General features: G+C 62.7%; 54 protein-coding genes and 2 pseudogenes (1 of these 56 only partly in view). 21 read left to right on the forward strand and 35 right to left on the reverse strand.

Annotation, left to right across the window (positions count from 1 at the left end; all coding sequences use genetic code 11):
• Nucleotides 1–578 precede the first annotated feature (578 nt).
• Nucleotides 579–1,268 carry an aquaporin Z gene (gene aqpZ, locus AC1RTB_RS16865; RefSeq protein WP_492879680.1) on the forward strand — a complete coding sequence of 230 codons (690 nt, stop codon included), beginning with the start codon at nucleotides 579–581 and terminating at the stop codon, nucleotides 1,266–1,268.
• 72 nt (nucleotides 1,269–1,340) lie between these two features.
• Here the strand turns inward: aqpZ and AC1RTB_RS16870 are convergent, their stop codons facing one another.
• Both AC1RTB_RS16870 and AC1RTB_RS16875 read right to left on the reverse strand, forming a co-directional pair.
• On the reverse strand, nucleotides 1,341–2,066 hold the full coding sequence (locus tag AC1RTB_RS16870; protein ID WP_492879679.1) for a beta-ketoacyl-ACP reductase: 726 nt from the start codon (nucleotides 2,064–2,066) through the stop codon (nucleotides 1,341–1,343).
• Nucleotides 2,067–2,162: 96 nt separating this feature from the next.
• On the reverse strand, nucleotides 2,163–3,347 hold the full coding sequence (locus AC1RTB_RS16875) for an acetyl-CoA C-acetyltransferase (RefSeq protein WP_492879678.1): 1,185 nt from the start codon (nucleotides 3,345–3,347) through the stop codon (nucleotides 2,163–2,165).
• 294 nt (nucleotides 3,348–3,641) lie between these two features.
• Here AC1RTB_RS16875 and phaR point away from each other — a divergent pair, with 294 nt between their 5' ends.
• Nucleotides 3,642–4,244, forward strand: a complete 603-nt coding sequence (phaR, locus tag AC1RTB_RS16880; RefSeq protein ID WP_492879677.1) for a polyhydroxyalkanoate synthesis repressor PhaR — start codon at nucleotides 3,642–3,644, stop codon at nucleotides 4,242–4,244.
• A 238-nt stretch (nucleotides 4,245–4,482) separates the two neighbouring features.
• On the forward strand, nucleotides 4,483–4,911 hold the full coding sequence (locus AC1RTB_RS16885) for a GlcG/HbpS family heme-binding protein (protein WP_492879676.1): 429 nt from the start codon (nucleotides 4,483–4,485) through the stop codon (nucleotides 4,909–4,911).
• Between the two features lie 29 nt (nucleotides 4,912–4,940).
• Here the strand turns inward: AC1RTB_RS16885 and AC1RTB_RS16890 are convergent, their stop codons facing one another.
• From AC1RTB_RS16890 to mtgA, 3 genes are all read right to left on the reverse strand, one after another.
• Nucleotides 4,941–5,354, reverse strand: coding sequence for a hypothetical protein (locus AC1RTB_RS16890; RefSeq protein ID WP_492879675.1), 414 nt, complete (start codon nucleotides 5,352–5,354; stop codon nucleotides 4,941–4,943).
• 141 nt (nucleotides 5,355–5,495) lie between these two features.
• The gene (gene rpmF / locus AC1RTB_RS16895) at nucleotides 5,496–5,678 is read right to left on the reverse strand and encodes a 50S ribosomal protein L32 (protein WP_008834724.1); all 183 of its coding nucleotides are present in this window, start codon (nucleotides 5,676–5,678) and stop codon (nucleotides 5,496–5,498) included.
• Nucleotides 5,679–5,833: 155 nt separating this feature from the next.
• A complete protein-coding gene (gene mtgA / locus AC1RTB_RS16900) occupies nucleotides 5,834–6,541 on the reverse strand; it encodes a monofunctional biosynthetic peptidoglycan transglycosylase (protein WP_492879942.1) in 708 nt (235 codons plus the stop codon).
• 128 nt (nucleotides 6,542–6,669) lie between these two features.
• Here mtgA and AC1RTB_RS16905 point away from each other — a divergent pair, with 128 nt between their 5' ends.
• From AC1RTB_RS16905 to AC1RTB_RS16920, 4 genes are all read left to right on the forward strand, one after another.
• Nucleotides 6,670–7,587: a polyprenyl synthetase family protein gene (locus AC1RTB_RS16905; RefSeq protein WP_492879674.1), complete on the forward strand. Its 918-nt coding sequence runs from the start codon at nucleotides 6,670–6,672 to the stop codon at nucleotides 7,585–7,587.
• Between the two features lie 124 nt (nucleotides 7,588–7,711).
• Nucleotides 7,712–10,042: a response regulator gene (locus AC1RTB_RS16910; RefSeq protein ID WP_492879673.1), complete on the forward strand. Its 2,331-nt coding sequence runs from the start codon at nucleotides 7,712–7,714 to the stop codon at nucleotides 10,040–10,042.
• 153 nt (nucleotides 10,043–10,195) lie between these two features.
• Nucleotides 10,196–10,381 (forward strand): hypothetical protein, encoded by a 186-nt coding sequence (locus tag AC1RTB_RS16915; protein WP_492879672.1) that lies wholly within the window; start codon nucleotides 10,196–10,198, stop codon nucleotides 10,379–10,381.
• Between the two features lie 2 nt (nucleotides 10,382–10,383).
• Complete coding sequence (locus tag AC1RTB_RS16920; RefSeq protein WP_492879671.1) at nucleotides 10,384–10,860, forward strand: PTS sugar transporter subunit IIA; 477 nt, start codon at nucleotides 10,384–10,386, stop codon at nucleotides 10,858–10,860.
• Between the two features lie 12 nt (nucleotides 10,861–10,872).
• Here AC1RTB_RS16920 and AC1RTB_RS16925 read toward each other — a convergent pair whose 3' ends face one another.
• Nucleotides 10,873–11,727 (reverse strand): transglycosylase SLT domain-containing protein, encoded by an 855-nt coding sequence (locus AC1RTB_RS16925; RefSeq protein WP_492879670.1) that lies wholly within the window; start codon nucleotides 11,725–11,727, stop codon nucleotides 10,873–10,875.
• 2 nt (nucleotides 11,728–11,729) lie between these two features.
• Nucleotides 11,730–12,983, reverse strand: a complete 1,254-nt coding sequence (gene ispG / locus AC1RTB_RS16930) for a flavodoxin-dependent (E)-4-hydroxy-3-methylbut-2-enyl-diphosphate synthase (protein WP_492879669.1) — start codon at nucleotides 12,981–12,983, stop codon at nucleotides 11,730–11,732.
• Between the two features lie 226 nt (nucleotides 12,984–13,209).
• Here ispG and AC1RTB_RS16935 point away from each other — a divergent pair, with 226 nt between their 5' ends.
• From AC1RTB_RS16935 to AC1RTB_RS16955, 5 genes are all read left to right on the forward strand, one after another.
• Complete coding sequence (locus AC1RTB_RS16935; RefSeq protein ID WP_492879668.1) at nucleotides 13,210–13,992, forward strand: 3-hydroxybutyrate dehydrogenase; 783 nt, start codon at nucleotides 13,210–13,212, stop codon at nucleotides 13,990–13,992.
• 23 nt (nucleotides 13,993–14,015) lie between these two features.
• Nucleotides 14,016–15,146: a patatin-like phospholipase family protein gene (locus AC1RTB_RS16940; protein ID WP_492879667.1), complete on the forward strand. Its 1,131-nt coding sequence runs from the start codon at nucleotides 14,016–14,018 to the stop codon at nucleotides 15,144–15,146.
• Between the two features lie 243 nt (nucleotides 15,147–15,389).
• Nucleotides 15,390–16,520 carry an efflux RND transporter periplasmic adaptor subunit gene (locus tag AC1RTB_RS16945; RefSeq protein WP_492879666.1) on the forward strand — a complete coding sequence of 377 codons (1,131 nt, stop codon included), beginning with the start codon at nucleotides 15,390–15,392 and terminating at the stop codon, nucleotides 16,518–16,520.
• 3 nt (nucleotides 16,521–16,523) lie between these two features.
• A complete protein-coding gene (locus tag AC1RTB_RS16950; protein WP_492879665.1) occupies nucleotides 16,524–19,703 on the forward strand; it encodes an efflux RND transporter permease subunit in 3,180 nt (1,059 codons plus the stop codon).
• Nucleotides 19,704–19,801: 98 nt separating this feature from the next.
• Nucleotides 19,802–19,960, forward strand: coding sequence for a DUF3309 family protein (locus AC1RTB_RS16955; protein ID WP_492879664.1), 159 nt, complete (start codon nucleotides 19,802–19,804; stop codon nucleotides 19,958–19,960).
• Nucleotides 19,961–20,026: 66 nt separating this feature from the next.
• Here the strand turns inward: AC1RTB_RS16955 and AC1RTB_RS16960 are convergent, their stop codons facing one another.
• Nucleotides 20,027–20,977: an NmrA family NAD(P)-binding protein gene (locus AC1RTB_RS16960; RefSeq protein WP_492879663.1), complete on the reverse strand. Its 951-nt coding sequence runs from the start codon at nucleotides 20,975–20,977 to the stop codon at nucleotides 20,027–20,029.
• A gap of 98 nt (nucleotides 20,978–21,075) precedes the next feature.
• Between AC1RTB_RS16960 and AC1RTB_RS16965 the strand changes: the two genes are divergently transcribed.
• Nucleotides 21,076–21,969, forward strand: a complete 894-nt coding sequence (locus tag AC1RTB_RS16965; RefSeq protein ID WP_492879662.1) for a LysR family transcriptional regulator — start codon at nucleotides 21,076–21,078, stop codon at nucleotides 21,967–21,969.
• Here the strand turns inward: AC1RTB_RS16965 and AC1RTB_RS16970 are convergent.
• A complete protein-coding gene (locus tag AC1RTB_RS16970) occupies nucleotides 21,948–23,150 on the reverse strand; it encodes an MFS transporter (RefSeq protein WP_492879661.1) in 1,203 nt (400 codons plus the stop codon). The genes AC1RTB_RS16965 and AC1RTB_RS16970 overlap by 22 nt on opposite strands.
• A 373-nt stretch (nucleotides 23,151–23,523) precedes the next feature.
• On the opposite strand from AC1RTB_RS16970, the gene AC1RTB_RS16975 reads away from it, so the two are divergent.
• Nucleotides 23,524–24,369, forward strand: coding sequence for an SH3 domain-containing protein (locus tag AC1RTB_RS16975; RefSeq protein ID WP_492879660.1), 846 nt, complete (start codon nucleotides 23,524–23,526; stop codon nucleotides 24,367–24,369).
• Between the two features lie 19 nt (nucleotides 24,370–24,388).
• Here the strand turns inward: AC1RTB_RS16975 and pyc are convergent, their stop codons facing one another.
• From pyc to AC1RTB_RS17030, 11 genes and pseudogenes are all read right to left on the reverse strand, one after another.
• Entirely contained in the window at nucleotides 24,389–27,847 is a 3,459-nt protein-coding gene (gene pyc, locus AC1RTB_RS16980) for a pyruvate carboxylase (RefSeq protein WP_492879659.1), read from the reverse strand.
• Nucleotides 27,848–28,037: 190 nt separating this feature from the next.
• The gene (locus AC1RTB_RS16985; protein WP_492879658.1) at nucleotides 28,038–29,156 is read right to left on the reverse strand and encodes a branched-chain amino acid ABC transporter substrate-binding protein; all 1,119 of its coding nucleotides are present in this window, start codon (nucleotides 29,154–29,156) and stop codon (nucleotides 28,038–28,040) included.
• Nucleotides 29,157–29,300: 144 nt separating this feature from the next.
• Complete coding sequence (locus tag AC1RTB_RS16990; RefSeq protein WP_476800164.1) at nucleotides 29,301–29,648, reverse strand: DUF6867 family protein; 348 nt, start codon at nucleotides 29,646–29,648, stop codon at nucleotides 29,301–29,303.
• 11 nt (nucleotides 29,649–29,659) lie between these two features.
• A complete protein-coding gene (locus tag AC1RTB_RS16995; RefSeq protein ID WP_476784159.1) occupies nucleotides 29,660–30,388 on the reverse strand; it encodes an ABC transporter ATP-binding protein in 729 nt (242 codons plus the stop codon).
• Nucleotides 30,385–30,639, reverse strand: a pseudogene (locus tag AC1RTB_RS17000) (helix-hairpin-helix domain-containing protein); the annotation flags it as partial. The gene AC1RTB_RS16995 and the pseudogene AC1RTB_RS17000, both read right to left, overlap by 4 nt.
• Before the next feature lie 836 nt (nucleotides 30,640–31,475).
• A pseudogene (locus tag AC1RTB_RS17005) lies at nucleotides 31,476–32,301 on the reverse strand (ABC transporter ATP-binding protein); the annotation flags it as partial.
• Nucleotides 32,301–33,896, reverse strand: coding sequence for a high-affinity branched-chain amino acid ABC transporter permease LivM (livM, locus tag AC1RTB_RS17010; protein ID WP_492879656.1), 1,596 nt, complete (start codon nucleotides 33,894–33,896; stop codon nucleotides 32,301–32,303). The pseudogene AC1RTB_RS17005 and the gene livM, both read right to left, overlap by 1 nt.
• Nucleotides 33,897–33,900: 4 nt before the next feature.
• Nucleotides 33,901–34,803 carry a branched-chain amino acid ABC transporter permease gene (locus AC1RTB_RS17015; protein ID WP_492879655.1) on the reverse strand — a complete coding sequence of 301 codons (903 nt, stop codon included), beginning with the start codon at nucleotides 34,801–34,803 and terminating at the stop codon, nucleotides 33,901–33,903.
• Between the two features lie 347 nt (nucleotides 34,804–35,150).
• Nucleotides 35,151–36,152: a 4-hydroxyproline epimerase gene (locus tag AC1RTB_RS17020; protein ID WP_492879654.1), complete on the reverse strand. Its 1,002-nt coding sequence runs from the start codon at nucleotides 36,150–36,152 to the stop codon at nucleotides 35,151–35,153.
• Nucleotides 36,153–36,170: 18 nt separating this feature from the next.
• Entirely contained in the window at nucleotides 36,171–37,424 is a 1,254-nt protein-coding gene (locus AC1RTB_RS17025; protein WP_492879653.1) for an NAD(P)/FAD-dependent oxidoreductase, read from the reverse strand.
• A 33-nt stretch (nucleotides 37,425–37,457) separates the two neighbouring features.
• The gene (locus tag AC1RTB_RS17030; protein ID WP_492879652.1) at nucleotides 37,458–38,351 is read right to left on the reverse strand and encodes a dihydrodipicolinate synthase family protein; all 894 of its coding nucleotides are present in this window, start codon (nucleotides 38,349–38,351) and stop codon (nucleotides 37,458–37,460) included.
• Between the two features lie 115 nt (nucleotides 38,352–38,466).
• Here AC1RTB_RS17030 and AC1RTB_RS17035 point away from each other — a divergent pair, with 115 nt between their 5' ends.
• Nucleotides 38,467–39,114 (forward strand): GntR family transcriptional regulator, encoded by a 648-nt coding sequence (locus AC1RTB_RS17035; RefSeq protein WP_492879651.1) that lies wholly within the window; start codon nucleotides 38,467–38,469, stop codon nucleotides 39,112–39,114.
• 15 nt (nucleotides 39,115–39,129) lie between these two features.
• Here AC1RTB_RS17035 and AC1RTB_RS17040 read toward each other — a convergent pair whose 3' ends face one another.
• From AC1RTB_RS17040 to AC1RTB_RS17055, 4 genes are all read right to left on the reverse strand, one after another.
• A complete protein-coding gene (locus AC1RTB_RS17040; RefSeq protein ID WP_492879650.1) occupies nucleotides 39,130–39,570 on the reverse strand; it encodes a PIN domain-containing protein in 441 nt (146 codons plus the stop codon).
• Nucleotides 39,570–39,809 carry a type II toxin-antitoxin system Phd/YefM family antitoxin gene (locus tag AC1RTB_RS17045; protein WP_492879649.1) on the reverse strand — a complete coding sequence of 80 codons (240 nt, stop codon included), beginning with the start codon at nucleotides 39,807–39,809 and terminating at the stop codon, nucleotides 39,570–39,572. The genes AC1RTB_RS17040 and AC1RTB_RS17045 overlap by 1 nt, the downstream gene beginning before the upstream one ends.
• A gap of 120 nt (nucleotides 39,810–39,929) precedes the next feature.
• Nucleotides 39,930–40,214 (reverse strand): hypothetical protein, encoded by a 285-nt coding sequence (locus AC1RTB_RS17050; RefSeq protein WP_492879648.1) that lies wholly within the window; start codon nucleotides 40,212–40,214, stop codon nucleotides 39,930–39,932.
• 231 nt (nucleotides 40,215–40,445) lie between these two features.
• Nucleotides 40,446–41,042 (reverse strand): hypothetical protein, encoded by a 597-nt coding sequence (locus tag AC1RTB_RS17055; protein WP_492879647.1) that lies wholly within the window; start codon nucleotides 41,040–41,042, stop codon nucleotides 40,446–40,448.
• 129 nt (nucleotides 41,043–41,171) lie between these two features.
• On the opposite strand from AC1RTB_RS17055, the gene AC1RTB_RS17060 reads away from it, so the two are divergent.
• The gene (locus tag AC1RTB_RS17060; RefSeq protein WP_492879646.1) at nucleotides 41,172–41,672 is read left to right on the forward strand and encodes a hypothetical protein; all 501 of its coding nucleotides are present in this window, start codon (nucleotides 41,172–41,174) and stop codon (nucleotides 41,670–41,672) included.
• A gap of 1 nt (nucleotide 41,673) precedes the next feature.
• A complete protein-coding gene (locus tag AC1RTB_RS17065; RefSeq protein ID WP_492879941.1) occupies nucleotides 41,674–41,901 on the forward strand; it encodes a helix-turn-helix domain-containing protein in 228 nt (75 codons plus the stop codon).
• A 48-nt stretch (nucleotides 41,902–41,949) separates the two neighbouring features.
• On the opposite strand, the gene AC1RTB_RS17070 is transcribed toward AC1RTB_RS17065, so the two are convergent.
• Nucleotides 41,950–43,446 (reverse strand): CoA-acylating methylmalonate-semialdehyde dehydrogenase, encoded by a 1,497-nt coding sequence (locus tag AC1RTB_RS17070; RefSeq protein ID WP_492879645.1) that lies wholly within the window; start codon nucleotides 43,444–43,446, stop codon nucleotides 41,950–41,952.
• A gap of 195 nt (nucleotides 43,447–43,641) precedes the next feature.
• Here AC1RTB_RS17070 and AC1RTB_RS17075 point away from each other — a divergent pair, with 195 nt between their 5' ends.
• Genes AC1RTB_RS17075 through AC1RTB_RS17085 form a run of 3 tightly spaced genes read left to right on the forward strand, consistent with a single transcriptional unit; the run spans nucleotide 43,642 to nucleotide 45,614 of the window.
• Complete coding sequence (locus tag AC1RTB_RS17075) at nucleotides 43,642–44,523, forward strand: LysR family transcriptional regulator (protein ID WP_492879644.1); 882 nt, start codon at nucleotides 43,642–43,644, stop codon at nucleotides 44,521–44,523.
• A 58-nt stretch (nucleotides 44,524–44,581) separates the two neighbouring features.
• Nucleotides 44,582–45,211, forward strand: coding sequence for a transcriptional regulator (locus AC1RTB_RS17080; protein WP_492879643.1), 630 nt, complete (start codon nucleotides 44,582–44,584; stop codon nucleotides 45,209–45,211).
• A gap of 4 nt (nucleotides 45,212–45,215) precedes the next feature.
• Entirely contained in the window at nucleotides 45,216–45,614 is a 399-nt protein-coding gene (locus tag AC1RTB_RS17085; RefSeq protein WP_492879642.1) for a VOC family protein, read from the forward strand.
• Nucleotides 45,615–45,619: 5 nt separating this feature from the next.
• Here the strand turns inward: AC1RTB_RS17085 and AC1RTB_RS17090 are convergent, their stop codons facing one another.
• The 10 genes from AC1RTB_RS17090 to AC1RTB_RS17135 form a co-directional block, all read right to left on the reverse strand.
• A complete protein-coding gene (locus AC1RTB_RS17090) occupies nucleotides 45,620–46,876 on the reverse strand; it encodes a D-amino acid dehydrogenase (RefSeq protein ID WP_492879641.1) in 1,257 nt (418 codons plus the stop codon).
• Nucleotides 46,877–46,936: 60 nt separating this feature from the next.
• Nucleotides 46,937–47,479, reverse strand: a complete 543-nt coding sequence (locus AC1RTB_RS17095; RefSeq protein WP_492879640.1) for a GreA/GreB family elongation factor — start codon at nucleotides 47,477–47,479, stop codon at nucleotides 46,937–46,939.
• A gap of 79 nt (nucleotides 47,480–47,558) precedes the next feature.
• Nucleotides 47,559–47,987, reverse strand: a complete 429-nt coding sequence (gene rnk, locus AC1RTB_RS17100; protein WP_492879639.1) for a nucleoside diphosphate kinase regulator — start codon at nucleotides 47,985–47,987, stop codon at nucleotides 47,559–47,561.
• Nucleotides 47,988–48,275: 288 nt separating this feature from the next.
• Entirely contained in the window at nucleotides 48,276–48,794 is a 519-nt protein-coding gene (locus AC1RTB_RS17105) for an RNA pyrophosphohydrolase (RefSeq protein ID WP_492879638.1), read from the reverse strand.
• 5 nt (nucleotides 48,795–48,799) lie between these two features.
• A complete protein-coding gene (locus AC1RTB_RS17110) occupies nucleotides 48,800–49,954 on the reverse strand; it encodes a divergent polysaccharide deacetylase family protein (RefSeq protein ID WP_492879637.1) in 1,155 nt (384 codons plus the stop codon).
• Nucleotides 49,955–50,064: 110 nt separating this feature from the next.
• Nucleotides 50,065–51,393 carry a S41 family peptidase gene (locus AC1RTB_RS17115; protein WP_492879636.1) on the reverse strand — a complete coding sequence of 443 codons (1,329 nt, stop codon included), beginning with the start codon at nucleotides 51,391–51,393 and terminating at the stop codon, nucleotides 50,065–50,067.
• On the reverse strand, nucleotides 51,394–52,713 hold the full coding sequence (locus AC1RTB_RS17120) for a murein hydrolase activator EnvC family protein (protein ID WP_492879635.1): 1,320 nt from the start codon (nucleotides 52,711–52,713) through the stop codon (nucleotides 51,394–51,396). It abuts the gene before it with no gap.
• 122 nt (nucleotides 52,714–52,835) lie between these two features.
• Nucleotides 52,836–53,318: a 23S rRNA (pseudouridine(1915)-N(3))-methyltransferase RlmH gene (rlmH, locus tag AC1RTB_RS17125; protein ID WP_492879634.1), complete on the reverse strand. Its 483-nt coding sequence runs from the start codon at nucleotides 53,316–53,318 to the stop codon at nucleotides 52,836–52,838.
• Nucleotides 53,319–53,335: 17 nt separating this feature from the next.
• Nucleotides 53,336–53,713: a ribosome silencing factor gene (rsfS, locus tag AC1RTB_RS17130; RefSeq protein WP_476784008.1), complete on the reverse strand. Its 378-nt coding sequence runs from the start codon at nucleotides 53,711–53,713 to the stop codon at nucleotides 53,336–53,338.
• A gap of 178 nt (nucleotides 53,714–53,891) precedes the next feature.
• Complete coding sequence (locus AC1RTB_RS17135; protein WP_492879940.1) at nucleotides 53,892–55,136, reverse strand: MFS transporter; 1,245 nt, start codon at nucleotides 55,134–55,136, stop codon at nucleotides 53,892–53,894.
• A gap of 213 nt (nucleotides 55,137–55,349) precedes the next feature.
• On the opposite strand from AC1RTB_RS17135, the gene AC1RTB_RS17140 reads away from it, so the two are divergent.
• Nucleotides 55,350–55,661: the start of an AraC family transcriptional regulator gene (locus AC1RTB_RS17140; RefSeq protein WP_492879633.1), read on the forward strand. 519 nt of this gene lie beyond the right edge of the window; only the first 312 of its 831 coding nucleotides appear in the window; its start codon is at nucleotides 55,350–55,352; the stop codon falls past the right edge of the window.

Here is a 55,661-nt window from a genome sequence, read left to right on the forward strand (position 1 = left end):
GCTGATTCAGGTTTTGTTCACCCCAACATATTGATTTCGGACCGGCAAGCCGCACCACATGCAGATTCTCTAAAGTGGCCCGTTTCATGCTTTAGCGCGTTGCCGTTAACTTTTGCCGGCAAAGCGCCGGAACGCTTCGGCTACCTCAGCGCAAAATAATGATTTTGTTGATCTTTCCTACCGGCGGGTTAACCGAATGGGTGGCACCGACGGAGATTTGGTTAAGATTTGAACCAAATGCGGAACGAACAGGCTACGAATCACTGATAGGATAAGTTTCCTGATTTGTTCACCGCTAGATGTTGTGCCCGAGCCCACATCTCCACCGATTGTCCACTTACCATGCACAGGCTTATGCACAGCCGGCCGCTGGCGCATTAACCTTTACGTGCCATACCGGCACAGCGATAGCTCAGCCAAAATATCTGTGATTGCATTCCCTTGGGGGAGGCACACCCGTTGCGCGCGGCGCCGAGCCATGTCTCCATCCGCACGTTGAGTCTGCGCGGCGGGGGTTGCCCAGGCGGGGCCCTCGGAAAATGCGGCGCACCACGCAGGCGCGCATTGGAGGGAATATCGTGACCAAACGTCTATTGGCCGAGTTTCTCGGCACATTCTGGCTCGTTTTCGGCGGTTGCGGCAGTGCCGTGCTTGCTGCCGCCTTTCCCGAACTTGGTATCGGCTTTGCCGGTGTAGCACTGGCATTCGGCCTCACTGTCCTGACCATGGCTTACGCGGTCGGCGGCATCTCCGGTGGTCACTTCAACCCGGCGGTCTCGGTCGGGTTGATGGTGGCCGGGCGCTTTGAAGCCAAGAACCTGATGCCATATGTCATCGCCCAGCTGGTCGGTGCGATCCTCGCATCGACGCTGCTTTACCTCATTGTCAGCGGCAAGGCTGACTTTGCCGGCATCGGCGGCTTCGCAACCAATGGCTACGGCGATGCTTCGCCCGGCAAGTTCGGCCTCACCTCGGCACTGATCATCGAGATCGTACTGACCTTCCTGTTCCTGATGATCATCCTGGGCTCGACCCATGGCCGCGTGCCTGTTGGCTTCGCGCCCCTGGCCATCGGCCTCGCTCTGACCCTGATCCACCTGATCTCGATCCCGGTGACCAACACCTCGGTCAATCCGGCCCGCTCGACCGGCCCGGCGCTGTTTGTCGGCGGTGTCGCTTTGCAGCAGCTGTGGCTGTTTTGGGTCGCACCAATTGTCGGCGCGGCACTTGCCGGAATCGTCCACAAGACGATGTTCGAAAAGGACTGAGCCTTCCCGACATCAGACGTGGAAACGGCGCCTTGCGGCGCCGTTTTCTATTTGGGGGTCGGCAGCCGTTAGCTACCCAGCGAAATACTGCCCGCCATTTGCGGTCAGCGTGGCACCGGTGATGAAGCCCGACTCCTCGGATGCCAGGAACACCACGCAGCGCGCGATCTCCTCCGGCTCGCCGAGCCGGCCGACCGGGATCTGGGCGATGATCGCCTCGCGCACCTTTTCCGGCACGGCCATGACCATGTCGGTGCCGATATAGCCGGGGCAGATGACGTTGACGGTGATGCCCGCGCGCGCGCCCTCCTGGGCAAGCGCCTTGGTGAAGCCGATATCACCGGCCTTGGACGCCGAATAATTGACCTGGCCGGCCTGGCCTTTCTGGCCGTTGATCGAGGAGATGGTGACGACGCGGCCGAACTTGCGGTCGCGCATCCCGCTCCACAGCGGGTGGGTCATGTTGAAGACACCGTGCAGATTGGTGTCGATGACCTCCTTCCACTGTTCGCGCGTCATCTTGTGGAACATCGAGTCGCGGGTGATGCCGGCATTGTTGACCAGTACCGCAACCGGGCCGAGGTCGGCCTCGACCTGCTTGATGCCGGCTTCGCAGGCGTCGTAGTCGGCGACCGACCATTTGTAGACCGGGATGCCCGTCTCGGCCTTGAACTTCTGCGCCGCTTCGTCGTTGCCGGCATAGTTGGCGGCAACCGAATAGCCTGCGTTCTTCAGCGCGATCGAAATCGCAGCACCAATGCCGCGTGATCCGCCGGTGACGAGTGCAACCTTGCTCATGCGTTTCCCCTTTTCTGCTGCTTGATGGATTGCCCTTGCGACAGGCTTTTAGTGACAAAAAGGGCGGCACATTGGCCGCCCTTTTTTCTTTTCGATTTACATCGCCTCGACACACATCGCGACGCCCATGCCGCCGCCGATGCATAGGGTCGCGAGACCCTTTTTGGCGCTGCGTCGGCGCATCTCGTAGACCAGCGTGTTAAAGACACGCGCGCCCGAAGCGCCGACCGGATGGCCAATGGCAATCGCCCCGCCATTGACGTTGACGATCGAAGGATCCCAGCCCATGTCCTTGTTGACCGCGCAAGCTTGTGCGGCGAATGCCTCGTTGGCCTCGACGAGATCGAGATCGCCGACCGACCAGCCGGCCTTTTCGAGCGCCTTGCGCGAAGCCGGGATCGGGCCGGTGCCCATGATCTGAGGATCAACACCCGCAGTCGCCCACGAAACGATGCGCACGAGCGGGGTGAGGCCACGGCGCACGGCCTCGGCTTCGGTCATCAAAACGACAGCGGCAGCGCCGTCATTGATGCCCGACGCGTTGCCTGCGGTGACTGTGCCTTCCTTGTCGAAGGCCGGCTTCAGCTTGGCGAGCGAGTCGAGGGTTGCGCCATGGCGGATATATTCGTCCTGGTCGACGATGGTGTCGCCCTTGCGCCCCTTGATGGTGACGGACACGATTTCGTCAGCGAAGCGGCCGGCCTTCTGCGCGGCCTCGGCCTTGTTTTGCGAGGCGACAGCGAACTGGTCCTGCTCGTCGCGGGTCAGCTGCCACTGGCGCGCGACGTTCTCTGCGGTGTTGCCCATGTGGTAGCCGTAAAAGGCGTCGGTCAGGCCGTCCTTGATCATCGTGTCGATCATCTTGAAGTCGCCCATCTTCACGCCACCGCGCAGATGCTGGCAGTGCGGGGCCATAGACATCGATTCCTGGCCGCCGGCGACGATGATCTTGGCGTCGCCCATGGCGATCTGCTGCATGCCAATGGCGATGGTGCGCAGGCCCGAGCCGCAAAGCTGGTTGAGACCCCAGGCGGTCGCCTCCTGCGGAACGCCGGCGGCCATCGCGGCTTGGCGGGCCGGGTTCTGTCCGGCACCGGCGGTAAGGATCTGGCCGAGGATGACCTCGTCGACTTCCTTGGGATCGACGCCGGCGCGGGCCAACACTTCGCGGACGGCGATGGCGCCCAGTTCATGTGCCGGCGTGTTGGCGAAGGCGCCATTGAAAGAGCCGACCGGCGTGCGGGCGGCGCTGGCGACGACGATGGAGGACGAGGCGGACATGTTTCTCTCCAGACTTCGTGAGACGAATGTTTGTTGCGCGTCGAAGACGTTGGCGCTCATGACTTTTCTTGCCCGTTCCAGGACCCGAGTCAAACCGGAAAATCGCCTGATGGCCGATGCTGCAGCCGCAGTGCAGCAATGCTGCGCAGCATTTTTTTGCCGGCGCTGGGCCGGCTTGCCTTCTTGCAGTGCACAAACCGCTTGGATTTGCGATTGCTTTGCGCTTATCTTCGTGACTGGCGAAATGTTACCGGCTGCTTACATGGCATTCCGGTCTTCCGGGGGAGGATGCTGATGGCTGCTAAAGACACGCCGATCGTAATCAAGAAATACGCCAACCGCCGGCTCTACAATACCGGCACGAGTACTTACGTCACGCTCGAGGACCTGGCCGAGATGGTCAAGAAGGGCGAAGAGTTTACCGTGCAGGATGCCAAGACCGGCGAAGACATCACCCATCCGGTGCTCACCCAGATCATCTTCGAACTGGAGAACAAGGACGGCCAGAACATGCTGCCGATCCCGTTCCTCAGGCAGCTGATCTCGTATTATGGCGACCAGATGCAGATGGTTGTGCCGAGCTTCCTCGAACAGTCGATGCTCGCCTTCTCCAAAGAGCACGAGCGCTTCCGCGAGCAGATGAAGTCGGCCTTCGGCAAGGCGCCGATCGACGTGATGAAGGGTGCCGCGCCGATGAAGGCGCTGGAGGAACAGACGCGGCGCAACATGGAGATGTTCCAAAACGCGATGCGCATGTTCACCCCCTTCCCGATGCCTGGCGCGGGTGCAACACCCGCCGAGCCGGCCAAAAACGACGCTCCGGAGAAGCCGAGCGAGCTCAAGGAGCTCAAGGAGCAGCTTGCTGCAATGCAGCGGAAGATTGATTCTATGGGGTAAGACGCGGTCGGCCGCAGGCCGACGGAAAGCCAATTGCTTGGCTTTCCGAGCGTCGAACGCCCGGAGCGACAGCGAAGGGCCGGAGAGCCTCTCCAAATCCCGGAGTGAACCGAGAGTTCAAAGGCTGTAGGCACAGCCCCTCTCCCACCCATTCAGGTAAGGCAGTTTCAACCGGATGCAGGGTTTTGCCCGGCATCCCAAGCGTGTTTGCTATGCACGCGACAACAGGAGAACCAACATGACCGAACTGACGCTGGCCAAGGCCAACACCATCATCGCCACAGCGCTTGAGCTAGGCGCGGAAAAGAACTTCAAGCCGCTCGGCGTCGCCGTGCTTGACGCGGGCGGCCATCTGCTTGCTTTCCAGCGCCAGGACGGCTCGCCCTTCATCCGTGCCGAAGTCGCCTCCGGCAAGGCCTATGGCGCACTTGCCGTCGGCTCCAGCTCGCGCGCACTTGGCGTTGCCGCCGTCGAGCGTCCGCATTTCTTCCAGGGACTTTCAGCTGTATCGGGCGGCAAGATCGTGCCGGTGGCAGGTGGCGTGCTGGTTCGCAACAAGAATGGCGACGTGCTCGGCGCGGTCGGCATTTCGGGCGATACGTCTGATAATGACGAGTTGGCTGCCATGGCCGGCATTGAAGCGGCCGGCTTCGTCGCGAAGGTCTGATCTATTGCGCATCCGGTGGATGCGCTGACCTACTCGCGGTCGAAGGTGACATCGCGGCTGGCGGACCGGAGCGAAACCGAAAAGCCAGCCAGAACGTCGATCAGAGCCACGACCATCAGCGTGAAGAAAACCGAGTGCGCGGCCCCGCGCACCAAAAGGAATTCGACCAGGAAAGCAACGAAGACGAAGGTCGACAACAGATGATCGACCACGGACGCGCTGCTTGTGCGCGTCGACTTCACGATTTCCACGAAGAGCAGGAGCAAGGCGACGACGATCAACAGGTCGCCGAGCGTCAGTGTGAAGACGCCACCCGACATCATGTTGAGCGACAGGATCTCGCTCGCCCAAGGATCGCCGCCCACACCGCTGCCGAACAGGCCGGCAAGACCGATATTGAACAGGACGAAGGGGATGATCAGAAGGGGAATGCCCGCGAGCATGGACCAGTCTCCGCGTTGCGCCGGCATCTTCTAGAATCCCCTGATGCCCAGGCGTCAAGAGATTTCAAAACCACCTAACACGCAAAAAGAAAGGACCGGCTGGCCGGTCCTTTCTCAATACGCTTGCTGAGGAAAAGCTGCTTAGCTTTCCTTCGGCGTCAGAACCTGGCGACCGCGGTACATGCCGGTCTTCAGGTCGATGTGGTGCGGGCGGCGCATTTCGCCGGAATTCTTGTCCTCGACATAGGTCGGGGCCTTGAGCGCGTCTGCCGAGCGGCGCATGCCGCGCTTGGACGGGGAGGTTTTTCGTTTTGGAACAGCCATGGATATACTCCACCAATCGGTCAAATGACCCTGTCCGCCCTCGTGAAAGGGCCGCGTTCAGGGCCGGAAACTGAGAAAGTTGGCGAGCCTATACACGGCGAAAGTCGGCTTGACCAGCCCGAAGCGACTCTTTTTTCGGTCGCAGCGGTGTCAATCTAGTCCAGGCACTGGACATAAGCACCGGCCTTGGCGGCCCGGCGCTCGATGACCGACGCAAGCCGCTTGAGACCAGCCCCCGGCTTGGCTGGATTGCGCGTCGCCGGGTTGGGCAAGGTGACAGCCAAAAGCGCTGCCTGGCGCCGCGAAAGCTGGCTCGCCGGCTTGCCGAAATAGTGCTGGGAGGCCGCCTCGATGCCGTAGATGTTGGGGCCCCATTCGGCAATGTTGAGATAGATTTCCATGATGCGCCGCTTCGGCGTCAGCGCATCGAAATACACAGCCAGCGGCAGCTCGACCACCTTGCGCAGGAAAGAGCGGCCATTCCACAGATAGAGGTTCTTCACCGTCTGCATCGGAATGGTGGAGGCGCCACGGGTCGCCTCGCCTTCGAGCGCATCGTTGATGACGCCCCTCAACTCGCCGAGGTCGATTCCCTTGTGGAAGCAGAACTGCCCATCCTCGGACATGATGACGGAGTGCGCCATGACCGGGGCGATATCGTCCAGCGGCACCCATTGCCGGTCATAACCCTGCAAGGTGATCAGGTCCTTGATCATCAGCGTCGAGATCGGACGAACGAAGGGCGGCAGATACAAGATGGTGAGCACGACCGGCAGCGCTGCCATGGTCGCGGCAATCAGGGCGCCGAGCCGCACCCAGCGACGCAGGCTTCCACGCGAGGAGAACCCGCGTCTTGCTCCCATCTCCAGCCTTTCGGTTTCCGGCTCTATGATCGGTTCGGCCAACCCGTCCGCCCTTGTCTGTCAGCCTTTCGGCATAAAGGCGCTTGGCTTCTTGCGCAACGTCTGACTGTCGGCTACCGCTCGCCGCCATGACGATCGACAGCGATATCATGTTCGAAACCGCCCTTCGCATGCGCGCGGATGCCGTAGAGGCCGAGCTCAGGCAATTGCTCGGCGAGCGCATCCTGCCCGGCGAGATCACCCGTCCGGAGCACCTGATGGCGGCGATGCGCCATGGCGCGCTCAATGGCGGCAAAAGGCTCAGGCCATTTCTGGTGCTGGAGAGCGCGGCATTGTTTGACGCCGACGGCGAAGCAGCGCTTCGCGTCGCCACCGCACTCGAATGCGTGCACTGCTATTCGCTGATCCATGACGACCTGCCGGCAATGGACGACGACGACCTGCGCCGTGGCCAGCCTACTGTGCACAAGGCCTTCGACGAGGCGACAGCGATCCTGGCCGGCGACGGGCTTTTGACCCACGCCTTCGACATCATTGCCGACGAGGCAACCCCGCTGCCTGCGGACCGCAGGGCAGCGCTGGTGCTTGCCCTGGCACGTGCTGCCGGCCCCGGCGGCATGGTCGGCGGACAGGCGCTCGACCTCGACGCCGAACGCAACAAGCCTGACGAGGCGGGCATCATCCGCCTGCAGGCGATGAAGACCGGCGCGCTGATCCGCTTCGCCTGCGAGGCCGGGGCGATGCTGGCAGGTGCTTCCACTGATGACCGCGAAAGGCTGGCCGAGTTCGGCTCGGCGATCGGCCTTGCCTTCCAGCTCGCCGACGACCTGCTCGACCTCACCGCCGACGCCGAGACGATGGGCAAGGCGACCGGCAAGGACGCCGCCGCCGGCAAGGCGACGCTGGTTTCGCTGCATGGCGCCGACTGGGCTCGTGCCCAGCTCGCCGGCCTGGTCGCCCAGGCACATGACCTGCTCGAACCCTTCGGCGCGCGCGCGATCATGCTCAAGGCGGCCGCCAGTTTTGTTGCCGAGCGCAACAGCTGACCCGGTTGAGAATCGGCGGACCCACATGGCCCCAGACCTGGCAATATCTGCGGGTCAGAAACTCTTAATGTTAATGGTGTCTATTCCGGCTCTGTAAAATTGTGCGTATGTGTTGGGGTTGCGCATGCCGGAGCACTCGTCCTTCATCCGTTCGATACGGATCAGATATCTGTCTGGTCTGTTGATCTTTGCGCTTACTTCCATGGCCGTGATGGTTGCCTTCAGCCAGGGCAATTCTTACCGGCGTAATGTCGACACCATCGCGTCCGAGCTTTTGTCCTTTGCCCGCGAGCTGCGCAACGCCACCAACTTCGCCGAAACCACGCCCACCGCCTGGCGCCCCGAAACGCAGGAGGCGCTCGCGATTGCGGGCCGCAACCACGCGGCGCGGCTCGAAGCCGGCATCGAGGCCCTGACCAACACGATCGATACCGTGCGCCCGCATTTGTCGGAAAAGTCGCAGCGCGAACTCGACAGCGCCTCGGTCAATGGCGACCTGTTCTGGTCGGCACGTGACATCGCCCGCAACCTGGGTGCACTCGCCACCGCACAGTCGCCTGACGAGTGGAGTTCGCGCGAGATCCGCAACCAGAACGACCTGTTCGCCCAGCCGATGCTGTTGCGCGCCAGTAGCGCGATGGAAAGCGAGCGCCGATACGCCGAGGCGCGCAGCGACCGGCTTTTGATGGCCGCCACCGCCTTGCTCGTGCTGGTGATCGGCGGTGTCGCCGTATGGGTGTTCCGGCCGATGGAAAATGCCATCCGCCGTGCTTTTGCCGAAAGTGCACAATCGCTGTCGAAGGCCGAAGCCGCCGACCGCGCCAAGTCGGAATTCCTCGCCAATATGAGCCACGAGATCCGCACGCCGATGAACGGCGTGCTCGGCATGGCCGAACTCTTGGCGCGAACCGAGCTGACGCCGCGCCAGAAGACTTTTACCGATGTCATCGTGAAGTCGGGCAACGCGCTTTTGACCATCATCAACGACGTGCTCGATTTCTCCAAGATCAATGCAGGCCAGTTGACGCTCGACCCCGCACCCTTCCATCTAGGCGAAGCTGTCGAGGACGTCGCGACCCTGATCTCGGCCCGTGTCGCCGAAAAGAACCTCGAGCTCATTGTGCGTATCGATCCGCGCCTGCCGAGCCATGTCGTTGGCGATGTCGGCCGCTTCCGCCAGATCATCACCAACATGCTCGGCAACGCGGTGAAGTTCACCGAACGCGGCCATGTGCTTGTCGACGTGACGGGCGACATGATCGACGACAACGTGGCCCTCAAGGTCCGCGTCGAAGACACCGGCATCGGCATCCCCGCGGACAAGCTACAGAACGTGTTCGAAAAATTCGCCCAGGTCGACGGCAGCTCGACCCGCCGCCACGAGGGAACCGGCCTTGGGCTTGCCATCGCTGCCCGCCTCGTCGATTTGATGAGCGGCCATATCGGCGTCGAGAGCGAACTCGGCAAGGGCTCGGTGTTCTGGTTCACCGCCATGCTGCCCAAGTATGAAGCGCAGCAGACAAGCGGCATTGTGCCGGTCGACGTCACCGGCGCGCGCGTGCTGGTCATCGACGACAACCCGGTCAACCGCGAAATCCTGCTCGAGCAGCTGAAAAGCTGGGGCTTCGACTGTGCAGCCGCCGAAAGCGGCGCCATCGGCCTCGCCTTCCTCGACCGCGCAGCCCAGCTCGGCGCCACCGTCGACTGCGTCATCCTCGATTACCAGATGCCAGGCATGAACGGCGCCGATGTCGCCAAGGCGATCGCCGCCGACAGCCGCATCTCGTCGATCCCGGTGGTGCTCCTGACCTCGGTCGACCAGGTCGATTTCTCCCGCATGGTGCTGGATTTCGGCATCTCGGCGCATCTGACCAAGCCGGCACGTTCGGCGGTGCTGCTCGGCACGGTCATCGCAGCGGTGCAAAAGGCTCGTTCACAGGCTGGCCGGATTGAATTCGTCCGCGAGCCGGCCCGTCATGCACCAACCGCCTTCACCGTCATCCATGGACCCGCGCAGGCGCCGCTTGCCCATCCCGAGCCAGCGCCTTTGCACGGCAGCGGGCTCGACGTGCTGGTGGCCGAGGACAACGAGGTCAACCAGCTCGTCTTCGGCCAGATCCTCTCCGGGCTTGGCCTCAGCCATCGTATCGCCGGCAATGGACGCACGGCGGTGGAGATGTACCGCACCTTCAAGCCCAAGCTGATCCTGATGGACGTGTCGATGCCGGAGATGAACGGCTATGAGGCGACCCGCGCCATCCGCACTGAGGAAGCAGCCAATGGCAGCCGCACGCCGATCATTGGCGTCACCGCGCACGCACTCAAGGGCGACCGGGAGAAATGCATCGATTCCGGCATGGACGACTATCTGCCCAAGCCGGTATCGCCGGACAAGCTCGGCGCCAAGATAGGCACGTGGTTGAGCGAGAGCGCCGAGCTGGTTCAGTCGGCGTAAAGCTGCCCAAGATACCTATGATGATAGCTATGACTTTCTTATTTCTTGGGGCGTTAGCCTCTCTCGAATACTGATGCTGGGGCTTTTACCTTCCTGACCGCGACCGGATGACGGCAATTTTGCCGCTCCGGCGCGAACAAAAGGAAGTTGAAGATGCTTCGCACCCAGATGCCGGACAGGTTCGTCAGCGCGCGGACAGTCGAAACAGCGCGACACGCGCCGGCAAACGACCACCGCCCGGTCAAAGGCCAGACCGAGCCCTTCATGTTCACCCGCCTGTTTTTCGTCACCGGCCTGCTGCTGGGCGGGCTGGCGCTGGCCACGATGCTTTCAAGCTGACGATGGACGTCCGCGACGTGATTTCGGTCGAGGACGTGATCCTCGACCTCAAGCCCGACGGCAAGGCGCGGCTGCTCAAGGAGCTTGCGCTGCACGCAGCCCGGCGCACGGGCTGCCCGGCTGGCGAGATCGTCTCGGTGCTTTCGGCGCGGGAGAAGCTCGGCTCGACTGGTCTTGGGCAAGGCGTGGCAATACCACATGCCAAGGTGCGCGGACTGCAAACGCCGTTCTGCGCTTTTGCGCGGCTCAAAGCCCCTTGCCCGTTCGAAGCCGTCGACGATCAGGATGTCGATCTTGTCGTGCTGCTGCTGTTGCCAGAGGCCTCGCCGCTCAAGCATCTCAACGTTTTGGCCAAGATCGCCCGTTTCCTGCGTGATCCCGGCAATGTGGCGCGGCTGCGCAAGGCCGAGGATGCAAACAGCATCCATCGCATGCTCACGAGCGATCAACCGCCAGCGAACGTGACAGCTGCCGCCTGAACAGACAATGTTTCAGCGGTTCCTGACGACGATGCAGGAGCCGCCGACACTGTGCAGGCTCTGGCAGATGACAGCCGCCTCGCTGCGATCGTCAGCGCCGATGCGCACGGCATAAATGCCGCGCCGCCCCATCGGCGTGCGGACACGGCTGACGACCGGCTCGTGCGATGAAAGCAGTTTCGGAAAACGCCCTTCGAGGCGCTGCCACTGCTTGATCGCCGCCGAGCGGCGGAAGTTGCCCGCGACCTGAATGCCCCACGGCTTGATGTTGATATTGGCCATCGGCACCGTCGCCGACATGATGACCGGCAGGTTCAGGCAGGCAGCCGCAAACGACATCTTCGGATCGAGCGGCCGGTTGGTGCCGGCATAGGCCTTGTCGGAAAAATTGTCGGCCGGCTCGCCCATGATGTCGAGCACGTAGTCCTCGGTTTCGAGCGGCAGGAAACCGCCCGACGACAGCCAGCGCGACACACGGTTTTCACCGGCATTATAGGCAGCGGCGGCCAGGCCCAAATTGCCGAAGCCGCTCTTCAGCTCGCCGAGATAGCGCGCCGAAGCCGGGATCGCCTGTTCCATGTCGAAGGGATCGGCAAGGCCGCGCATGGCGGCGGTTCCCGGCATGAACTGGGCGATGCCTTCGGCACCCGCCGGGCTCACCGCGTTCGGATCGAAACGGCTTTCCTTCCAGATCAGGCGAGCAAAGAACTCGCTCGGCAGGCCGTGGCGCCTGGCATGGGTATCGATCAGATCGCAGACATGCGCGACATGGGTCTTCTTGGGCGAGCGGGGCGGATCGGCCAGTGCTGGCGCGCACAAAACCGACGAAACGAGGAAAGCCAGCGCCGTCCTCGCCAGGTTCCCCATCTCTATTCGGCTGCCGCCCTGCCGGCGCGCCCGAAGCGCTGTTCGATATAGTCGGCGACCATTTTCTCAAAATCCGCAGCGATGGCCGGCCCGCGCAGCGTGGCTGCCTTCTTGCCGTCGATGAAGACGGGGGCCGTGGGCGTCTCGCCAGTGCCGGGCAAGGAGATGCCGATGTCGGCATGCTTGGATTCGCCTGGGCCGTTGACGATACAGCCCATGACCGCGACCTTCAGCACTTCGACGCCGGGATATTTCTCGCGCCACACCGGCATGTTCTTGCGCAGGCCGTCCTGGATGTTCTGGGCCAGTTCCTGGAACACCGTCGAGGTCGTGCGGCCGCAGCCCGGGCAGGCAGCGACAATCGGCACGAACTGGCGGAAGCCCATGGTCTGGAGCAATTCCTGTGACACCTGGACCTCGCGGGTGCGGTCGCCATTGGGCTCCGGCGTCAGCGAAATGCGGATGGTGTCGCCGATGCCCTGCTGCAAAAGGATGCCCATGGCTGCCGACGAGGCAACGATGCCCTTCGAGCCCATGCCAGCCTCGGTCAAGCCGAGATGCAGCGCATGGTCGGAGCGGGTGGCAAGCATGGTGTAGACGGCGATCAGGTCCTGGACGCCGCTGACCTTGGCCGACAGGATGATCTTTTCGCGCGGCAGGCCGATCTCTTCGGCAAGGTCGGCCGAAATCAGCGCCGACTGCACGATCGCCTCGCGCATCACCTGGTTGGCGGTGAGCGGCGAGCCGTTCTTCTGGTTCTCATCCATCAGCCGGGTCAACAGGTCCTGGTCGAGCGAGCCCCAGTTGACGCCGATGCGCACCGGCTTGTCGTGGCGGATCGCCATCTCGACGATGTCGGCGAACTGCTTGTCCTTCTTTTCCTTGAAGCCGACATTGCCAGGATTGATGCGGTATTTCGCCAGCGCCTCGGCGCAGGCCGGATGATCAGCCAAAAGCTTGTGGCCGATATAGTGGAAATCGCCGACCAGCGGCACATCGACGCCAAGCCGGGCAAGCCGGTCGCGAATATGGGGTACGGCGGCAGCGCTCTCGTCGCGGTCGACGGTGATGCGCACGATCTCGGAGCCGGCGCGATGGAGTGCTGCAACCTGCGCCACCGTCTTGTCGATGTCGGCTGTGTCGGTGTTTGTCATCGACTGCACCACGACAGGCGCTTCGCCGCCGACGATCACACCGCCAACGCTGACGCCGACCGATTTGCGGCGGGGAAATGGGGAGGAGAAGTAGCCGGTCATCGGACGGCCTTTTTATGCTCGAGGTATCCGCGTCTGAGGTGGCGCGCGCGGCGCGTCATGTCAATATCGCAGGTCGCCGCGCCCGCCAAGAGCCGTGCGCATCCCAACCAGACAGGCCGATTCCACCATAATTTCACGAAACTGTGCGACAGTCGTGCTTCTATTGCGCCACACAGCGCATATATGCTGCATTGCAACATAGGCATTCCCGAAGGATTTTCCTGCCATGACCGCGACAAGAACCGCCATCATTACCGGCTCGACTTCCGGCATCGGCCTTGCCATCGCCGAGGCATTCGCAGCCGAAGGCTGCAACATCATCGTCAATTCGTTCTCCGACACGCCGTCCGATCACGCCATCGCCGAAAAGATCGCAGGCCAATACAAGGTCGCCGCCGTCTATATCCAGGCCGACATGTCGAAGGCGGCGGATTGCCGGGCGCTGGTCGCCAGGGCCGCCGACAAATTCGGTTCGGTCGATATCCTCGTCAACAATGCCGGCATCCAGTACGTCGCGCCCGTCGAGGACTTCCCGATCGAAAAGTGGGATGCGATCATCGCCATCAACCTGACCTCGGCCTTCCACACCACCGCGGCCGCGATCCCGCTGATGAAGAAGACGGGTGGCGGCCGCATCGTCAACATCGCCTCGGCGCATGGCCTCGTCGCCTCGGCCTACAAGTCGGCCTATGTCGCGGCCAAGCACGGCATATTGGGCCTGACCAAGACGGTGGCGCTGGAAGTCGCGCTCGACAAGATCACCTGCAACGCCATCTGCCCCGGCTATGTGCTGACCCCGCTGGTCGAGGCGCAGATCCCCGACCAGATGAAGGCGCACAACATGGACCGCGAGACGGTGATCCGCGAGGTCATGCTCGACCGCCAGCCGACCAAGGAATTCGTCACCGTCGAGCAGGTCGCAGCGACTGCCGTGTTCCTCGCCTCCCCGGCCGCTGCCCAGATCAACGGCACGCATGTCTCGGTGGATGGCGGCTGGACGGCTCAGTGAACGCCTCAAAGGAAAAGACCGCCATGACTGGAAACGGCAAGGCGGAGGAGAAGAAGCCCATCAACATCGCACTCCAGGGCGGAGGCTCGCACGGAGCCTTCTCCTGGGGCGTGCTCGACCGATTGCTGGAAGACGGCCGTCTCGACATCAAGGCGGTATCGGGCACCAGTGCCGGCGCGATGAACGCCGTGGCGCTGGCCGACGGCTGGGTGCGTGGCGGTGCTGAAGGCGCGCGTGCCAAGCTCGAGGACTTTTGGCGTGCGGTGGCGCGCAAGGGCCGTTTCAGCCCGGTGCAGCGTTCGCCATGGGACGTGCTTTGGGGCAACTGGTCGATTGAAAACACGCCTGGCTACGTCTGGTTCGACACCATGTCACGGGTGTTTTCGCCTTATGTCGCCAACCCCTTGAACCTCAACCCGCTGCGCGACGTGGTCGCCGAAGAGATCGACTTCGCCAATGTCCGCGCCTGCAAGGACATCGACCTGTTTATCTCGGCGACCAATGTCGAGACCGGCCAGCTGCGCGTCTTCAGCGACGGCGAGATCGACCTAGATACAGTGATGGCCTCGGCCTGCCTGCCGCAGATCTTCCAGGCCGTCGAAATCAAGGGCGTGCCCTACTGGGACGGCGGTTATGGCGGCAATCCGGCGATCTACCCGTTCTTCAAGGCCAATGACACCGAAGACGTCCTGCTTGTCCAGATCAACCCGGTGATCCGCGAGCAGACTCCCAAGACGGCCAACGAAATCCAGAACCGTATCGACGAGATCACTTTCAACGCCGGGCTGCTGCGCGAATTCCGTGCCATCGCCTTCATCAAGGAACTGATCGCCGCAGGGCGCCTGCCGCATGGCGAGTTCCGCGACATCCGCATGCATCGCATAGACGCCGACGAGGCTTTCAAGGATCTTTCGGCATCGTCCAAGGTCAACGCCGAATGGGCGTTCCTCGAATACTTGCGTGACCTTGGCCGAACCGCGGCCAGCGACTGGCTCGAAGACAACTTTGATTCGGTCGGCACAAAGGCAACACTCGACCTATCCGGGCAACTGGACGACGGCTTCAGGCCGTTGCACGGACCGGCAGCCGGCCGCCGTGTACGCGAGTTTTTGGCCACCAGAACCAGGCCGGCAGCCGTTCGCCAGCACAACTAACCCGCGAAAATCCGCCTTTTTGCCTCGGCAACCGCAGCGTGCTGACAATTCCTGCCAGTTTTGTCAGGATGATGTTTCCATTATTTTTTATCACTATTTTGCGATCTACATTTGATGTAGAAGACGCCCTCCCGCCACTTTGCCCCCATGGCGGATTTGCATGCGGCATTGCGCGCCACCATATCGGGGCGACGCGCCAGGCAAGACGGCGGTCGCCGCAACCGTCCCCAACGGATAACGACAATGTCGAAGATTAGGTTCCACAAGCTTGCAGCCTTGGTCGTGCTCGTCGGTTTTGCGGCGTGGATGGGCACAGGCGAATTCTCTTCAGTGGGCAGCGCCCAGCCCGACCCCGAAGCAAAGCCTGTCCAGGCCGAACAGCCCAAGGCGCCTTTGCGCACGGTGATGGTTGTCGTGCCGCCGCGCTTCGATCACGCCCGCGCCATCCGCGTTTCGGGCAAGACGGAGGCTGACAAGCGGGCGACGCTGGCCAGCCGGGTTAGCGGTGTCATCGCCCAGCTTCCCGTCAAGCAAGGTGATCGCGTCAAACAGGGCGACCTGGTGATGATGCTCGATGCCGAGGAAAAGACCGCGGCCCTCGACAGGGCAAAAGCAGTGCTTGCCCAGCGCAAGGCCGAATGGGAAGTCGCGCAGAAGCTGGTTGTGTCCGGCACCAGGACCAAGCTTCAGGCCGACAGTGCCTGGTCCGACTATGCAACCGCTCTTTCCCTGATCCAGGCGGCTGAATCCGAACTTTCGCGCAACCAGGTCAAGGCGCCTTTCGACGGAGTCGTTGACAAGGTCAGTGTCGAGATCGGCAGCTCGGTGCTGCAGGGCGCGGAAATCGCCACGATCCTCAACCTCGATCCGATCCTTGGCAAAGGCGAAATCAGCGAACGCGACCTGCGCTACATCAAGATCGGCGACGAAGCCGATGTGAAGCTGGTCAATGGCGAAGTGGTCAAAGGTACGCTGCGCTACATCAGCCGCGACGCCACGTCCCAGACTCGCACCTTCCCGGTCGAAATCGCCATTCCCAACGCTGACGGCGCAATCCCCGCCGGCATGACGGCCGAGATCACTGTGCGCGCCAAGCCCGTCGATGCCGTGGTGCTGCCACGCTCGGTGGTGACGCTGAACGAAAAAGGCGATCTCGGCATTCGCGCCGTCGATGCGTCATCCAAGGTGGTGTTCTACCCGATCGACCTTGTCGATGACACCCAGAACGGCCTTGTGCTCGGGGGCATTCCCGCCGACGCGCAGATCATCATTCGCGGCCAGGACCTGGTCAAGGACGGCGACGAGGTCAAGGCTCAGGTCGCCGACGAGGCGATGGTCAAAAAGCTCATCGAAGATGCGACCGGGACGCAGTAAACAATGGACATCGTCAAGCTTGCGATCCGCAATGCGCGGCTGACCCTATCGATTCTGCTTTTCCTTGTCATAGCCGGTACGCTTGCGTACCGCGCCGTGCCGAAGGAAGCCGAACCGGACGTCGCCATTCCGATCATGTATGTGAGCCTTACCTATCAAGGCATCTCGCCCGAAGACGCCGAGCGGCTGCTTCTGAGGCCCGTTGAATCGCAGCTCAAGAACCTCAAGGGTTTGAAGCAGATGCGCTCCAACGCCTTTCAGGGCGGCGCCAATGTGATCGTCGAGTTCCATCCCTCCACGAACCTCAACGACGCGCTGATCGATACGCGCAACAAGGTGCAGGACGCCAAGCGCGACCTGCCCGCCGGTGTTGATGAGCCGACAGTCAACGAGGTCAACCTGTCGGAGTTTCCGGTCCTTGTCGTCACGCTGTCGGGCGACATGCCTGAACGGGCGCTGACGGCCGCCGCAAAGAAGCTGCGCGACCAGATCGAGGAAGTGCCCGGCGTGCTCGAAGGCACGCTCCAGGGCTCGCGCGACGAACTGGTCGAGGCGATCATCGATCCGGTCAAGCTGTCGTCCTACGGGTTGCAGCTCGACCAGCTGATCCAGGGTATCGGCCTGTCCAACAGCCTCGTTGCGGCTGGTGCCATCGAGGGCTCTGAGGGCAAATATGCCGTCAAGGTTCCGGCGCTGATTGAAACGCCCGAGGATGTGGCGCGGCTGCCGGTGGTGGCGACGCCGAACGCGGTTGTGCGCGTCCAGGATCTGGCTACCGTCCGCGCGACCTTCAAGGACGCCGAGACGATCACCCGGCTCGACGGCAAGCCGGCGATTGCGATCGAAGTCAAGAAGCGCATCGGTGCCAACATCGTCGAGACGATCGAAGGCGCCAAGAAAGTCGCCGATGCTTTCGTCAAGACCGCGCCGGAAGGCATGCAGGTCACCTACACGCAAGACAAGTCGGTCTTCGTCAACCAGCTGCTGAACGACCTCCAGAACCACGTGCTGATCGCCGTGATCCTGGTGTTCATCGTCATCTTGTACGCGCTGTCGGGCCGCGCCTCGCTGCTCATCGGCCTCGCCATCCCGTCATCATTCCTGATGGGCATCCTGGCGCTCGCGCTGATGGGCTACACGATCAACATGATCGTGCTGTTCAGCCTGATCCTGGCAGTCGGCATGCTTGTCGACGACGCCATCATCGTGACGGAGTTCGCCGAGCGGCGCATGTCGGAAGGCATGCCCAAGGAACAGGCCTTCGAGCTGGCCGCCAAGCGTATGGCCGGTCCGGTTATCGCCGCCACGATGACCCGCATCGCGGCGTTCTCGCCGCTGCTGTTCTGGCCCGGCATCATCGGCGACTTCATGAAGTATCTGCCGATCACGCTGATCGTCACGCTGGCGGCGTCGATGGCCTATGCGCTGATCTTTGCGCCGACGCTCGGGGCCTTGTTCGCCAAGGCACCCGTCCATGCCGAGGAAGAGCACAAGGACGGCGTCTACATGGCGGTCGTCAAGAAGGCCGTCCACTATCCGATCACGGCCCTGGTGCTGACGCTCGCGCTGCTCGCCGGCGGGTTCTACTCCTATGTCAAGTTTGGCAATGGCGTAGAATTCTTCCCGACGGTCGAGCCGGATTACGGCCTGCTCTACGTCCATGCACGTGGCAACCTCTCGCTTGAAGAAATGGATGCCGCAACCCGCGAGGCCGAAAACCGGATTCTCGGCTGGCCAGGCATCAAGTCGGTATACACGCGCTCCGGCAAGACCCGCGGTGGCCAGGACATTCCCGAGGATGTCGTCGGCGTGATCCAGTATGAGTTCGTCGACTGGCGTGAGCGCAAGTCGGCGCATGTGATCCTTGACGAATTGCGGGCCACGATGGCCGGCATTCCCGGCGTCGACGTCGAGGTGCGCGTGCCCGACGCAGGTCCACCGAGCGGCAAGGCTATTCAGGTACAGCTGTCCGCCGTCGATCCGGCGGGGCTGAACGAATACGCCAAGAAGGTCGCGGTAGCGGTCGCCAAGGTGCCCGGGGTCATCGACATCTCTGATGGCCTGCCGCCTCCCGGTATCGACTGGGCGCTCGATGTCGATCGCTCCAAGGCAGCCCAATACGGCGTCAGCCCGACCGCGGTCGGCACGGTGGTCCAGCTGGTCACGACCGGCCTCAAGCTCACCGACTATCGCCCGGCCGGTGCCGATGACGCGGTCGATATCCGGCTGCGTCTGCCGGAGGACCGTCGCACCCTGGCTGCGCTCGACCAGTTGCGCATCGAGACCCCGCAAGGCTCGGTGCCGATCTCGAACTTCGTTTCGCGCAAGCCCGAACTGACCGTCGGCATCCTGAATCGTATCGACGGAAAGCGCACGATCACCATCCAGGGCAACGTCGCTTCCGGCTTCCAGGTCGCGTCAGTGCAGGCTGAAGTCACCAAGGTTGTCGGCGACATGGCACAACCTGGCGTCGACTGGAAACTCGCCGGCTCCAACCAAGACAGTGCCGAGGCAAGCGCGTTCCTGGGCAATGCCTTCGGTGCGGCGATCTTCCTGATCTTCATCGTGCTTCTGGCGCAGTTCAACAAGTTCACCAGCGTGGTCCTGGTGCTGTCCTGCGTGGTGATGGCTACGGTCGGCGCCCTGCTTGGCATGCTGTTGACCGGCCAGGCATTCGTCATCGTCATGTCCGGCATCGGCATGATCGCTCTGGCGGGCGTGGTGGTGAACAACAACATCGTGCTGATCGACACCTATGACCGGCTGCGCGAAGAAGGCTGGAACAAGATGGACGCGGTGCTGCAGACCTGCCGCGAACGTGCCCGCCCGGTGGTGCTGACCGCGCTATCGGCCATCCTGGGCGTGGCGCCGATCGCGTTTGGTCTCGGCCTCGAGATCTTCCATCACGAGACGACGATCAATGCGCCCTCGACCCAGTGGTGGATCGCCTTGTCGAGCGCGATCGTCTTCGGCCTGTCCTTCGCCACCGTCCTCACCCTGGTGGTGACGCCGGCGATGCTGATGGTGTTCACCCGCGACAAGCGCAAGCCCGGCCAGCTTGGCTGGTTCACCCGGCTGTTCCGCTGGATCAAGGCGCGTTTCGGCAAGGGTTCTTCCACCCCGACACCGCCTCCGCCGATGGACGACCAACCCGCTGTCGCCTTCCCCAAGGCTGCGGAATAGACAAGCCGACTAACGTCATAAGAGAGGCCGCCCAGGAACAACCGGGCGGCCTTTTGCGTTGCTGCCTTGATAAAACGCAACAATCCGAGGCATGAACGATGACGATTTCGACGCTGCTGCTCATCATCCTGATCCTGATCCTGCTTGGCGCGGTGCCGGCCTGGCCGCATTCACGCGCGTGGGGATACGGGCCTTCGGGCATCGTCGGTGTGCTCCTTGTCATCCTTCTGGTGCTGATGCTGACGGGCCGCGTCTGACTGCCCCGAAGCCAGCTGAACGGCAAAACGCCCGGACGATAGTCCGGGCGTTTTCTTTTGCGTCAGTCATGCAGCCTTTGCTTGAGGCAGCAAGCTGAGATCGGCGAGTGCGCCTGCTACCGCCTCGTCGAGCGGCGTATGCGGGATGTGGCCGATGATGGGTCCGAGGCGCTGCGACACCAGCCGGTGCTGCTCGAAACGAAGGTACGACATCGACACGATTGCCTTCCACATCGGCATAAACGGGCTACCGGCGCGCAGCACCCACCAGGGCATTGATTGGAGCTTGAGCTTGCGGCCCAACACACGCTCGATCGATGCCTTGATCTCCAGATCGGTGACCGCATGCCCGGGCAGATTGAGATTTTCGTAGGAGCCGAGCTTTTCGTGGTTGTCGGCAAGGGCGGTGAAGGCTGCGGCGAAATCGGGCAGATATGCCCATTCGTGAACCAGATCGACCGGCCCCGGCGCTGTGTAGACGCCCTTGGCGAGCTTCGAAGTCACCACCAGGTCGAACCACGAACCGGTGCCCTTGCCGCCGAAGAAATCGCCGGCCCTGAGCAAGACAGTGCGAACGCGGCGCGCATCGGCTTCGCGGCGGAACAGCGCTTCCGTGGCCGCCCTGATGCGGCCTTTCTCGGTCGTTGGACGCTGCGGCGTATCCTCGGTGATGACGGCAGGCATCGGCGAGCCGAAATTGTAGACAGTGCCCGCAACCATGTGCAGCGCGCCATTGGCGAAACACGCGGCCATAACATTCTCGGCCATCGGCAGGACCGAGCTCCAGTCGGAATAGATCGGGCTCAGGCCGTTGAAGATGATGTCGACGCCTCTCGTGGCATCGATCAGCGACTGGCGGTCGAGCGCATCGGCGGCGGCGACTTCCGCACCCATAAGCTCCGTCGGCAGCTTGCCGTCGCGGGTGATGGCCCGCACCTCGTATCCAGCCTCGAGGAAGGCCTTGGCGACGGCGCGGCCGAGCCGGCCACGGGCACCCAGAATTGCGATCTTGGTCATGTCGGTCACTCCTGTATTTGTGGTGACCTGAATTTCGTCCATTCACTGCCGGAAATAAATTGACTCAAGATGGCATCTTGATATTCAATTTTGAATAGATGTCCGAGATCGACTGGAACCTCATCCGAAGCTTTGTCGCTGTTGCCGAGACCGGCAGCCTGTCAGCGGCTGCGCGCAGCCTGGCATCGAGCCAACCGACGCTTGGCCGCCATATCGCCGAGCTCGAACAAGCACTCGATGTCACGCTGTTCCGGCGTGGCCGGCAGGGCTATGTGCTGACCGAGGCCGGCAGCTTGTTGTTCGAGCGTGGCCGCGCCGTCAGCCAGGAGGCCACCGCCTTCACAAGGCTTGCGCTGGGCTCGGTGGAAGCGATCGAAGGCACAGTGCGCATCGCCGCGAGCGAGATGGTGGCGGCCCATGTGCTGCCGACAATGCTTGCTCGGCTCGGTGTCGAAGAACCTGGCATTGAGGTCGAGATTGTTGCCTCCAACCACGTCGAGAACCTGCTTCGCCGTGACGCTGACATCGCCATCCGCATGGTGCGGCCCGCCCAGAACGAACTGGTGGCGCGCAAGGTCACCGACATCGCACTTTGCATGTGCGCGGCGTCAGCCTATCTCGACCGTCGTGGCCGTCCGTCAGTGCCGGAGGATTTGCGCGACCATGTCCTGATCGGTTTCGATCGCAGCGACGAGATGATCCGCGGCTTCGAACACTTCCTGCCAGGCATCACGCGGCATGCCTTTCGGCTGCGCAGCGACAACCACATCGTGCTCTGGGAAGCGGTACGGGCCGGCAACGGCATCGGCATCGCCCAGGAACCGCTCATCCGGCGCGAGCCGCTGCTCGAAATCGTCCTGCCGGAGCTGACACTGCCAGCACTTCCGGTGTGGCTCGCCATGCACCGCGACGTGCGCGCCAGCGTGCGTATCCGCCGCGTCGCCGATTTCCTGCACGAGGAGCTGAAGCGTTATTCGGCCGGTGTCGCCTGAGGCACGGCCCGGAAGTCGGCATGGCGGGCAAGACCTGCCATCAGGCTGACAACCACAAGGAAGCCCGAGAGCGTGACGAAGATCGGCGCGAAGCCTGTATGTCCGGCAACGAAGCCGATGGCCGAGGGTGCCACCAGGATGCCTGAATAGCCCATGGTGGTGACGACACTCATGCCGATATTCGGTGCGATGCCTGGCTGGTTGCCGGCAGCCGAAAAGGCGATCGGCACCATGTTGGCGACACCCAGGCCACACATGGCGAAGGCCGCGATGGCGATCCATGGATTGGGCGCGAGGCCGGCGGCGAGCATGCCGGTGGCCGCCAGCAACGCCGAAAAGCGCAGCGTGTTGACCGCACCGAAGCGGTTGCGCACGCCATCGCCAAGAAAGCGCATCAGCGCCATGATGCCGGAGAAGGCAGCGAAGGCGAAGCCTGCGGTGGCGATATCAGCGCCGAGTTCCTGCTTGAGATAAAGCGCGGCCCAATCGAGCACCGCACCTTCGGGGATCATCGAGAATAGCGCCATGATGCCAACCAGATATATCGTGGGAAGGCGCGGCAGGCGGAAGTGCCTGTGCTCATGCGTCACCGGCTTGTCCTCGCCAACGAGATGACGCAAGGCGAATGCCGTCATCACAGCCGCCGTCACGGTGACGAACATGGCGTGTGGCAGGTGGCCGAAATTCTGGATGAGAATGCCGCCGAGCGCACCACCGGCAAAGCCGCCCAGGCTCCAGAAACCGTGCGACGATGACATGACCGCACGTGAAAGTTTCCTTTCGACGGCAACCGCATTGGCGTTCATGGCAACGTCCATGGCGCCAATCGAGCCACCAAAGACGAACATCGTCAGCGCCGCCAGCCAGACATTGGGGGCAAGCGCGACCAGCAGCAGCGCAAAGACCACGATCCAGGCAAAGCCGATGACCACGGGTCGCGAGCCGCGCTTGGTCATCAGGTAACCGGAGAACGGCATCGCCGTCAGCGCGCCAAGGCCGAACACCAGGATCAGCAGGCCGAGCACGAACTCGCTGATATCCAACCGGGTCAACAGCAACGGGATCTGTGGCGCCCAGCTTCCGGTGACAAAGCCATTGATGAAAAAGGCCGCAGCCACGGCCCAGCGGCCGCGCGTGGCGACGGTGCGTGTTGCGATGTCAGTTGCGTTTGTGGCGTTCATCGAACGCGACTCCTAACATATGGGCCCGACAGCTGAAATCGATTTCAGCCTGTCGTGACCGGGAGATTCAAAAAGTTACCGCGCCCTTGATCGCGGCAGGCACGCGCGATGCGGTAATTACATCGGCGCAATCTAAATCGATTTAGATGACAGTCAATGCCCGATTTCGAGCAGTTATTGGGCCAGGACCGATATCCTGACACCGCCTCGCCCGATTTCCGTCCAATAGCAGATGTAGGCGGAACCAGAGGAACTGCAGCGGAACAGGCAACACCAACCGCTCGCAGGCACATTTCGCATTTTGCATGTCAATACGGGTTGGGGGGTCGACGCCGGCTGTTTGCCGCGTCGCACCGTTGTGGAGTCTTGTACCATGAATAACCCGCAGTTCCGGCTCGCCGGGATATCCAGCCAGTTCGCCCAAGGCTTCAGGCAGGCCGCCAAATCGCTGCCGGCACTGCAAATGCCGAGGCCGAAAGCCGTGCTCATTGGCGGCTGCGCGGCAGCAGCCGCAATCGTGGCATCCGCCGTGCTCATCGGCATGTCCGCGCCCGACCCCACCCAGACGGCCGCGGTTCCACCTCACCCGGTCATGCCCCAGACGACGGCGACCGGCAGCCCGGTGACGGTGGCCAACGCCGCACCCGCATCGAGCACAACGGTCGACGCCAAATCCGACAGGCAAACGCGCCCGGCCGCGCCGCCGATGCAGGCCGCCGCTACTGCCTCGACTTTCAAGCAGACGGACCAGCAGATGGCAGCCGGCCCCGACGAGCGGGGCTCAGCCCCCATGGCCACGACAGCGGCAGCCATCGGCGGCTTCGACGCAACGCCCGATCCTGCGCCGACAACCGCGATTGCCCCCAACGGCCTGCGCGGCTCGCTGGACGTGCAGGTCGCCGAGACCGACGCGGAAGTCGCCATGCTGGAAACATCAACGGGAATGGTCGACGCAAGCGCCACCCAGGCGACCAGCTTGCTCGACGGCCCCCTGCCCGACCTGCGCCCGGCAAAGGCCGCCAAATGGGGCAATTTGCGCGACGGCCCTGCCGACGAGTCCAAGGTGATCCTGGTCGTGCCGGCAAACGCCGCCATCGAAGCCGAGAGCGACTGCAACTGGTGCACGGTCGTCTACAAGGGCCAGCGCGGCTACATGTACAAGAACCTCATCCGCCGCAGCGCGGCGGAGGAAGCAAAGGCCGGCCAAGGGCTGTTCTAGCCCCTGGCCTGGCAAGACGTCAGCCGTAGACGACCAGCAGGTCCTTGGCGTCGATCTGGTCGCCGATGCGCACCAGCACTTCGGCGATCGTGCCGTCGCGCTCGGCGTGCAGGGCAGTCTCCATCTTCATCGCCTCGATCGACAGCAGCACGTCGCCCGCCTTGATCGGCTGTCCAGCCGTGACGGCAAGCGTCGACACCACGCCCGGCATCGGTGCACCGACATGGGCGTCGTTGCCAGCCTCGGCCTTGCGGCGTGCCTTGGAAGCCAATGCGCCATGCGCGCGGTCCGGCACCTTGACGCGGCGCGGCTGGCCGTTGAGTTCGAAGAACACCGTCACCATGCCCTTTTCGTCGACGTCGCCGACGGCGAGGCAGCGGATGACAAGCGTCTTGCCCTTCTCGATATCGACGAAGACCTCGTCCTCGGGCTTCATGCCGTAGAAATAGACCGGCGTAGGCAAGACGCTGACCGGGCCGTAATTCTCCTGCGCGCCGACGAAGTCCGAAAACACCTTCGGATACATCAGCCACGAGGCGAACTCGTTTTCCGAGAGCTTGCGGCCAAGCTTGGTTTCGACGTCATTCCGGTTCGCCTTGAGGTCGGCAGCCTTGAGCAGCGAGCCGGGGCGCGCCGTGATCGGCTTTTCACCCTTGAGCACCTTTTTCTGCAGCGCTGCCGGCCAACCGCCCGGCGACTGGCCGAGATCGCCGCGCAGCATCGACACCACTGAATCCGGGAAGGCGATGTCCTTGGCCGGGTTCTCGACATCGGCGACGGTCAGTTCCTGGCTCACCATCATCAGCGCCATGTCGCCGACAACCTTTGAAGACGGCGTCACCTTGACGATGTCGCCGAACATCAGGTTGACGTCGTGATAGGCCTGCGCCACCTCGTGCCAGCGCGTCTCGAGCCCGAGCGAGCGCGCTTGTTCCTTCAAGTTGGTGAACTGGCCGCCCGGCATCTCATGCAGATAGACCTCCGAGGCCGGCCCCTTGAGGTCGCTCTCGAAGGCGGCGTACTGGTTGCGCACCGCCTCCCAGTAAAACGAGATGCGGCGGATCCATTCGGGCGCCAGCCCCGGGTCGCGGTCCGAGCCGCGGAGCGCCTCCACGATCGAGCCCAGGCAAGGCTGCGAGGTGTTGCCGGAGAAGGCATCCATCGCCGCGTCGATGGCATCGACCCCGCTCTCAACCGCAGCCAGCACCGTCGCTGCCGACAGGCCTGACGTGTCGTGGGTGTGGAAATGGATCGGCAGGTCGGTCGCCTCGCGCAGCGCCTTGAACAGCGCCCGCGCGGCACCTGGCTTGAGCAGGCCGGCCATGTCCTTGACCGCGATGATGTGGGCGCCTGCGGCTTCCAGCTCCTTGGCCAGCCCGACATAATATTTCAGGTCGTATTTGGCGCGGTTCGGATCGAGCAGGTCGCCGGTGTAGCAGATCGCCGCCTCGCAAAGCTTACCCTCGGCACCCACCGCGTCCATCGACACGCGCATGTTTTCGACCCAGTTGAGGCAGTCGAAGACGCGGAACAGATCGACGCCGCCAGCGGCCGCGTGGCGCACGAAATGCTGGACGACATTGTCGGGATAGTTGGTGTAGCCAACGCCATTGGCGCCGCGCAAAAGCATCTGCAGCAGAATGTTGGGTGCTGCCTGGCGCACCTTGTCGAGCCGCTCCCAAGGGTCTTCGGTCAGGAAGCGCATGGCGACGTCGAAGGTCGCCCCGCCCCAGCATTCGAGCGATAGAAGCTGCGGCAGCGCGCGAGCATAGGTCCCGGCAATCTTGGCGATGTCATGGGTGCGGACGCGCGTGGCAAGCAGCGACTGGTGGCCGTCGCGCATTGTCGTATCGGTGATCAGCACCCGCTTCTGGTCGCGCATCCAGGCGGCGAATTTCTCCGGCCCGAGATCGTCGAGCCGCTGCTTGGTGCCGTCGGGGATGGCACCGGTGAACCATGGCACGACAGGGGCTGCGGCCTCCGGCTTGGGCGCGGCACGTCCGCGCGTCTCGGGGTGGCCGTTGACGGTGACGTCGGCGAGGTAGTTGAGCAGCTTGGTGGCCCGGTCCTGGCGCTTGACCTGCGCGAACAGCTCGGGCGTCGAGTCGATAAACTTGGTGGTGTAGGAGTTGTCGCGGAAGGCCGGGTGCGTGATGATCGCTTCAAGGAAGGTCAGGTTTGTCGCCACACCACGAATACGGAACTCGCGCAGCGCGCGGTGCATGCGCGCAATCGCCTCGTCGGGCGTCGGCGCCCAGGCGGTCACCTTCTCGAGCAGCGGGTCGTAGAAACGCGTGATGACCGCGCCCGAATAGGCTGTGCCGCCATCGAGGCGGATGCCGAATCCCGTTGCACCACGATAGGCGGTGATGCGGCCATAGTCGGGAATGAAGTTCTGCTCGGGATCCTCGGTGGTGATACGGCACTGCAGGGCGTGGCCGTTGAGCCGGATGTCGGCCTGCGCCGGCACACCTGATTCAGGCGTACCGATGGCGAACCCGTCGAGGATATGGATCTGCGCCTTGACGATATCGATGCCCGTCACCTGCTCGGTAACGGTGTGCTCGACCTGAATGCGCGGATTGACCTCGATGAAGTAGAATTTGCCGGTGTCGGCGTCCTGCAGGAACTCGACGGTGCCAGCACCGATATAGGCGGTCTCGCGGGCGAGCTTCAGGGCGTGCTCGCACAGCTCGTTGCGCTCGGCCATTCCGAGATAGGGCGCTGGCGCGCGCTCGACGACCTTCTGGTTGCGGCGCTGGATCGAGCAGTCGCGCTCGAACAGATGCACGGCGTTGCCATGGGTGTCGCCCAGCACCTGCACTTCGACGTGCCGGGCGCGCTCGATCAGCTTTTCGAGATAGACCTCGTCCTTGCCGAACGCCGCCTTGGCCTCGCGCTTGCCTTCGACGACCTCGCGGGCGAGATCGGCTTCGCTGCGGATGGCGCGCATGCCACGACCGCCGCCGCCCCATGACGCCTTGAGCATGACCGGATAGCCGATCCTGGCGGCGAGCTTCTTCACCTCGTCCATGTCGTCGGGCAGTGGATCGGTCGCAGGGATCACCGGCACGCCGACTTCGATGGCTAGGTTGCGTGCAGCGACCTTGTTGCCGAGGCGGCGCATCGTCTCGGGCTTGGGGCCGATGAAGGTGATGCCGCTTTCGACACAGGCCTCGGCGAATTCCGGGCTCTCGGACAACAGGCCGTAACCGGGATGGATCGCATCAGCGCCGGACAGCTTGGCGACACGAATGATCTCTTCGATCGACAAGTAGCTTTCAATCGGACCCATGTCCTTTGTCAGGTGGGGTCCACGGCCAACCTGGTAGGATTCATCGGCCTTGAAGCGATGCAGCGAATATTTGTCCTCTTCCGCCCATATCGCCACGGTTTTGAGCCCCAGCTCATTGGCCGCGCGGAAGACGCGGATAGCGATTTCGGATCGGTTGGCGACGAGGATCTTGCTGATCGGCACGAAAACGCTCCAGACGCTGGATATTTAAGAGGCGGCGAATGATTAGCGGGAAAATGCTGCGGTGCAACCGAAAACCCACACCCTTAAATCGATTTAATTTCCGTAGCGTCAGACAGCCATATTTTCCACGGCACAAAAAAATGCCCGGCGCGAAGCGCCGGGCATCTGTTGGCTGGCGGTGCTTGCAGAATTACTTCTGCTGCACGTAGGTGTACTTGCCGTCGGCGCCCTTCTGCCACTCGTACATGACGTAGCCTGGCAGCTTCGGATCACCCTTTTCGTCAAAGGAGATGTCGCCGAGAGCCGTCTTGAACGGACCCTTTTCCTTGAGAGCCTTGGCAACAGCCTGCGTGTCAGTCGAACCGGCGGCCTTTGCGGCCTCGGCGATCGCCTGCATCGCGGCATAGGAGTAGAGCGTGTAGGCTTCCGGCTCGAACCCAGCGGCACGGAACTTCTCGACCAGACCCTTGTTGTCGGGGATCAGGCGCGGGTCCGGACCGAAGGTGTTGAGCGTGCCGGCAACGGCGTCGCCGGCGATCGAGGCGAGTTCGTTGGAGACGATGCCGTCGCCCGAGACGAGCGTTGCCTTGAGGCCCTGGTCAGCCGACTGGCGGATGATCAGGCCGGCTTCGGTGTGAAGACCACCCCAGTAGACGATCGAAACGCCGGCTTCCTTCATCTTGGCGATCAGCGCCGAGAAGTCCTTGTCGCCGATGTTGACGCCTTCATACATGACTTCCTTCACGCCGGCAGCGTTCATCGCCTTCTTGGTTTCGTCGGCAAGGCCCTGGCCGTAAGGCGTCTTGTCGTGGATGACGGCGATCTTGGCGTCCTTGAACTTCGAGGCGAGATAAGCACCGGCAATGCCGCCCTGCGCATCGTCACGACCGCAAGTGCGGAACACGTTCCACAGGCCACGCTCGGTGAATTTCGGATTGGTCGCAGCCGGGGTTACTTCGAGAATGCCATTTTCGGCATAGACTTCCGAGGCCGGGATCGAGACGCCCGAGTTGAAGTGACCGACGACGAACTTGACACCGTCAGCGACGAACTTGTTGGCGACTGAAATGCCCTGCTTCGGATCGGAAACGTCGTCGCCGACAACAAGCTTGATCTGCTCGCCATTGATGCCGCCGGCTGCGTTGATGTCAGCAACAGCCTGCTCGGCGCCCTTCTGGAGCTGCGCTCCGAAGGCTGCGTTAGGTCCGGTGATCGGGCCGGCAACGCCGACGATGATATCGGCCCATGCGCTGCCGCTGAACGCTACGAGCGCGGTCAGTGCAACAGCCGACAAAAGTGACTTTTTCATTGAAACACTCCCATTAATTGAGTGGGCGTGGAGTTTCTTTCTTGCGATGCCCACCCATATCGCAGAAAGGTGAGTTTGCCGATTTTCCGGCAGTTGTCACGCCGATTCATTGGCGAATCAGCGCCGATATTTGGCCTTTGCCCCTCAGGACTTCGATCTCCAAGAAAGAGGCGAAACCTTTTCATAAAGCCAATTGTATTGCGTGACCATCTGGTTTGTTCGCGTGTATTTATAACCAGTCAGTGCAAACGCCATAAGCACGATAGTGTCGACGATATAGAATTGCAGCGTGAACATCGTGCCGTCGAACAACGCATGATGGATAAAGCGTATAGCGATACCTAGCCCTAGTATGTAGAGCACCAATTTGGCGTAGCTTCGCCAGGTCTGCGCGCAGGCGCGACCGGTCATCCAGGCCGCCCATCCGCCCAAAACGCAGGTGACGAAAAAGAACTGCCAGATCGAGGCTTCCTCGTAGAGAATGCCGTGCATGATGGATCCTCCTAGTGGCGGCCGCCTTCGAGATAGGCCGCACGAACCTCTGGATTGGCGAGAAGGTCCTTGCCCGTGCCACTCATCGTGACCAAGCCGTTGACCATGACGTAGCCGCGCGTGGCGAGCTTCAGTGCGCCGAAGGCGTTCTGCTCGACAAGGAACACGGTCAGCCCCTGGGTCCGGTTGAGCTCGCGAATGGCGTCGAAGATCTGTTTGACGATCAGCGGCGCCAGACCCAGCGACGGCTCATCAAGCAAAAGCAGCTTGGGCCGCGCCATCAGCGCACGGCCGATGGACAGCATCTGCTGCTCGCCGCCAGAAAGCGTGCCGCCGCGCTGGGCGATACGCTCCTTGAGCCTGGGGAACAGGGTGAACACCTTCTCGACGTCCTCATCGTAATATTTGAGGTTGTCGAGGCTTGCGCCCATCTGCAGGTTTTCCATCACCGTCATGCGCGGGAAGATGCGCCGTCCCTCCGGCGATTGCGCGATGCGCAGCCTGGCGATCTCATGCGTCGGCAGGTCGGTGATGTCGGTGCCGGCGAAGGTGATGGTGCCGCGGCGCGCCCTGGGCGTGCCGAAGATTGTCATCATCAGCGTCGACTTGCCGGCACCGTTGGCGCCGATAAGGGCGACGATCTCGCCTTCATTGACCGAAACATCGACGCCGCTCAGCGCACGGATATTGCCGTAGTAGGTCTCGACACCTTTGATGTCGAGCAAGGTCTTAGCCGTCACTTGCCACCTCCGCGCTTGGCTTTCGCCGGCTTGGCCGCTTCACGCGCCAGCGCCTTGGCCTGCCCCACCCAATCTTCGCGCTCGATACGCCCGTCGAAGGCGAGATAAGCCTCCGCCGCCGCGATATCCGACTTCTTCCACCCGGCCACCTGGTCGAAATGGAAGATGCCGTGGTCGTTGAGCTTCTTCTCGTTGACCGGCCCGATGCCCTTGATCAGGATCAGCCGGTCCGCCACACCGCCGCGCGGTGCTGCAAGCACATTGGCGATGGTCTTGGCCACAGGCGCCTTGGCAGGCGTCTTCGCCGCAGGCTTGGCAGCTGCTTTGGCAGCGGGCGCCTTGGCCGTAGCCTTCGCAGCAGGCTTGGCTGACACAGCTTTGGGTGCTGTAGCCGATTTCGCCGCCGTGGCAGGTTTGGCCGACTTCGCCACAGCCTTGGGCGCAGCCGCTGTTTTCACCGGAGCTGATTTCGGTGCAGGCGCGGCCTTGGCAGTTTTTGTCGCCCCCGTCTTTGCGGGTTTCGGCGCAGCCTTTGGCGCGGGTTTGACGGCCTTTGCCGTCGCGCCCTTTGCAGCCACCGCCTTTGGCGCTGCCGTGGCCGGCTTCGCCGCGACCTTCACCGCTGGAGCCTTTGTCGTCTTTGCCGTGGCTTTCGGTGCAGCCTTGGCCGCTGCCGGTGCGGTTTTTGCCGGAGCCTTTGTATCAGGTGCGGCCGAAGCAGCGCTCTTGGACGAGGCTTTCGGCTTGGTGGGCGCCTTTGCGGCAGGTACAGCCTTGACCGGCCTGGGCGCAGCCATCAGCCCCGCTGCAGGTGCCGTTGCCGCCTTTGCCTTCGGCGTTTTGGCCTTTGGCTTGGCCGCAGCCGCTTCAGCAGCCGCCGAGCGAGCGACATCGCGGGCTTCGACCTGTGCCGCCTTCGATGCGCCCTTGGAGATGGTCACGATCTCGCCATCGCCATTGCTGTGACCGATGGTTTCACTCACCGGACCGGCCATCATCGACGATGATGAGCCTGGGCCATGCGCTGGATCGGGCACACCTTCGAGTTCTTCGATCACCTGCTCGTCGCCGACCTCGACCAAGACGGTTGTGACTTCCTCGTCGTCGACGCCGAGATAGGCGGCGATGACCTTCGGATCGGTCCTGACCGACATCGGGTCGCCGTCGGAAATCTTGCGGCCGTATTCAAGCACCACGACATGGTCGGAGATCTGCATGACCACCGACATGTCGTGCTCGATGAGCAGGATCGACGTGCCGGTATTCTCCTTGATGTCGAGAAGCAGCGTGTTGAGCGCCAACGATTCCTTCGGATTGAGACCGGCTGCCGGCTCGTCGAGGCAAAGCAGTTCCGGGCCGGTGCACATGGCACGTGCGATCTCGAGCCTGCGCTGCGCACCATAAGGCAGATCCCCGGCCGGATCGTCGGCACGGTCGATCAACTCGCATTTTTCGAGCCAGTGCTTGGCGATATCGACCGATTCAGCCGAAGCCTTGCGATAGCCGCCAAGGCCGAGCAGGCCGATGACGGTGTAGCCCGAGGCCTTCATCAGCTTGTTGTGCTGAGCCACCAGCAGATTTTCGAGCAGCGTCATGCCCGAAAACAGCCGGATGTTCTGGAAGGTACGCGCCACCTTGGCCTTGGCCGTGATCTGGAAGTCGGGCATGCGCTCGAGCAGGAATTCTCCGCCCTCACGGCCGGTGAAGCGGATCATGCCTTCGGTCGGCTTGTAGAAGCCGGTGATGCAGTTGAAGACCGTGGTCTTGCCAGCGCCGTTCGGGCCGATCAGCGCGGTGATTTCGCCGCGCTTGGCGTCGAACGACAGGTCGCCGATGGCAACCAGGCCGCCAAACTTCATCGACAGATGCTCGACCTGCAGGATCGGCGTGTTCATCGAAACGCTCGCGTTCATCAGCCGTGCCCTTCCTTGGTGAAGGAGCTGGAGATGGCTTTTCGCTCATGCAGGAAGGCGGTGGGCTCTCGACTGCCGACGAAACCTCGCGGCTTCCACAGCATCACGATGACCATCGCCATGCCGAACAGCAGCATGCGATACAGCTCCGGCGTGAAGTCCGAACCGAAGACCACCTTGAGGAACTCCATCTCGCGCAGGATTTCGGTGCCGCCAATCATCACCGCGGCCGCGACCGCGATGCCGACAAGCGAGCCCATGCCGCCGAGCACGACAATGGCAAGGATGATCGCCGATTCCAGGAACACGAAGGATTCAGGCGAGACGAAGCCCTGGCGCGCCGCAAAGAACGAGCCGGCGAAACCGCCGAACATCGCACCCGTGGCAAAGGCCGTCAGCTTGGTCGTCGTCGTGTTGATGCCAAGCGAGCGGCAGGCGATTTCATCCTCGCGCAGCGCTTCCCAGGCACGTCCGACCGGCATGCGCCGCAGCCGGATGGTGACGAAGGCGGTCAGCAGCGCCAAGCCCAGGATGAGATAATAGAGGAAGATCTTGTAGTAGGCGCCGGACTGGGCGATGCCGAGCACCTTGGCGATGTAGTTGGGGTCCGAGACGTTGAACGACATCAGTCCAAAGAAGCTGACCTTCGGAATACCGGAAATGCCAGCCGCGCCATTTGTCACTTCGCGCCAGTTGATCAGCACCAGGCGGATGATCTCGCCGAAGGCAAGTGTCACGATCGCCAGGTAGTCGCCTCGTAGCCGCAGCACGGGGAAGCCGAGCATGACGCCCCAGAAGGCGGCCATGCAGCCGGCCACCGGCAAAAGGATCCAGAACGACCAGCCGAGATGCGTCGCCAGCAATGCGTAGGCGTAGGCGCCAACAGCGTAGAAGGCGACGTAACCAAGGTCGAGCAGGCCGGCGAGACCGACCACGATGTTCAGGCCCCAGGCGAGCATGACATAGATCAGGATCTGGATGCCGAAATTGTCGACCCATTTGAGCGAGCCCTGGAAGCCTGACGCCATCGACCCCGACATCAGCGTCAGCGTTACCACCACAAAGATCGGATAGATCACCAGAACGCCGATACCCAGCGCCGAGAAATGCGCATGGATGAAGGCGCGGAAATAAAACAGCACCGACGCCAGGGCGTAAATGATCGTCAGCGCGCGGAAGAAGCGCATATAGCCGGCGAGTGTCGGCCCGAATATTCCGTCGAGCGAACCAGCGAAGATCAGCAGCACGGCAGCGATCACGAGTGCCGCTATGAAAGTGGGCAGCCGGAAGAACCGCGTCGCCACGCTGTCCGGCAGCAAGCCGCTGGCAATGTTGACGATCTTCTGCCGCGCCAAAAATGGCTGACCGTAGGCGACGTAGACGAAGCGTCCGATCATCACCAGGCCGACGATGATGGCGAGCAGGCCCCAGCGCGGAACAAGGATCAGTTCGTTGCGGATGTTCTGGTCGGTCCTGAGGCCGATGAACAGGAAGAACAGGCCAAAGGAGATGGCACCCGCATAGAGTGCCTCCTTGATGCCGCGCTGGAACGGCGTTGCGGTCTCTTCGCGGAGAGCTTGTGCGATATTGGCCATTGTCTCAGACCTTCTCGACTTCGGGCCGGCCGAGGATGCCGGAGGGCAGGAAGATGAGCACGATGGCGAGGATCGAGAACGCCGCGACATCCTTGTAGTCGATCGAGAAGTAGGCCGACCACATGCTCTCGATGAAGCCGATCATCAGGCCACCCAGCATGGCGCCCGGCAGCGAGCCGATGCCGCCCAAAACGGCCGCGGTGAAGGCTTTGACGCCCGGGACGAAGCCGTCGGAGAAGGCGACGACGCCGTAATACATCAAAAACAGCGTGCCAGCGACGGCGGCAAGGGCCGCGCCCATGACGAAGGTGATGGAGATGGTGCGGTCGACATCGACACCAAGCAAGGCGGCCATCTTGCGGTCCTGCTCGCAGGCACGCTGGGCGCGGCCAAGCGAGGTCTTGTTGACCAGGTACCAGAACAGCGCCAGCAGCGACACAGTGACGACAACGATGATGATCTGCTTCAGCGAGATTGAGATGCCGCCGACATTGTAGACCGTCGAGACCATCGGCGGGATCGGCTTGTTGCGCGGACCTTGCGTCACCTGGACGAAGTTCGACAGCGCGATCGACATGCCGATTGCAGTGATCAGCGGCGCGAGCCTGAATGAACCGCGCAACGGGCGGTAGGCGACCTTTTCGATCGTCCAGTTGTAGAGACTGGTCATCAGCATCGCCACGACCATCATGACAAGCAGAAACAGCACGACATGGACCGAGACGAAGATGCTGCTCAGGATCAGGAACACGATCAGTGCGACAAAAGCCCCGAGCATGAAGATGTCGCCATGGGCGAAATTGATCATGCCGATGATGCCGTAGACCATCGTATAGCCGATTGCGATGAGGCCATAGATGGACCCCAGAGTCAGCCCGTTGACCATCTGCTGGACGAAGTACTGCATATGTATGCGGCTCCCCTGGAATGTCGCGCGATGCACGCATTCCTTTTTGATATTTCCCCTAGTCCTAATGTTTCGAGCCTGGATTGCAACGTGATTCTTACACCCGCTGCCGCATGCCGGACGGCATTTGAAGCCGTCTCTGTTTTTATGTTGTCCAGGCCCTGGACCATTGCGAAACCTATCATTGGCTCAACGCAATGTCTTTGCCGATTCCGGTGATTTTGCGCGCCAAGATCGAAGAATGTAGCGCTCTATAACCTAACGGCAACAGTTTCTTGCGTCTTACCGCTGATCTCCCTTCTAAGATTGTCTAGACATATTGGCTGTTCCACCTCGCTGCCATACGACTATTTGACTATGAAACCATGTGCGAACGGATCGCGGTCGTCGATGAAGATCGTGTTCAATCCGGTCATCCGTGCCCACCCGCCGATCGAAGGAATGATGGCCTTTTTGCCGGCCACTTCAACCTCGCGCTCGACGCGCCCCTTGAACAGCGAGCCGATGATCGATTCATGCACGAAATCGTCGCCAGCCTTGAGCTTGCCCTTGCCATGGAGCTGAGCCATGCGCGCCGATGTACCGGTGCCGCAGGGCGAGCGGTCAATCGCCTTGTCGCCATAGAATACGGCATTGCGCGCATGTGCTTCCGCATGCTTCGGCTCGCCGGTCCACAGCATGTGCGACAGACGGTTGATGCCGGGATTTTCGGGATGAACGAACGAGTATTTCTCGTTGAGCCGCTGGCGCACGATGGGGCTCCAGGCGATGAAGTCGCCGGCGCTGTAGTCGGCCATGTCGCGGTAATTTTCCTGCGGCTCGACGATGGCATAGAAATTACCGCCATAAGCGACATCGACCTTGATCTCGCCGAGCACAGGGCACTCGACCGACAGGCCCTCGGCATAGAGGAACGACGGCACATTGGTGATGCGAACCTCTTCGACATAGTCGCCGACCTGCTTGTATTCGGCGATGACGAGGCCGGCGGGCGTGTCGAGGCGCAAGATGCCCGGCGTCTTCGGTTTGATCAGCCCGTGCTCGATCGCCATCGTCACCGTGCCGATGGTGCCATGGCCGCACATCGGCAGGCAGCCTGAGGTTTCGATGAACAGGATGGCGACGTCGCAGTCCTCGCGCGTCGGCGGATAGAGGATCGAACCTGACATGACGTCATGGCCGCGCGGCTCGAACATCAGCCCGGTGCGGATCCAGTCATATTCGGCAAGGAAATGCGCCCGTCGCTCCATCATTGTCGAGCCTTCGAGGCGCGGACCACCGCCCGCCACCAGCCGCACCGGATTGCCGCAGGTGTGGCCGTCGATACAGAAGAAGGAATGGCGCGCCATGATAGGTGATACCTTGCGTCAGAAACGTTGGGCCGAAAAGGGGGTGAGATCGAGAACCGGCTTTTGGCCGAGCATGCGGTCGCGAACCAGCCGGCCGGTTGCCGCCGCCTGGGTCAGGCCGAGATGACCATGGCCGAAGGCGTAGTGGACGTTGGGATGGCTGCGCGAGCCGCCGATGACCGGCAGCGAGTCGGGCAGCGACGGACGAAAACCCATCCATTCGCGTCCGCCCGAGGGGTCGAGCCCCGGCAGAAATCGTCTTGCCTTTTCAAGCATCGCCTTCGAGCGGGCGTAGTTCGGCGCGCGCAAAATGCCGCCGAGCTCGACAGCGCCGCCAACACGCAGCCCGGTGGCAAGCGGGGTGATGACAAAGCCGTGGCCGGAAAAGATCAGCTGGCGCTTCACGTCGAAGGCATCAGTCGGCAGTGTGGTGTTGTAGCCGCGCTCGGTTTCGAGTGGGATGACATCGCCAAGCTGGCGCGCCAGCAGATGCGACCAGGCACCCGCCGCGATCAGCACCTGTCGGGCAAACAGCGTGCGACCCTGCTTGAGCTGGATCAGGATGCGGTCGCCGGTCAGCCTGACAAGGCCGACATCGCCCTTGATGAAGTTGGCCCCATTGGTTTCGGCATGGCGCCAGATCGCCTTGCCGAGATCCTTCGGGTCGGTGACCGTCTTCCAGCCGGGCACGAAGGTGCCACGCGTGAAGCGGTCGGCAAGGCCGGGCTGATAGCTGGCAAGCTCGCTCTTTTCGAGATGTTTGCAGGTGATGCCAAATCGGTCACGCGCGGCCCAGCTCGGCAGCGCAGCCTTGAATTCCGCCTCGCTCTCATAGAGCTCCAGCGAGCCGTCCTCGCGCAGCATCGAGCCGGTGCCGGAGCGCGCCATCAGCGCCGCCCATTCCTGCTCGGCGAGTTTCATCAGCCCGGCTTGCGCTGTGAGGCTCGCCTCGTAATTGGCGGGCGCGCCGGCCCGCCAGAAGCGATAGAGCCACGGCGCGAGTTGGGGCAAATAGGCGGGTGGAATGCTGAGCGGGCCAAGCGGATCGGCCAGCCATTTCGGCACGTTGCGCATCATGCCCTTGTGGGCAAGCGGCAGCACGTCGGAGAAGGCGAAAGCTCCGGCATTGCCGGAACTGGTTTCCTCACAGATGCCGGTGCGGTCGAAGACCGTCACCTTGCGACCGGCATCAACGAGATAGGCAGCCGCCGCGATGCCGACGATACCGGCACCGATAATGGCGATGTCGATCTCCTCGACCGCTGCGCTCATGCTTTGCTCCTCCCCAGGACCTCCCCTCCCCGGTTAGAAGGACGGCAGCTTGGGCCGCACGGCCATCGCGTCTTTGATGATCTTTTCAACCGCGTTGCGGCGCTCGCCCGACAGCGGCTTGCGCGGCATGCGCACCCGGTCATTGGTGCCGATCGCAAAGACCTCCGCAAGCTTGATGTTCTGGACCAGGTAGGTCGAGACGTCGAGATCGAGCAGCGGACGGAACCAGCGGTAGATGGCGAGTGCCTCTTCGCGGCGGCCCTGCTTCATCAACTGGTAGATGGCGACCGTCTCGCGCGGGAAGGCGACGACCAGACCGGCGACCCAGCCGATGGCGCCGACCGAAAGTGCCTCGAAGGCGAGATTGTCGACGCCGGTGAACAGGTCGTAGCGGCTGCCCAGGCGATTGATGATCTCGGTCGAGCGGCGGATGTCGTCGGACGATTCCTTGACAGCAACAAAGCGCTTGTCGGACGCCAGTTCCTCCATCTGGTCGACGGTGACGTCGACGCGGTAGGCAAGGCGGTTGGAATAGATCATGACCGGCAGGTCGCCGGCTTCGGCGACGGCGCGAAGGGCTGCCACCGTCTCTTCGGCATTGGTGTGGTAGATCGGGCTCGGCACCACCATCAGGCCGGAAGCGCCTTCCTTGGCGGCGCGCTTGGCAATGGCAGCGGCTTCGCGGGTGCCAGCCTCATTGACGGTCAGCAGCACCGGCTTGCCGGCGGCGACCTTCTGCGCCGTCTTCAGCACTTCGATCTTCTCGTCATGCGACAGCATCGGGCCTTCGCCGAGCGAACCGGCGACGATCAGGCCGTCGCATCCAGCCTCCATCTGCAGCGCAAAACAACGCTCCATCTCGGCATGATCGAGGCGGTCGTCCGCCGTGAACTTGGTGGTGACTGCTGGGATGACTCCGGCCCACATGGCGCTTCCTCCGTCTGATATATCAGTGATATATGACGAAGCGACCAACATTGTCAATCGGCATTCGCATCTGATATATCAAAAATATATCATTGCGCTTTCAAGAGATTCGGTCATGCAAGCTGAGAAACTGGAACCGGCTGCGACACGAGCCTATCTCGAGTTGGAGCGGCTAATCGTGACCCTCGAACTCGCCCCTGGCAGTGTCGCCACCGAAGGCGGATTGATCGATCTGCTCGGTCTTGGCCGTACCCCGGTGCGCGAGGCGATCCAGCGTCTGGCATGGGAAGGACTGGTTGAAATCCGACCGCGTGCCGGCCTGGCGATCGCACCGCTGCACCCCGGCGACTGGCTGCGCGTGCTCGATGCGCGCCGTGGCATCGAGGTCGTGCTTGCCCGCTCGGCGGCACGCTTTGTCACCCGCGACGCCGCCAATCAGTTCCATGCCGCGGCCCTTGCGATGCAAAAAGCGGTGATCACCACCGACGTGCTTGGCTTCCTCGAAGCCGACAAGGCGCTCGATGAGGCACTGGCACTCGCCGCCGACAACGACTTCGCCGCCCGTCTCGCGGCGCCCTTGCAGACCCACAGCCGCCGCTTCTGGTTCCGCTATCAGCGCGACACCGGGCTCGCAGCATCAGCCGAACATCACGTCGCGCTGATCCGCTCGATCCTCGAACACGACGAGGACGGTGCCGCCCAGGAAGCGGAGCGATTGATGACGATGCTGCGCGGTCATGCCGAGGCTGCGGCGACGCGGTGAACTCGGCTTCAGGCTTCACGGCAGCGCCGCAAGGAGCGGATGCGGGCTTTTTGCAAACGGATTGACGACGGTAACCCCGCCCCAGGTAAAACCATCTTGCATGTCCTCGGACAACAGTAGTCGGCAACCGGCGCCTGACGCGGCACAAAGAATAACGGCGTCCCAAATGCTCAATTGATGGTCCGCAGCGAGATCGGCCGCCATGAACATGACATCCGGCGTCGTATTGGCGACGGCAAATGTGTCGCGCCATTGCAGGATCGCGTCGCGCGCCTCCAACGGGCTGCGACCCGCCTTGCGCACCAGCACGGTGAACAGTTCGCCTAGAACCTGGATCGGCACCAGGGTTTCGTCTTGCGGAATGCGTGCAAGCAGGTCGAGCGCCAAGGCTGCGCGTTCGGCGTCGTTTACGCCTTCCGCATAGGCCAGGATGTTGGTGTCCAGCGCGAACCGCATCAGTCGTCGTAAAGCTCTTCGCGGGACCAGCGCCCTGCGTTGGCCGGAGCCTGCCGACGCAGGCGATCCAACAGGACCTGCTTTGCCGCACGCGCTGCTTGGCTGGGCTCAGTGGCAGGCACCACGCGCGCGACAGGCCGACCGTGGCTGGTCACCACAAAGCTGTTGCCGTCGCGTACCTCCCGCAGCAGGCGGGAAAACTCCCGGTTGGCATCGGCAGCCGAAATTGTCTCGTCCATGCGATCACCAATATGTAGTTATTTACACTACTATAAGGCGATCAACTTGCTCGTTCAAGGCTCGCAATGACCCATCTTGCAAGGATGCGAAGCGGCAGCAAACAGGCTGGCAAGCGACGCTCAGCCACCCTTGTCCGAGGCGACGACGGTGAGCGTGTTCTCCCATCCATCGCCGGCGGCGACGATGCAGCTTTGGCCTTTCACGTCAGTCACCAGCATGGTCCACGTCCCGCTCGTCGAGACGAAAACCTCAATCACAGCTGCCTTGCCGGACAAGCCATAGCCGATACGTTTTTCCTGAAACGCCTGCGCCAGGCGCATCACCAGGTCGCTGTGCGCGCCGCAGACAAATTGCGCCTGGGCGGGAAGCGACGACAGCGCCATCGCAGCGCCGAGCGTGGCCATCCTGATCCATCGAAACGAAAAATTGCGTGCCATGTGGCACCTCCTTTGCCTTGACGCTCCGGCGAAGGGAGGCACATGAGCCGCCTCAGTGTGCCGGAGCGCTCCAGGCCGGGTCCGACGTCTTCATCGCGTCGCTCCTTTCTGGTTTCCGGTCTGTCGTTCGGGGAGCGTTATCGCGCTCCCTGGATTCGATATGGTGAGGCCCATATCGCAAGACAAGCAGGGCGCCCATCAGCCCTTCATTTCCTCGCACAACGGCAATTTCGCGATCGCCTCGTCGCTCAAAAGCTTCCTCAGATCCACCGACGACATCAAAGGGAAATATTGCTCGTCCGGCTTGCTGCGCATGTAGAGCTCGGCGATCAGCGAACCGCGATTGATGACGCCGTCGCGGCAGCCGCCCGTGATCTGGACCGATATGCTGCCATTGCCGTCCTTCCTGCCGGTCGCCCTGAATGCACGTGCCTTGGCCTGCGCTGCAGCCAGCCGCCCCACATCAGCCTGCGCGACACGCGCGATCTGGATTCTTTCAAAGGAAGGGCTCGCCGACACGCCCGGCGCGTTGTCACCAGCGACGATCTCGAGCGGCAGCGTCTCGTTGACGGGACCATGGGGCACCGGAGCGTCCATGACGAAACTCAGGACCACGTCGCCGGTGCGCAGCCGAAGCGGGACCGGCATGACGGCAGCGACGCTCATCTGCTCTGGCGCGATCTCCAGAGGATCGAGCCTGACGAGCTTGGCCAACGCCATCGGATTGAGAGAGGCGCAAGCAGACAGAGCGACAAGCCCGGCCAGTGCCACAATCGAACGTGCATAAACGGTCATGCTGCCTCCATATGGTTGTTTGACAGTGTCGACTTATTGTTTTACGATAATTTTTGCAAACGAAATTTGAAGGGACTGGAGATGGAGGCAGCACGCGAACGTGCCCGGTTGCTGAGCCGGAGAATGGAGATGTTGATCTCTGCCCTGATCGGCGTGGTCGCCCTGTTTGTCGCCTACGGCCTGTGGGTGGCGTGGTCGGATCCGGCCTGGATCGGCACATTCGTCATCGACAAGCTGGCATTGCCCAAACCGGCGCAGCTGTCGGCTACGACCATAACGCTGCTGGCGGCGACATTTCTCGTTCAGGCGGGGTTGCTGATCTGGGCGCTGCAGACGTTGCGGCGGGCATTCCGCGAAATCGCCCTGCATGACATCGTCGGCGTCGAGAGCGCGCGGCTGATGCGGCTGTCGGGCGTCGCCTTCCTGGCCAACGCGATCGCCATGGTTCTGGCCCCGCCGCTGGTTTCGTTGATCGTCAGCCTCGACATGCCAGTCGGCCATCGCTTCCTGGCGATCAGTGTCGGCACGCCCGAGCTGCTTGCCGTCATGGTCTCGGGCATTCTCATCGTCTTCGGCCATCTGCTTGCGGTGGCATCCGAGATCGATGACGACAACAAGCGGTTCGTCTGAGATGCCGATCGTCGTCAATCTCGATGTCATGCTGGCGCGCCGCAAGATGCGCTCGAAGGAGCTCGCGGCAGAGGTCGGCATCACCGAACAGAACCTGTCGCTGCTCAAATCCGGCAAGGTGCGCGGCGTACGTTTTTCGACGCTGGCGCGCATCTGCGCCGAGCTCGATTGCCAGCCGGGCGACCTGCTCGAATATCAGCCGGGCCCGGAACAAGAAGACGAAACGTAGAACGGGCGCCCAAGGGCGCCCGCTTTGTTTTCAGTCTTGGGAGATGGATCAGTTCATCGTCGGGATGACGAACTCCGCACCATCCTTGACGCCCGACGGCCAGCGCGAGGTCACCGTCTTGGTCTTGGTGTAGAAACGGAAGGCATCCGGGCCATGCTGGTTCAGATCGCCGAAGGACGACGCCTTCCAGCCGCCGAAGGTGTAGTAGGCGATCGGCACGGGGATCGGCACGTTGATACCGACCATGCCGACCTGGACACGCGATGCGAAATCGCGGGCCGCATCACCGTCGCGGGTGAAGATGGCAACGCCGTTGCCCATCTCGTGGTCGTTGGCGAGCTTGATGGCGTTCTCGTAAGTGGGTGCACGCACCACCGACAGCACCGGCCCAAAGATCTCTTCCTTGTAGATGCGCATGTCGGATGTGACGTTGTCGAACAGGCAGCCGCCCATGTAGAAGCCGTTTTCATAGCCCTGCATCTTGAAGCCGCGGCCGTCGACGACGAGCTTGGCGCCTTCCTTGACGCCGATGTCGACGTAACCCTTGATGCGCTCGAGCGCCTCACGCGTCACCACCGGACCGAAATCGGCCGACGAGTCGGTCGAGGGGCCGACCTTCAAGCTTTCGACGCGCGGAATCAGCTTTTCCATCAGCCGCTCTGCGGTGTCGTGGCCGACGGGAACAGCAACCGAGATCGCCATGCAGCGCTCGCCGGCCGAGCCGTAGCCGGCGCCGATCAGCGCGTCGACGGTCTGGTCCATGTCGGCGTCGGGCATGATGATCATATGGTTCTTGGCGCCGCCGAAGCACTGCACGCGCTTTCCGTTGGCACAACCACGGCTGTAAATGTACTGCGCGATCGGCGTCGAGCCGACGAAGCCTATGGCCTTGATGTCGGGATCGTCGAGGATCGCGTCGACAACCGTCCTGTCGCCATTGACGACGTTGAGAACACCCGCCGGAAGACCCGCTTCGAGGAACAGTTCGGCGATGCGCATCGGCACGCCCGGATCGCGCTCGGACGGCTTCAGGATGAAGGCGTTGCCGCAAGCGATAGCCGGGGCGATCTTCCACAGCGGGATCATCGCTGGGAAGTTGAACGGAGTGATGCCGGCGACCACGCCAAGCGGCTGGCGCATCGAATAGACGTCAATGCCGGGGCCCGCGCCATCGGTGAACTCGCCCTTCATCATGTGCGGGGCGCCGATGCAGACTTCGACCACTTCAAGGCCGCGCTGGATGTCGCCCTTGGCGTCGGCGATGGTCTTGCCGTGCTCGCGTGCCAGAAGCTCGGCCAGCGAGTCGTATTCCTTGTTGACCAGTTCGAGGAAGCGCATCAGCACGCGCACGCGGCGCTGCGGATTGGTGGCGGCCCAGCCGATCTGTGCTGCCTTGGCATTTTCGACAGCGGCGCGCAGTTCCTGCGCCGAGGCGAGTGCCACGGTGGCGCGCACCGAGCCGTCCATCGGCTGCAGAACGTCCTGCTTGCGTCCGCTGGTGCCGGCGACATGCTTGCCGCCGATGAAATGACCGTAGTCGACCATTGCTTCACTCCCAATTCTTTGTTGATGGCGCATTGTCCCGCTTAACGCGCGCCTTTGCAACGCGAGCGTGAACGCAACCGTTGTGCAAAAAATATAGACCGACGAGAGCTTGAATGCGATTTCATGCATAGTAGGGTGTGGTCTTTCCTTCGCCCCGCAAACGGGGAGAGGAACGACATCCGCATGGGAGGCTCTATGAACTGGGATGACGTCCGCATCTTTCTCGCCGTCGCGCGTAGCGGCCAGATCCTTGGCGCGGCGCGGCGCCTCGAGCTCAACCACGCAACGGTTTCACGCCGCGTTGCGGCACTTGAAGAGGCGTTGAAGACCAAACTCTTCCGCCGGCTGACCACCGGTAGCGAGCTGACGCCGACCGGCGAGCGCTTCCTCGAAGTCGCCGAGCGCATGGAAGCCGACATGCTGACCGCCCGCGCCGAAATCTCCGGCGAAGGCGACGAGGTGTCGGGCACGGTGCGCATCGGCGCGCCTGATGGTTTTGGCGTTGCCTTCCTGGCGCAGCGGCTGGGCACGCTTACCGCACAGCACACCGATCTGCGCATTCAACTGGTGCCGGTTCCCAGGACCTTTTCGCTGTCGCGGCGCGAGGCAGACATCGCCATCACCACTGAGCGGCCGAGCGAAGGCCGGCTGGTGGCGGCAAAACTCGTCGACTATTCGCTCGGCCTGTTTGCCTCGCGCTCTTATGCCGAGGAGCATGGCCTGCCCTCGTCGCGCGCGGAGCTGTCCGCCCATCGCCTTATCGGCTACGTGCCCGACCTGGTCGTCAGCCCGTCGCTCGACTACGCCGCCGAGTTCAGCCCGTCGTGGGAATCCGCCTTTTCGATTTCGTCGGCGCTCGGACAGGTCGAGGCGGTGCGCTCGGGCGCCGGCATCGGCATCCTGCACACCTTCATCGCCCGCACCATTTCTGAGATCGTGCCGGTGACGGCGATCGCACCGATCCGCCGCGCCTATTGGCTGGTCTATCACGAGTCCGTCCGCCCGCTGCGCCGGATCCAGACGGTGGCGGGCTTCATCACCAAGTCGGTGGAGCGCGAACGGGCGCTGTTCATCTAAACCCTTCCGACAATCTCGCACATCCGCTAACACTGGCGTTTCAAGCGAGGAAACCGATTTGCTGCCCCGCCCCTACGCAGAATTGCTGCGCAAGGCCCGGCGCGCCACACGACGCGCCGACGAGGCCGAGGACCTGCTGCAGACAGTCCTTGTCGCGGCGGTCGAAGCCGGGCGCACCGACCTGTCGAAGATCGAGAACCGGCGCTGGCTGGAAGGCGCGCTGCGGCGGCGCGCTGCCTTCGACGCGCGTTCGGCCGTCCGGCGCAGGAAGCGCGAAACGCCATTCGCTGCCGGCAGTTGCGAGCCAACTGACCGCGAAATCGTGCCTGTCCGCTTTGTCGCGACCTTGCCGCCCCGCCTGCGTACGACGACGCTTCTCGCCCTGACTGGTCATACGCGACAGGAGATCGCCTGGCTGCAAGGCCTTGCCGATCCGGCACTTCGCCAGCGCATCGCCGAGATCCGGCGGCGCTGGCTGGCCTTTGGTGGCGATCCGGTCGCGGAGATTCCGGGCCTCGCCGGCGCGCTCGCCTTCGGCAGCATCAGGCGTTCCTTGCTCGCCATGACAAGGCAGCCGGGCGCCCTGCTCGCAAGCCACGATCCCGACGGGCACCTTTTTGTGATCGGGACCTCACAAAACCCTGTCGCACGGCAACTCAACAGACGTGCAACTGAAATCACGGAGTGACCTAATGTTCGGCAAATGCAAACTCGGCAATATCTGCTACTACGTCTCGGATATCGACAAAACCGAGGCCTTTTACCGCGATGTCATGGGGCTGGATGTCCAGCGCATGGAAAGCGACGGAGAGGGTGAAGGCGATTGGCTGATCGCAAGCACCGCAAACGGCGTCGACCTGATCTTCTTCGAGATGGAATCGCGGCCCGGCAACTCCCCCATCATCGTGTTCGAGATCGCCGACGGCGGCATCGACGACGTCGTCTCGTCGCTGGCCGGCAAGGGCGTGACCATCGTCACTCCGGTGAGTCATGCGCCAGGCGGCTGGTCGTCCGAATTCGCCGATCCTGACGGCCACACGATTTCGATGTACCAATCGGCGGAAGTGCCGCGTTCGCTGAAGGCTGCCTGAACGGTTCAGGCCCAATAACGCTCGGGGCCAAGCCCGCTGGCGTCGATCTCCGGCTCGCGGCCGGAGATCATATCGGCGAGGATTTTCCCCGAGCCGCAGGCCATGGTCCAGCCGAGCATGCCGTGGCCGGTGTTGATGAACAGGTTCGACAACTTCGTCTTGCCCAGGATCGGCGGACCGTCAGGTGTCATCGGCTGCAGACCGCACCAGAAATGCGCGTCGCGCAGGCTTCCCGCACCGTCAAACAGCTGTCGCAGCGACCGTTCGAGCGGCGCACGGCGCGATTCATCCAAGGTCAGATCGAAGCCCGACATTTCCATCGTGCCGCCGATACGGATGCGGTCGCCTAGCCGGGTGATGGCGACCTTGTTGGTTTCGTCGATGACCGTCGAAACCGGCGCGCGATCGGCATCCGTGATCGGTACGGTCAGCGAATAACCCTTGAGCGGATAGACCGGCACACGCTGGTGCAGCTTGCGCATGAAGCGTTCGCAATAGCTTCCAGCCGCCAGCACAAAGGCGTCGGCATTGGCAATGCCATCGTCCGAAACGACCTGATGAACGCGCCCGCCTGAATACTCCAGCGAGTAGACACGCTTGCCGAACCGGAAGATCACGCCGCGTTCGCTGCACAGTTCGACCAGACGTTCGGTGAAAAGCCGGCAGTCGCCGGTCTCGTCATCAGGCAGGCGCAGGCCGCCAGCGATGTTCTGGCGCGCACCGGCAAGGCCTGGCTCGGCCGCGATGCAGCCGGCCGCGTCGAGGATCTCATAGGGCACCTCAAACTTGTCGAGTACGGCAACGTCGGAGCCGATGCCGTCGAGCTGTTCCTGGGTGCGAAACAGCTGCAGCGTGCCATGGCTGAGCTCGTCGTAGGAAATGCCGGTGCCCTGGCGCAGCACGCGCAGCATGTCGCGGCTGTATTCGGCGAGCGGCATCATCAGCGCCTTGTTCGCCTGATAGCGTTCTGCTGTGCAGTTGCGCAGCATCCTGGCCAGCCACATCCACATCTTGGGATCGAATTTCGGCCGGAAGGAAAAGGGCCCGTCTTTCATCGCGAGCCATTTGAGCGCCTTGAGCGGCACGCCGGGTGCCGCCAGCGGGGAGGCGTAGCCGGAGGAAATCTCGCCCGAATTGGCATAGCTGGTCTCATGGGCCGGCCCCTTCTGGCGGTCGTAGACGACCACCTCGTGCCCTGCCTCGGCAAGATAATAGGCGGTCGTCACCCCGATGACGCCGCCGCCGACGACTATGACCTTCATTGCGCCCCCAGATGCATGACCCCGAAAACGAGGCATGCACAAACTCATAGGCGCCGCCCGTCAGGCCGCAGAAGGGCCCGGGTCATCGCCATTTCCCGAGGTGTGCCGGATTTTTCTTGGCACGCCAAGGGGTTGTGGCTCATCGGCGCTGAACACCAGCACCGGGAAGCGGCGGCCGGATGCCTCGGTATCGCCTTCCGGCGTGGTGATTCCCGGACGCGCGGCCTCGGGCTGATAGTGAATCTCGTCGACACGAATGGTTTCGGTCGAGCCACGACCACAGTCGACCACGATCGACTGACCTTTGCGTAGGCCAAGCAGAGCCAGGCCGCGCGGCACGGAGATCGGGATGATCTGGCCGACCATGCCGTCCATGGGCCCGTGCGCGACAATGCGGGTATGGGGCGCACCACCATCGACACTGAAGGTCACGCGGCTGTTCAGCGTGACCACGTCCGCATCGGCCTCGTTTGAAAACACGACATGCGCCGAAGCAAGCTTACGGCGCAAAAGGGCGACAAGTGGGCCGCCCGACCAGGCCAGGCGGTCAAGCATCGTCTTGACGATGGCGAAATCCTTGGTCGTCAGCTGACATTTGGACATGGCATAGCTCCACAAGTGCTGGGCTTCGCCCGGCACTGGCATGGTTCGAAAATCGGGCTGCTGTTGCGGCTCGCGCCCGTCAATTGGCGTCTTCGCGCGGCACTTCGACCGCCATGATCTCGAGTTCAAGACGACGGCCGTCGCGCGAGGTCCAGGCAACCGACTGGCCTTCACGAAGGCCGATAAGCGCAGCACCCACCGGCGTCAGGATCGAGACCTTGCCTTCGGCGATGTCGGCCTTGCCGGGATAGACAAGCGTCACGGTCTTGACCTCGCCATCGCCGCTGCGGAACGTCACCGTCGAGCCCATGCGGATCACATTGGCGGGAATGCGGTTGAGTGGTTTGATCTTGGCCCGCTCCATCTCGGAGAGCAGTTCCTCGGCGATGCCCGGCAGGCGTTCGAGACTGGATTCGGCGAGGCCTGTCAGCCTGGCATAGTCGTTTTCGCTCACCACGATCTCGTGTTCGCGGCGCTGCTTGATGTTCTGGCGCAATGGAAGCCTCATAGGTTGTCGTCCGGCCGGCGCATTTAAAAAAGCGCGCGACCGGTCCGTCCGTGGAACGGACGTGCCCAAATATTCCACCCGAGCCGCCAGGCGGCTCCGGTGCTCATGATTTCATGCTTTGAAAAATCGGCCCCAAGGGCTCGGAAGTCGCATAGCGACCGAGCCGGGGCTAGTATCCCGCGATGGGGCAGACCCGAAATAGGGCAAAGCTGCCGATGTGAGCGATGGTGCACATAGGCGAAGAGTCGCCGACCCTGCCTTGCTTGTCAAGGGCGGCGGCCGGAGGGGCTATTTCACCAGGTGCCTGAACGCAGCGACGACCTCGTCATAGACCTTGCGCTTGAACGGCACGATCAGCTCCGGAAGCTCGACCATCGGCTTCCAGGCCCAACGGTCGAACTCGGCCGAATGCCCGCCGGGAGGCGGGTCGATGGCGATTTCGTTCTCCTCGCCATCGAAGCGAAAGGCGAACCATTTTTGCGTCTGGCCGCGATATTTGCCCTTGAAGGCGACGCCCAAGAGATGCGGCGGCAGGTCGTAGTTGATCCAGCGGGGCGCTTCGGCAACCAGCGTGACGCTGCGCATGCCGGTCTCCTCGTAAAGCTCGCGCGTGGCAGCCGGATAGGGCTCCTCGCCCTTGTCGATGCCGCCTTGCGGCATCTGCCATAGCTTGTCGGTATCAGACAATTCGCTGTCAGGTTCAGCGATCCGCCGCCCGGCCCAGACCAGCCCCCTGGTGTTCAGCACCATGATGCCGACACATGGACGGTAAGGCAGGTCTTCGGGTGCGGTCTTGGTCTTCGACATCAGTCCTATCCTCGTTCGGGATCGCTTGCGACAGCCGAGATCGGCACGATCTCGATGCCGCGCTTGCGCGCCTCGCTTGCCCATGAGGTCACGGCGTCCACCGTGACGTCGAATGCATTGCCCGTGCCGATGGCAAAACCCTTGGCGCGCGCGGTCCGCTCCAGCTCGTCGAGCTTGTTCAGGATAGCGCCGCGATCCTGGACCGCATCGATGATGGCGTCGCCCGCCGCGAACGGCACGCCGTTTTTCAGCGCCTGCTCTGGTGCCAGGCTCCGCGCCGACGAGCCATCGTCGATGTAACCGATACCGCGCTTGCCGAGCTCGGCCATCATCGCGCCCATCGCCTCCGGGCTCGCCGAGAAGCGCGCCCCCATATAGTTCATCACGGCGGTGTAATTGGTCGTCCGCGACAGCGTCCAGCGCAGGTTCTTGAGGTTTTCGTCAGCACTTGCCTCGACCGTCAACGTATTGCGGCCGGGATTGACGTTGGGAAAATCGAACGGCTCGAGCGGCACCTGCATGACGACCTCATGGCCCTCGCGCCGTGCTGCCTGCATCCAGCGGCCAAGGCTATTGCCCTGGGGCGCGAAGCCGAGCGTGATTTCCGGCGGCAGCTTGCCGATCGCCTGTTGCGTTCCCGTCTGCGACAGGCCGAGCCCGCCGATGACGATCGCCACCCGCGCGCCCCGCGCGCCCGACCAGGCGCGGGCATAGACGTCGAACGGACGCCGCCCGTCGGCAGCGCGTATCGGCAGCGGCCCGCTCCCGCTGTCTTCGATCAGTGCTTTGTCGGGCAGATGGGCGATACGCACATTTTGTCCGACGGCGGACGGATCGCGGATCACAACGACGCCGTCCTCACCCACCGGTGGATTGACGCGGATAATCGCAGGGCCGCCCGGCGTTGGGGCGGTTGCCGGCTTCGGCTTGGCCACTGACAGGGCGGGCACGGCAACGGTCTCCGGCATTGCAACCGCAACGACTTCCGGGGTGCGGAACGGTTTTTGGCGCAGCGCAATCGAGGCGGATGCAGCAACGACCGCCACAGCGCACAGGCCGGCGAGCAATGGCCCCTTGCGCAGCCACGCCAAGCGCTTGCCAGCGGGACGGCGTGGAACCTGCCCGAGCGGACGGTCGATTTCTTTTTCGATCTGCACCACCCCGCGCTCTCAGCCAGCTCCCCGAATCAAACTGCCGGAACCTTGCGGCCCCGGCAGTTTTGCATTGCCTCGATCGAGCAACCAGCCCCAAGGGCCGGCGACGACCTGATTTACTGCTGGTTCATCACAGCCTTGTCAGGGTTGGGCGGGAAAGACGGATCGGTCTTTTGCCCACGCAGCAACTCCAGCGCATAGTTGAGCTGCAGGTCGTCCTTCGGCTCCGGCGGCACATAGGCCGCCGAACCCGAACCCTTGTCGCTCTCTTCCACGCCCTTGATGTGGCCCTTGAGCTCGGACTCGCCACGCGTGACGTCACGACCCTGCAGGTCGGCCGGCAGCGGCTGGTCGACCTTGATGTCGGGCGTGATGCCCTTGCCCTGGATCGACTTGCCCGACGGCGTGTAATAGAGCGCCGTCGTCAGCCTGAGCGCGCCATTCTCGGCCAGCGGGATAATGGTCTGCACCGAGCCCTTGCCGAAGGACTGCGTGCCCACCACGGTGGCGCGGCGCAGATCCTGCAGCGCACCGGCGACGATTTCCGACGCACTCGCCGAACCGCCATTGATCAGCACGACCAGCGGCTTGCCGTCGATGTCGTCGCCCGGACGAGCGTCGAAGCGGGTGATGTCCTTGGGATCACGGCCACGGGTCGAAACGATCTCGCCACGGTCGAGGAAGGTATCGGAAACGCTGACCGCCTGATCGAGCAAGCCACCCGGGTTGAGGCGCAGGTCGAGCACGTAGCCCTTCAGCTTGTCTTCCGGTACCTGCTTCTTGATCTCGGCGATCGCATTTTGCAGGTCATCGAAGGTCTTCTCGGTGAACGAGGTGATCTTCATGTAGCCGACATCGTTGTCGACGCGGAATTTGACCGCCTTGACCTTGATGACGTCGCGCATGATCGAAAGCTCGATCGGCTTGTCGGCACCCTGGCGCAGGATCGTCAGCTTGATCGGCGTGTTGATCAGGCCGCGCATCTTTTCGACCGCATCATTCAGCGTCAGGCCGCGAACTTCGACACCGTCGATCTTGGAGATGTAGTCGCCAGACAGAACGCCAGCCTTGGAAGCCGGGGTATCATCGATCGGGGTGATGACCTTGACCAGCTCGTTTTCCATCGTCACCTCGATGCCGAGGCCGCCGAATTCGCCCTTGGTCTGGACGCGCATGTCCTTGGCGGCTTCAGCGTTGAGATATGACGAATGCGGATCAAGCGAAGTCAACATGCCGTTGATGGCGTTTTCGATCAGCGACTTCTCGTCCGGCGGGGTCACATACTGGCCCCGCACGCGTTCGAAGATATCGCCGAAGATAGCAAGCTGGCGGTAGGTCTCCGACCCCGCCGCATTCGCTGTTGAGCCAGGTGCACCATACACCAGGCTCATCGCTGAGGCTCCCATCAGCGCCCCGGCAAGCAGAAGCGACAGTTTACGCATCATTTATGTCCTTCCAGAGGTGCGGTCCGCCCACCATGGGGTCGGATCGACGGGTTTTCCATCCTTGCGGAACTCGACATAGAGTTCCGGCGTCGCATTCGCATTTTCCGAAGCTGAGGTGCTCGCCACCCTCGCCTCACCCATCGCACCGATCGGCTCGCCTGCTAGTACGGACTGACCCGGCGCGACGCTGATTCTGCTCATCCCCGCCAAGACGACATGATAGCCGTCGCCGGCATTGAGGATCAAGAGTTGACCATAGGAGCGGAAAGGCCCCGCATAAAGAACACTTCCATCCGCCGGAGCCGTGACGATGGCGCCCGATTGTGTCGCAACCATGTCCCCAAGCATGGTTCCGCCTATGCCGTCGGCGCCGCCAAAGCGACGTTTTATGCGCCCGGTGACCGGCAGCGCGACCTGCCCCTGCAGCAGGGAAAACGGTGCGGAAGCAACGAGTTGGTTGGCTTCCGGCACCACCGGCACGACAGGCTGGTTCGCGGCCTTGGCGGCTTCCTCCGCAGCCACGCGCGCGGCCTCGGCATCGGCTGTCTTCTTCGCCGCCTGCTTGTCGAGCGCTGCGATCAAATCTTTGAGACTGTCGGCCCGCGCCGCAAGTTCGGCCGATTTTTTTGTTTCGTCGGCCAGCGCCACCTCGGATTCTGAGCGTAGCCGGCTCTTGGCTTCGAGCAAAAGATCGAGTCGCGCCTTCTCGCCAGCCTGGGCCGTCATCGCCGTGGTCAGCCGGTCGCGCTCGGCCTCGATCGAGGCAACCACCCGCGACAGCTCCTTGAGATCGGCCATCAGTATGTCGGTCTCGGAGCGCAACTCGGGCACCACCGCACCCAACAGGATCGCGCTGCGGATCGACGACAGCGCATCCTCCGGCTTGACCAGGATCGCCGGCGGCGGATTGAGCCCCATGCGCTGCAGCGCGCCCAAAACCTCGGCCAGCACGCCGCGACGCATGTTGAGCGAGGTGCGGATACCCGCCTCCTGCTCCTTCAACCCCTCGAGCTTGCCGGCAATGTCTTCGATGTCCTGGCCGAGCTTGCGCTCGGTCTTGGCCGACTGGATCAGGGCTGCGGTGATCGAGGCATGATCCTTCTTCACCTGCGCGATCTCGGCGGCCAGTTTTTCGCGGCGCTCAGCCGACAACTGGATGTCGCGCGCGACACTTTCGTATACGGACCGCGTCTGGTCGGGATTTGGCAACGGAGGCCCCACCTGGGACGAAGCCGCTCCGCAGGCAAGCGCAATCAGTCCCGCCGCGACAATGCCGCGGCACGGCGATAGCCACGCCTTCAGAGGTAAATTCCGCGCCATGCGATGATCCGGTTGTATGTCAGCGACCTTAGTGGCGGCATCGTTAACGAACCATCAACCATGTTTGCCGGGCACGACCGCAAGCGGACATTTGACCAGCCATTTTGTCGAATTCCGGGCGCTCACGCTCGATGATAGGGATGTCCCGACAAAATGGTCGCGGCACGGTAAAGCTGCTCGCCAAGCATGATGCGAACCATCTGGTGCGGCCAGGTCGCGGCACCGAAGGAAATCAACAGCTGCGCTTCGTTGCGCAACGCCTCATCATGGCCGTCGGGTCCGCCAATGGCGATCATCAGCCCGCGCTGGCCGCCGTCGCGCAGCGAGGCGATCTTGTCGGCGAATTGTTGCGAAGAGAGATTCTTGCCGCGCTCGTCGAGCAGGATCAGCGCGGTTCCGGGCGCCATCTGGGCGCGCAGCCTGTCGGCTTCCTCGCGCCGGCGCTCGTCGACATCGCGGACACGGCTTTCGGCGATCTCGGTGACGCCGGAAAAGTCGAAGCCGAGCGCGCCGCCGCTTTTCGAAAACCGGTCGAGATAGCGGTCCGCAAGCTCCTTCTCGGGGCCGGCTTTCATCCGGCCCACGGCATGTATCGCTACCTTCATCCCTGGCGTCTAACGGTTCAATGAACCGTTTCTTCCTCTAGATCCGGCGCCTGCCACATCTTTTCGAGATTGTAGAACTCGCGGATCTCGGGCCGGAAGATATGGACGATGATATCGCCTGAATCGATGAGCACCCAGTCGGCGCCCGACAGCCCCTCGACGCGGGCAGTGCCGAGGTCGGCATCCTTCAGCGCTTTGAGGAGATGATCGGCAAGTGCGGCGACATGACGGTGCGACCGGCCCGAGGCGATGACCATATAGTCGCCTAGGCTCGATTTCCCCTGGATGTCGATGGAGACAATGTTTTCGGCCTTGGAGTCTTCCAGACTGGCAAGGACTGTCTTGATGGCGCGGGCAACAGCGTCGTATTCGCCTATCCCGGCCGGCGAAGGCAGGATTTCCGCCTTCTTCCGAAGTGCTGTTCTCAGTGTCTTTCCTTTCCGACAGGAACAACCAAATCGCCCTGAACTCGGACGACACCATTTAGATAGGCAGAGTTGGGCTACAGTTTCAAGACAAGGGCGCGTAAACACCTGACAACAAGCCAGTAGCACCCAACTTTCCTGCCATCGGCTACGGATCGACCGACGGCGGCAATTGTGCCGACATCGGCGAAAAACTGCCGGCTTCCCCCACCGGAACCGCCTGGGTCATGCGCAACCGCCACAAGACGAAGGCGGTGAAGATAGCCCCGATGGCAATCGCCACATACATGAAGGCATAGGTGCCGTAGACGGCCGTCAGCACCGTGCCGAGGCCGGGCACGATGAAACCCGACAGCGACCAGGCAAACAGCATGCTGCTCGACAAGGCCACCAGATCGTCCTTGCTGGCGCGGTCGGAGGCATGCGCGCTCGACAGCGAATAGATCGACTCGCTCGCCCCACTCCACACGACATAGATCGCGACCATGATCGGCAGCGCGCTGCCGTCGAAGCGGCTGGCGGCAAGCCCGGCAATCACCACCAGCAGGCCTGCCGCCACAAGCACATAGCGCCGGTCGGTGCGGTCGGAGATCCAGCCGAACGGGATCTGGAACAACAGCGTGCCGAGCGGCATGGCAAACAACAGCGTCGCCACCTGCTGCTGGCTGAATCCGCTTGCCGTGGCATGGATCGGCGCGAAGCCGGTGATCAGCATCGACACCCCGCCGACGGCCAGCATGCCGGCGACACCGACCGGCGAAATGCGCCAGGCGCGTGCCAAGGCCACCGAGGCCGCCTGCGGTGGCGGTGGCTGGCGCAGGCGGGTCAAGCCAACCGGGAGGATCGAGATGGCGTTGAATGCGATGCCGATAAGCGGCGCCTGTGCGGTCGCGATGTCGACGAAACCGAGCATGAACGAGCCGACGCCCAGGCCAACGACATAAGAGACGTAGAAGATCGCCATGACGCGACCGCGGATTTCGTTGCCGACGGCATCGTTGAGCCAGCTCTGGGCGACGATGAAGAGCCCGCATATGGCAAAACCGTAGAGCACGCGCGCCGCGATCCAGACAATCGGGAAGGTTCCGGCACCTATCGCCACGTTGGACAGCACGATAAGGGCGGAAAACACCATATAGGCGCGTGCATGGCCGACCCGGCGCACCAACGCCCCGGTGAGCAGGCAACCGGCAAGCCCGCCAGCGGAGAGCCCGGTGAGAATGGTGCCGGCCCAAGTCGGCGCGTAGCCGGCGGCACCGAGCGTAACCGGGATGTAACCGAACATCAGCCCATTGCCGACGGCGACCAGCGCCATCGCCAGGATGACGCCGGCAACGGCAATCACCGGCGCGGGCGGCTCGTCATCCTGGCCTGTCGCGTGCTTTTGTTCCATGCCGCCAACCTCGCCTGCCTTGGCTGCCATGCGTAGCTGCAAAAGCGACATCGGATGACTGGCTTGGCCAATTGACTGGCCTGGATCAAAAGGAGCGCGCACGCGTTTTTGCTGATCGACATTTCGTGCGAGATGAGACCGTGCAGCAAGCGTGATCAAACGGGACGCGCCGGCAAGGAGCATACCGGGTGCGTTCTCATGCAGGAAAGACCAATGACCCCCGTTCAAAAAGCCATCTGGTTCATCGAAAGCCACTATTCCAGGGACATCGGACTGGACGAGATTGCCGCCATTGGCGGTGTATCGCGCTTCCACATGTCCCGCGCTTTCGGTGCCGCCACTGGCCATTCGGTCATAGGTTACATCAGAGCCCGCCGCCTGACCGACGCGGCGTTCACGCTGGCCAAGGGCGCGCCCGACATTTTGGCGGTCGCGCTCGATGCCGGCTACGGCTCGCATGAGGCGTTCACCAGGGCCTTTCGCGACCGCTTCGGACTCACGCCCGAGGAGGTGCGCGCGAACGGC

The sequence above is a fragment of the Aminobacter sp. GW821-FHT11F06 genome (genome assembly GCF_058808215.1).

Bases quoted from the DNA above. Each gene is read 5' to 3' on its own strand.
- AC1RTB_RS16870 (WP_492879679.1), bottom strand. From the start codon at position 2,066: ATGAGCAAGGTTGCACTCGTCACCGGCGGATCACGCGGCATTGGTGCT.
- AC1RTB_RS16875 (WP_492879678.1), bottom strand. From the start codon at position 3,347: ATGTCCGCCTCGTCCTCCATCGTCGTCGCCAGCGCCGCCCGCACGCCG.
- phaR (WP_492879677.1), top strand. From the start codon at position 3,642: ATGGCTGCTAAAGACACGCCGATCGTAATCAAGAAATACGCCAACCGC.
- AC1RTB_RS16885 (WP_492879676.1), top strand. From the start codon at position 4,483: ATGACCGAACTGACGCTGGCCAAGGCCAACACCATCATCGCCACAGCG.
- AC1RTB_RS16890 (WP_492879675.1), bottom strand. From the start codon at position 5,354: ATGCTCGCGGGCATTCCCCTTCTGATCATCCCCTTCGTCCTGTTCAAT.
- rpmF (WP_008834724.1), bottom strand. From the start codon at position 5,678: ATGGCTGTTCCAAAACGAAAAACCTCCCCGTCCAAGCGCGGCATGCGC.
- mtgA (WP_492879942.1), bottom strand. From the start codon at position 6,541: ATGGGAGCAAGACGCGGGTTCTCCTCGCGTGGAAGCCTGCGTCGCTGG.
- AC1RTB_RS16905 (WP_492879674.1), top strand. From the start codon at position 6,670: ATGACGATCGACAGCGATATCATGTTCGAAACCGCCCTTCGCATGCGC.
- AC1RTB_RS16910 (WP_492879673.1), top strand. From the start codon at position 7,712: ATGCCGGAGCACTCGTCCTTCATCCGTTCGATACGGATCAGATATCTG.
- AC1RTB_RS16915 (WP_492879672.1), top strand. From the start codon at position 10,196: ATGCTTCGCACCCAGATGCCGGACAGGTTCGTCAGCGCGCGGACAGTC.
- AC1RTB_RS16920 (WP_492879671.1), top strand. From the start codon at position 10,384: ATGGACGTCCGCGACGTGATTTCGGTCGAGGACGTGATCCTCGACCTC.
- AC1RTB_RS16925 (WP_492879670.1), bottom strand. From the start codon at position 11,727: ATGGGGAACCTGGCGAGGACGGCGCTGGCTTTCCTCGTTTCGTCGGTT.
- ispG (WP_492879669.1), bottom strand. From the start codon at position 12,983: ATGACCGGCTACTTCTCCTCCCCATTTCCCCGCCGCAAATCGGTCGGC.
- AC1RTB_RS16935 (WP_492879668.1), top strand. From the start codon at position 13,210: ATGACCGCGACAAGAACCGCCATCATTACCGGCTCGACTTCCGGCATC.
- AC1RTB_RS16940 (WP_492879667.1), top strand. From the start codon at position 14,016: ATGACTGGAAACGGCAAGGCGGAGGAGAAGAAGCCCATCAACATCGCA.
- AC1RTB_RS16945 (WP_492879666.1), top strand. From the start codon at position 15,390: ATGTCGAAGATTAGGTTCCACAAGCTTGCAGCCTTGGTCGTGCTCGTC.
- AC1RTB_RS16950 (WP_492879665.1), top strand. From the start codon at position 16,524: ATGGACATCGTCAAGCTTGCGATCCGCAATGCGCGGCTGACCCTATCG.
- AC1RTB_RS16955 (WP_492879664.1), top strand. From the start codon at position 19,802: ATGACGATTTCGACGCTGCTGCTCATCATCCTGATCCTGATCCTGCTT.
- AC1RTB_RS16960 (WP_492879663.1), bottom strand. From the start codon at position 20,977: ATGACCAAGATCGCAATTCTGGGTGCCCGTGGCCGGCTCGGCCGCGCC.
- AC1RTB_RS16965 (WP_492879662.1), top strand. From the start codon at position 21,076: ATGTCCGAGATCGACTGGAACCTCATCCGAAGCTTTGTCGCTGTTGCC.
- AC1RTB_RS16970 (WP_492879661.1), bottom strand. From the start codon at position 23,150: ATGAACGCCACAAACGCAACTGACATCGCAACACGCACCGTCGCCACG.
- AC1RTB_RS16975 (WP_492879660.1), top strand. From the start codon at position 23,524: ATGAATAACCCGCAGTTCCGGCTCGCCGGGATATCCAGCCAGTTCGCC.
- AC1RTB_RS16985 (WP_492879658.1), bottom strand. From the start codon at position 29,156: ATGAAAAAGTCACTTTTGTCGGCTGTTGCACTGACCGCGCTCGTAGCG.
- AC1RTB_RS16990 (WP_476800164.1), bottom strand. From the start codon at position 29,648: ATGCACGGCATTCTCTACGAGGAAGCCTCGATCTGGCAGTTCTTTTTC.
- livM (WP_492879656.1), bottom strand. From the start codon at position 33,896: ATGGCCAATATCGCACAAGCTCTCCGCGAAGAGACCGCAACGCCGTTC.
- AC1RTB_RS17015 (WP_492879655.1), bottom strand. From the start codon at position 34,803: ATGCAGTACTTCGTCCAGCAGATGGTCAACGGGCTGACTCTGGGGTCC.
- AC1RTB_RS17020 (WP_492879654.1), bottom strand. From the start codon at position 36,152: ATGGCGCGCCATTCCTTCTTCTGTATCGACGGCCACACCTGCGGCAAT.
- AC1RTB_RS17025 (WP_492879653.1), bottom strand. From the start codon at position 37,424: ATGAGCGCAGCGGTCGAGGAGATCGACATCGCCATTATCGGTGCCGGT.
- AC1RTB_RS17030 (WP_492879652.1), bottom strand. From the start codon at position 38,351: ATGTGGGCCGGAGTCATCCCAGCAGTCACCACCAAGTTCACGGCGGAC.
- AC1RTB_RS17035 (WP_492879651.1), top strand. From the start codon at position 38,467: ATGCAAGCTGAGAAACTGGAACCGGCTGCGACACGAGCCTATCTCGAG.
- AC1RTB_RS17040 (WP_492879650.1), bottom strand. From the start codon at position 39,570: ATGCGGTTCGCGCTGGACACCAACATCCTGGCCTATGCGGAAGGCGTA.
- AC1RTB_RS17045 (WP_492879649.1), bottom strand. From the start codon at position 39,809: ATGGACGAGACAATTTCGGCTGCCGATGCCAACCGGGAGTTTTCCCGC.
- AC1RTB_RS17050 (WP_492879648.1), bottom strand. From the start codon at position 40,214: ATGGCCACGCTCGGCGCTGCGATGGCGCTGTCGTCGCTTCCCGCCCAG.
- AC1RTB_RS17055 (WP_492879647.1), bottom strand. From the start codon at position 41,042: ATGACCGTTTATGCACGTTCGATTGTGGCACTGGCCGGGCTTGTCGCT.
- AC1RTB_RS17060 (WP_492879646.1), top strand. From the start codon at position 41,172: ATGTTGATCTCTGCCCTGATCGGCGTGGTCGCCCTGTTTGTCGCCTAC.
- AC1RTB_RS17065 (WP_492879941.1), top strand. From the start codon at position 41,674: ATGCCGATCGTCGTCAATCTCGATGTCATGCTGGCGCGCCGCAAGATG.
- AC1RTB_RS17070 (WP_492879645.1), bottom strand. From the start codon at position 43,446: ATGGTCGACTACGGTCATTTCATCGGCGGCAAGCATGTCGCCGGCACC.
- AC1RTB_RS17075 (WP_492879644.1), top strand. From the start codon at position 43,642: ATGAACTGGGATGACGTCCGCATCTTTCTCGCCGTCGCGCGTAGCGGC.
- AC1RTB_RS17085 (WP_492879642.1), top strand. From the start codon at position 45,216: ATGTTCGGCAAATGCAAACTCGGCAATATCTGCTACTACGTCTCGGAT.
- AC1RTB_RS17090 (WP_492879641.1), bottom strand. From the start codon at position 46,876: ATGAAGGTCATAGTCGTCGGCGGCGGCGTCATCGGGGTGACGACCGCC.
- AC1RTB_RS17095 (WP_492879640.1), bottom strand. From the start codon at position 47,479: ATGTCCAAATGTCAGCTGACGACCAAGGATTTCGCCATCGTCAAGACG.
- rnk (WP_492879639.1), bottom strand. From the start codon at position 47,987: ATGAGGCTTCCATTGCGCCAGAACATCAAGCAGCGCCGCGAACACGAG.
- AC1RTB_RS17105 (WP_492879638.1), bottom strand. From the start codon at position 48,794: ATGTCGAAGACCAAGACCGCACCCGAAGACCTGCCTTACCGTCCATGT.
- AC1RTB_RS17115 (WP_492879636.1), bottom strand. From the start codon at position 51,393: ATGATGCGTAAACTGTCGCTTCTGCTTGCCGGGGCGCTGATGGGAGCC.
- AC1RTB_RS17120 (WP_492879635.1), bottom strand. From the start codon at position 52,713: ATGGCGCGGAATTTACCTCTGAAGGCGTGGCTATCGCCGTGCCGCGGC.
- rlmH (WP_492879634.1), bottom strand. From the start codon at position 53,318: ATGAAGGTAGCGATACATGCCGTGGGCCGGATGAAAGCCGGCCCCGAG.
- AC1RTB_RS17135 (WP_492879940.1), bottom strand. From the start codon at position 55,136: ATGGAACAAAAGCACGCGACAGGCCAGGATGACGAGCCGCCCGCGCCG.